The organism is Mycobacterium sp. 1245111.1, assembly GCF_001673405.1.
Taxonomy (GTDB): domain Bacteria; phylum Actinomycetota; class Actinomycetes; order Mycobacteriales; family Mycobacteriaceae; genus Mycobacterium.
This window is the reverse complement of sequence record NZ_LZLV01000012.1, coordinates 1-57,671: the sequence shown is the minus strand read 5'-3', so window position 1 is coordinate 57,671 and position 57,671 is coordinate 1. Positions and strand designations below refer to the sequence as shown.

General features: G+C 63.3%; 55 protein-coding genes and 2 pseudogenes (1 of these 57 running past the window's edge). 18 read left to right on the top strand and 39 right to left on the bottom strand.

What is annotated here, in order from left to right; all coding sequences use genetic code 11:
* Together A5658_RS02575 and A5658_RS02570 are read left to right on the top strand one after the other, a co-directional pair.
* Positions 1–312, top strand: the 3' end of a protein-coding gene (locus A5658_RS02575) for an XRE family transcriptional regulator (protein ID WP_067330794.1). The gene continues 489 nt to the left of window position 1, outside the view; the window shows 312 of its 801 coding nt (coding positions 490–801); the start codon falls outside the window, past its left edge; the stop codon is at positions 310–312.
* A gap of 5 nt (positions 313–317) precedes the next feature.
* Positions 318–785 (top strand): NUDIX hydrolase, encoded by a 468-nt coding sequence (locus A5658_RS02570; RefSeq protein WP_005086575.1) that lies wholly within the window; start codon positions 318–320, stop codon positions 783–785.
* A 10-nt stretch (positions 786–795) separates the two neighbouring features.
* Here the strand turns inward: A5658_RS02570 and A5658_RS02565 are convergent, their stop codons facing one another.
* From A5658_RS02565 to A5658_RS02500, 14 genes and pseudogenes are all read right to left on the bottom strand, one after another.
* On the bottom strand, positions 796–1,332 hold the full coding sequence (locus tag A5658_RS02565) for an HD domain-containing protein (RefSeq protein ID WP_067330792.1): 537 nt from the start codon (positions 1,330–1,332) through the stop codon (positions 796–798).
* A gap of 370 nt (positions 1,333–1,702) precedes the next feature.
* Positions 1,703–2,902, bottom strand: a complete 1,200-nt coding sequence (locus tag A5658_RS02560; protein ID WP_067330889.1) for an acyl-CoA dehydrogenase family protein — start codon at positions 2,900–2,902, stop codon at positions 1,703–1,705.
* A 159-nt stretch (positions 2,903–3,061) separates the two neighbouring features.
* Positions 3,062–4,168, bottom strand: a complete 1,107-nt coding sequence (locus tag A5658_RS02555) for an NDMA-dependent alcohol dehydrogenase (protein WP_005086578.1) — start codon at positions 4,166–4,168, stop codon at positions 3,062–3,064.
* Between the two features lie 148 nt (positions 4,169–4,316).
* Positions 4,317–4,727 (bottom strand): SCP2 sterol-binding domain-containing protein, encoded by a 411-nt coding sequence (locus A5658_RS02550; RefSeq protein ID WP_005110592.1) that lies wholly within the window; start codon positions 4,725–4,727, stop codon positions 4,317–4,319.
* Positions 4,728–4,820: 93 nt separating this feature from the next.
* On the bottom strand, positions 4,821–5,876 hold the full coding sequence (locus A5658_RS02545) for a BtrH N-terminal domain-containing protein (RefSeq protein ID WP_067330788.1): 1,056 nt from the start codon (positions 5,874–5,876) through the stop codon (positions 4,821–4,823).
* A gap of 49 nt (positions 5,877–5,925) precedes the next feature.
* Positions 5,926–7,071: an acyl-CoA dehydrogenase family protein gene (locus tag A5658_RS02540; RefSeq protein WP_005086582.1), complete on the bottom strand. Its 1,146-nt coding sequence runs from the start codon at positions 7,069–7,071 to the stop codon at positions 5,926–5,928.
* 38 nt (positions 7,072–7,109) lie between these two features.
* Positions 7,110–8,729: a fatty acid--CoA ligase gene (locus tag A5658_RS02535; RefSeq protein WP_156751220.1), complete on the bottom strand. Its 1,620-nt coding sequence runs from the start codon at positions 8,727–8,729 to the stop codon at positions 7,110–7,112.
* Positions 8,730–8,755: 26 nt separating this feature from the next.
* Positions 8,756–9,409, bottom strand: a complete 654-nt coding sequence (locus A5658_RS02530) for a transglutaminase family protein (RefSeq protein WP_067330781.1) — start codon at positions 9,407–9,409, stop codon at positions 8,756–8,758.
* On the bottom strand, positions 9,406–10,863 hold the full coding sequence (locus tag A5658_RS02525; protein ID WP_067330778.1) for a cytochrome P450: 1,458 nt from the start codon (positions 10,861–10,863) through the stop codon (positions 9,406–9,408). Before A5658_RS02525 ends, A5658_RS02530 begins: the two co-directional genes overlap by 4 nt.
* 89 nt (positions 10,864–10,952) lie before the next feature.
* Positions 10,953–12,285 (bottom strand): annotated as a pseudogene (locus A5658_RS02520) (flavin-containing monooxygenase); the annotation flags it as partial.
* A 69-nt stretch (positions 12,286–12,354) separates the two neighbouring features.
* Positions 12,355–13,215 (bottom strand): sulfite exporter TauE/SafE family protein, encoded by an 861-nt coding sequence (locus tag A5658_RS02515; protein WP_067330774.1) that lies wholly within the window; start codon positions 13,213–13,215, stop codon positions 12,355–12,357.
* Between the two features lie 30 nt (positions 13,216–13,245).
* Positions 13,246–13,923 carry a GAP family protein gene (locus tag A5658_RS02510; protein WP_156751219.1) on the bottom strand — a complete coding sequence of 226 codons (678 nt, stop codon included), beginning with the start codon at positions 13,921–13,923 and terminating at the stop codon, positions 13,246–13,248.
* Positions 13,924–13,977: 54 nt separating this feature from the next.
* Positions 13,978–15,156: an NAD(P)/FAD-dependent oxidoreductase gene (locus A5658_RS02505; protein WP_067330767.1), complete on the bottom strand. Its 1,179-nt coding sequence runs from the start codon at positions 15,154–15,156 to the stop codon at positions 13,978–13,980.
* A 90-nt stretch (positions 15,157–15,246) separates the two neighbouring features.
* Entirely contained in the window at positions 15,247–15,852 is a 606-nt protein-coding gene (locus A5658_RS02500; RefSeq protein WP_067330762.1) for a hypothetical protein, read from the bottom strand.
* 347 nt (positions 15,853–16,199) lie between these two features.
* On the opposite strand from A5658_RS02500, the gene A5658_RS02495 reads away from it, so the two are divergent.
* The 3 genes from A5658_RS02495 (at position 16,200) to A5658_RS02485 (ending at position 19,884) form a co-directional block, all read left to right on the top strand.
* On the top strand, positions 16,200–16,598 hold the full coding sequence (locus A5658_RS02495; protein WP_067330887.1) for an MmpS family transport accessory protein: 399 nt from the start codon (positions 16,200–16,202) through the stop codon (positions 16,596–16,598).
* Complete coding sequence (locus A5658_RS02490) at positions 16,595–19,483, top strand: RND family transporter (protein ID WP_082992894.1); 2,889 nt, start codon at positions 16,595–16,597, stop codon at positions 19,481–19,483. Before A5658_RS02495 ends, A5658_RS02490 begins: the two co-directional genes overlap by 4 nt.
* Positions 19,484–19,635: 152 nt before the next feature.
* Positions 19,636–19,884, top strand: a complete 249-nt coding sequence (locus A5658_RS02485) for a metal-sensitive transcriptional regulator (protein WP_067330884.1) — start codon at positions 19,636–19,638, stop codon at positions 19,882–19,884.
* A gap of 639 nt (positions 19,885–20,523) precedes the next feature.
* Here A5658_RS02485 and A5658_RS27845 read toward each other — a convergent pair.
* From A5658_RS27845 to A5658_RS02435, 9 genes and pseudogenes are all read right to left on the bottom strand, one after another.
* Positions 20,524–20,910, bottom strand: a complete 387-nt coding sequence (locus A5658_RS27845) for a hypothetical protein (RefSeq protein WP_156751217.1) — start codon at positions 20,908–20,910, stop codon at positions 20,524–20,526.
* Between the two features lie 22 nt (positions 20,911–20,932).
* On the bottom strand, positions 20,933–21,751 hold the full coding sequence (gene istB / locus A5658_RS02470) for an IS21-like element helper ATPase IstB (RefSeq protein WP_067330753.1): 819 nt from the start codon (positions 21,749–21,751) through the stop codon (positions 20,933–20,935).
* 2 nt (positions 21,752–21,753) lie between these two features.
* Entirely contained in the window at positions 21,754–23,004 is a 1,251-nt protein-coding gene (istA, locus tag A5658_RS02465; RefSeq protein ID WP_067330750.1) for an IS21 family transposase, read from the bottom strand.
* 75 nt (positions 23,005–23,079) lie between these two features.
* Positions 23,080–23,418, bottom strand: a pseudogene (locus A5658_RS02460) (NAD(P)-binding protein); the annotation flags it as partial.
* A complete protein-coding gene (locus tag A5658_RS02455; RefSeq protein ID WP_067330881.1) occupies positions 23,396–24,361 on the bottom strand; it encodes an alpha/beta hydrolase in 966 nt (321 codons plus the stop codon). The pseudogene A5658_RS02460 and the gene A5658_RS02455, both read right to left, overlap by 23 nt.
* Positions 24,358–25,875, bottom strand: a complete 1,518-nt coding sequence (locus A5658_RS02450; protein WP_067330743.1) for an NAD(P)/FAD-dependent oxidoreductase — start codon at positions 25,873–25,875, stop codon at positions 24,358–24,360. Before A5658_RS02450 ends, A5658_RS02455 begins: the two co-directional genes overlap by 4 nt.
* Before the next feature lie 50 nt (positions 25,876–25,925).
* Positions 25,926–27,413: an NAD(P)/FAD-dependent oxidoreductase gene (locus A5658_RS02445; protein WP_067330740.1), complete on the bottom strand. Its 1,488-nt coding sequence runs from the start codon at positions 27,411–27,413 to the stop codon at positions 25,926–25,928.
* Entirely contained in the window at positions 27,410–28,333 is a 924-nt protein-coding gene (locus A5658_RS02440) for a reductase (protein WP_067330736.1), read from the bottom strand. Before A5658_RS02440 ends, A5658_RS02445 begins: the two co-directional genes overlap by 4 nt.
* A 13-nt stretch (positions 28,334–28,346) precedes the next feature.
* Positions 28,347–29,201: an SDR family NAD(P)-dependent oxidoreductase gene (locus A5658_RS02435; protein ID WP_067330733.1), complete on the bottom strand. Its 855-nt coding sequence runs from the start codon at positions 29,199–29,201 to the stop codon at positions 28,347–28,349.
* A 128-nt stretch (positions 29,202–29,329) separates the two neighbouring features.
* Here A5658_RS02435 and A5658_RS02430 point away from each other — a divergent pair, with 128 nt between their 5' ends.
* Positions 29,330–29,962 (top strand): TetR/AcrR family transcriptional regulator, encoded by a 633-nt coding sequence (locus tag A5658_RS02430; protein ID WP_156751216.1) that lies wholly within the window; start codon positions 29,330–29,332, stop codon positions 29,960–29,962.
* 176 nt (positions 29,963–30,138) lie between these two features.
* On the opposite strand, the gene A5658_RS02425 is transcribed toward A5658_RS02430, so the two are convergent.
* The gene (locus tag A5658_RS02425; RefSeq protein ID WP_067330727.1) at positions 30,139–31,008 is read right to left on the bottom strand and encodes a metal-dependent hydrolase; all 870 of its coding nucleotides are present in this window, start codon (positions 31,006–31,008) and stop codon (positions 30,139–30,141) included.
* 68 nt (positions 31,009–31,076) lie between these two features.
* Between A5658_RS02425 and A5658_RS02420 the strand changes: the two genes are divergently transcribed.
* The 6 genes from A5658_RS02420 to A5658_RS02395 all read left to right on the top strand — a co-directional run bounded on the left by A5658_RS02420 (position 31,077) and on the right by A5658_RS02395 (position 39,324).
* Entirely contained in the window at positions 31,077–31,784 is a 708-nt protein-coding gene (locus tag A5658_RS02420; protein WP_067330724.1) for a TetR/AcrR family transcriptional regulator, read from the top strand.
* Between the two features lie 303 nt (positions 31,785–32,087).
* On the top strand, positions 32,088–33,689 hold the full coding sequence (locus A5658_RS02415) for an acyl-CoA carboxylase subunit beta (RefSeq protein WP_067330721.1): 1,602 nt from the start codon (positions 32,088–32,090) through the stop codon (positions 33,687–33,689).
* Positions 33,690–33,694: 5 nt separating this feature from the next.
* Positions 33,695–35,722, top strand: a complete 2,028-nt coding sequence (locus A5658_RS02410; RefSeq protein WP_197503016.1) for a biotin carboxylase N-terminal domain-containing protein — start codon at positions 33,695–33,697, stop codon at positions 35,720–35,722.
* Positions 35,723–35,776: 54 nt separating this feature from the next.
* Positions 35,777–36,931, top strand: a complete 1,155-nt coding sequence (locus A5658_RS02405) for an acyl-CoA dehydrogenase family protein (RefSeq protein WP_067330714.1) — start codon at positions 35,777–35,779, stop codon at positions 36,929–36,931.
* A gap of 26 nt (positions 36,932–36,957) precedes the next feature.
* Positions 36,958–38,511 (top strand): long-chain fatty acid--CoA ligase, encoded by a 1,554-nt coding sequence (locus tag A5658_RS02400; protein ID WP_067330711.1) that lies wholly within the window; start codon positions 36,958–36,960, stop codon positions 38,509–38,511.
* 219 nt (positions 38,512–38,730) lie between these two features.
* Positions 38,731–39,324, top strand: a complete 594-nt coding sequence (locus A5658_RS02395) for a TetR/AcrR family transcriptional regulator (protein ID WP_011560588.1) — start codon at positions 38,731–38,733, stop codon at positions 39,322–39,324.
* On the opposite strand, the gene A5658_RS02390 is transcribed toward A5658_RS02395, so the two are convergent.
* The 11 genes from A5658_RS02390 to A5658_RS02340 all read right to left on the bottom strand — a co-directional run bounded on the left by A5658_RS02390 (position 39,321) and on the right by A5658_RS02340 (position 48,458).
* Positions 39,321–41,045 (bottom strand): acyclic terpene utilization AtuA family protein, encoded by a 1,725-nt coding sequence (locus tag A5658_RS02390; RefSeq protein WP_067330708.1) that lies wholly within the window; start codon positions 41,043–41,045, stop codon positions 39,321–39,323. The two genes, A5658_RS02395 and A5658_RS02390, sit on opposite strands and share 4 nt — an antisense overlap.
* Positions 41,042–41,854, bottom strand: coding sequence for a TIGR03084 family metal-binding protein (locus A5658_RS02385; RefSeq protein ID WP_067330705.1), 813 nt, complete (start codon positions 41,852–41,854; stop codon positions 41,042–41,044). Before A5658_RS02385 ends, A5658_RS02390 begins: the two co-directional genes overlap by 4 nt.
* Before the next feature lies 1 nt (position 41,855).
* Positions 41,856–42,623, bottom strand: coding sequence for an enoyl-CoA hydratase/isomerase family protein (locus tag A5658_RS02380; RefSeq protein WP_067330702.1), 768 nt, complete (start codon positions 42,621–42,623; stop codon positions 41,856–41,858).
* Positions 42,624–42,666: 43 nt separating this feature from the next.
* The gene (locus A5658_RS02375; protein WP_067330699.1) at positions 42,667–43,137 is read right to left on the bottom strand and encodes a MaoC/PaaZ C-terminal domain-containing protein; all 471 of its coding nucleotides are present in this window, start codon (positions 43,135–43,137) and stop codon (positions 42,667–42,669) included.
* Entirely contained in the window at positions 43,134–43,625 is a 492-nt protein-coding gene (locus A5658_RS02370) for a MaoC family dehydratase N-terminal domain-containing protein (protein ID WP_197503021.1), read from the bottom strand. The genes A5658_RS02375 and A5658_RS02370 overlap by 4 nt, the downstream gene beginning before the upstream one ends.
* Before the next feature lie 32 nt (positions 43,626–43,657).
* Positions 43,658–44,083 carry a dihydroxy-acid dehydratase gene (locus A5658_RS02365; RefSeq protein ID WP_005086611.1) on the bottom strand — a complete coding sequence of 142 codons (426 nt, stop codon included), beginning with the start codon at positions 44,081–44,083 and terminating at the stop codon, positions 43,658–43,660.
* The gene (locus A5658_RS02360) at positions 44,080–44,538 is read right to left on the bottom strand and encodes a MaoC family dehydratase N-terminal domain-containing protein (protein ID WP_067330693.1); all 459 of its coding nucleotides are present in this window, start codon (positions 44,536–44,538) and stop codon (positions 44,080–44,082) included. The genes A5658_RS02365 and A5658_RS02360 overlap by 4 nt, the downstream gene beginning before the upstream one ends.
* Complete coding sequence (locus A5658_RS02355) at positions 44,531–45,574, bottom strand: LLM class flavin-dependent oxidoreductase (RefSeq protein WP_067330689.1); 1,044 nt, start codon at positions 45,572–45,574, stop codon at positions 44,531–44,533. Before A5658_RS02355 ends, A5658_RS02360 begins: the two co-directional genes overlap by 8 nt.
* Positions 45,571–46,008 (bottom strand): Zn-ribbon domain-containing OB-fold protein, encoded by a 438-nt coding sequence (locus A5658_RS02350; RefSeq protein ID WP_005061010.1) that lies wholly within the window; start codon positions 46,006–46,008, stop codon positions 45,571–45,573. The genes A5658_RS02355 and A5658_RS02350 overlap by 4 nt, the downstream gene beginning before the upstream one ends.
* Positions 46,005–47,171 (bottom strand): thiolase family protein, encoded by a 1,167-nt coding sequence (locus tag A5658_RS02345; RefSeq protein ID WP_067330686.1) that lies wholly within the window; start codon positions 47,169–47,171, stop codon positions 46,005–46,007. The genes A5658_RS02350 and A5658_RS02345 overlap by 4 nt, the downstream gene beginning before the upstream one ends.
* A gap of 282 nt (positions 47,172–47,453) precedes the next feature.
* Positions 47,454–48,458: an AraC family transcriptional regulator gene (locus A5658_RS02340; RefSeq protein WP_067330683.1), complete on the bottom strand. Its 1,005-nt coding sequence runs from the start codon at positions 48,456–48,458 to the stop codon at positions 47,454–47,456.
* A gap of 115 nt (positions 48,459–48,573) precedes the next feature.
* Here A5658_RS02340 and A5658_RS02335 point away from each other — a divergent pair, with 115 nt between their 5' ends.
* From A5658_RS02335 to A5658_RS02325, 3 genes are read left to right on the top strand one after another with little or no spacing between them, the layout of a single operon-like run.
* Positions 48,574–48,894, top strand: coding sequence for a 2Fe-2S iron-sulfur cluster-binding protein (locus tag A5658_RS02335; protein ID WP_005086615.1), 321 nt, complete (start codon positions 48,574–48,576; stop codon positions 48,892–48,894).
* 30 nt (positions 48,895–48,924) lie between these two features.
* Positions 48,925–50,313: a cytochrome P450 gene (locus tag A5658_RS02330; protein WP_067330679.1), complete on the top strand. Its 1,389-nt coding sequence runs from the start codon at positions 48,925–48,927 to the stop codon at positions 50,311–50,313.
* A complete protein-coding gene (locus A5658_RS02325) occupies positions 50,310–51,509 on the top strand; it encodes an NAD(P)/FAD-dependent oxidoreductase (protein ID WP_029644203.1) in 1,200 nt (399 codons plus the stop codon). The genes A5658_RS02330 and A5658_RS02325 overlap by 4 nt, the downstream gene beginning before the upstream one ends.
* A 16-nt stretch (positions 51,510–51,525) precedes the next feature.
* On the opposite strand, the gene A5658_RS02320 is transcribed toward A5658_RS02325, so the two are convergent.
* From A5658_RS02320 to A5658_RS02305, 4 genes are all read right to left on the bottom strand, one after another.
* Positions 51,526–52,107, bottom strand: coding sequence for a TetR/AcrR family transcriptional regulator (locus A5658_RS02320; protein WP_197503020.1), 582 nt, complete (start codon positions 52,105–52,107; stop codon positions 51,526–51,528).
* A 90-nt stretch (positions 52,108–52,197) separates the two neighbouring features.
* Positions 52,198–53,109 carry an alpha/beta fold hydrolase gene (locus tag A5658_RS02315; protein WP_067330672.1) on the bottom strand — a complete coding sequence of 304 codons (912 nt, stop codon included), beginning with the start codon at positions 53,107–53,109 and terminating at the stop codon, positions 52,198–52,200.
* Positions 53,109–53,546 carry a PaaI family thioesterase gene (locus tag A5658_RS02310; protein WP_067330668.1) on the bottom strand — a complete coding sequence of 146 codons (438 nt, stop codon included), beginning with the start codon at positions 53,544–53,546 and terminating at the stop codon, positions 53,109–53,111. The genes A5658_RS02315 and A5658_RS02310 overlap by 1 nt, the downstream gene beginning before the upstream one ends.
* A 53-nt stretch (positions 53,547–53,599) precedes the next feature.
* Entirely contained in the window at positions 53,600–54,253 is a 654-nt protein-coding gene (locus A5658_RS02305) for a TetR/AcrR family transcriptional regulator (RefSeq protein WP_369830473.1), read from the bottom strand.
* 84 nt (positions 54,254–54,337) lie between these two features.
* Here A5658_RS02305 and A5658_RS02300 point away from each other — a divergent pair, with 84 nt between their 5' ends.
* From A5658_RS02300 to A5658_RS02290, 3 genes are read left to right on the top strand one after another with little or no spacing between them, the layout of a single operon-like run.
* Complete coding sequence (locus A5658_RS02300; protein WP_024445489.1) at positions 54,338–55,831, top strand: acetyl-CoA acetyltransferase; 1,494 nt, start codon at positions 54,338–54,340, stop codon at positions 55,829–55,831.
* On the top strand, positions 55,828–56,928 hold the full coding sequence (locus A5658_RS02295; protein ID WP_067330664.1) for a zinc-binding dehydrogenase: 1,101 nt from the start codon (positions 55,828–55,830) through the stop codon (positions 56,926–56,928). Before A5658_RS02300 ends, A5658_RS02295 begins: the two co-directional genes overlap by 4 nt.
* A gap of 35 nt (positions 56,929–56,963) precedes the next feature.
* Positions 56,964–57,542 (top strand): carboxymuconolactone decarboxylase family protein, encoded by a 579-nt coding sequence (locus A5658_RS02290; RefSeq protein WP_067330661.1) that lies wholly within the window; start codon positions 56,964–56,966, stop codon positions 57,540–57,542.
* Positions 57,543–57,671: the final 129 nt, after the last annotated feature.

Sequence of the window (57,671 nt, the reverse complement as noted above, 5' to 3'; positions counted from 1 at the left end):
ACGATCCTGCGCGGCGAGGAGGAAGGGATCGGCGAGGCCGTCATCGCCCGCTGCCGCACGTCCGTGGAACTGCTCGCCCCTCACGCCGGCACCCCGGGGCTGGACATCCGCACCCACGACACCGCGCTCTACACGTCGATCTTTCGGGTCGATGACGCCATGATCGTCAACTTCCACATCTACGGCTCAGCCGGGCGCAACAACCCTGTGCTGGTTCTGTCACGTCACCACGAGCCACGGCTCTGGGCCACCCTTGAAGACGCTTTCACCCAGGTCTGGGACCATGCCAGACCGCTGACCTCGAAAGGCTGACCCCGATGCGCACCGACTACTACAACGACCCCAACGCCCCGGCGCCCAACAGTGTCGTTCCGTCGGCCTCGGCCATCGTCACCGACGAACACGGTCGCATTCTGCTGATCAAACGCCGCGACAACACCCTGTGGGCGCTACCGGGCGGCGGCCACGACATCGGCGAAACTATCGCCGACACCGCCGTGCGGGAAGTCAAAGAGGAAACCGGGCTTGACGTCAAAGTCACGGGTCTGGTCGGTGTCTACACCAATCCCCGCCACGTGGTCGCGTTCACCGATGGCGAAGTCCGCCAGCAATTCTCGCTCCTGTTCACCACCACGGTGCTCGGCGGCACCCTTGCCATCGACCACGAAAGCACGGACATCGCCTGGACTGCACCCGACGAGATCCCTAACCTGGATATGCATCCGTCGATGAGGCTGCGCATCGAGCACTACCTGCAACACCGCGACGGCCCCTACCTCGGCTAACCGGCTGGGTTTATAGCCAGTCGCGTACTCGCCGGACGGCCGCCAACAATTCGTCGCGGCCCGCGTCGACCGCCCGGTGCACCGGGTCCTCGGATCCATAACGCGACAGCACGTCGCGTAACCGATCGCGCGGTGATATCGGCGCCCCGTCAGGTCCGGTCGTCAGATCGCAAAAAGTCAGCACATCAAGGAAATCGCTGGGCGGATCACTGAACGCGGATAAGCCTGACAAGCCCCGCTCGGCAGCCTCCGCGTGCGCTCCGGTATGAAAGGCCACCAAGGAGGCGGCCAGCTCCCCGAAGCCGGCCGCTCGCACGTACTCCGCTCCATCGAGCGGATGAAACCCGGTCCGGCGCAACGACGATGCGTAACCGATATCGTGCAGCCACGCCGCTGCGACCAGACAGTCCGCTGTCTGGGGATCGAAACGCCGACTCAACCGCTCGGCAGTCGCCGCGACGCCCCGGACATGCGCCAACCGCCGCGGCTGCTCAGCCAGCCGCATCTCGGTCTCGCGCCGTGCACGCTGCGTCAGAACCCCGCTCACAGCCGCCAGCTTACGAGCCACAGCACCATGACGCAGCCCCCTCGCAGCTTATGACGTAGATCCTGGAGGCCAGGATCTGCGAGGAACGGCGGCTACCTGCAGGCTTCGCTACGCTCGCTCTGCTCCCGTCCGCTGGCGCTCCCGTCCGCGCCGCTCCCTGCGCTTCGCCCTCCGTCCGCCGCCACGCACACATGCACCCACGACCGGCGCCGGAACTAAGTCGCAGGCCACCACAGCTCTGGCATCACGACGAAGCGCAGCTGCCCTCGCTCCTCGCCGCATCGAGACGCCGCGAGCGGCAGGCTGGACCAACAGCCGCCTGACCGTCGTTGACCTGCGATGTGAGAACTTTCTTTACTGGTATCAAGAACTAGAGTCCGATACGTTTGGCAATGATCTCATTCATGATTTCGTTGGTGCCGCCGCCTATTCCGAGAATCCGGCAGTCTCGATAGTGTCTCTCGATCTCAGACTCACGCATGTAGCCCATCCCACCGAAGATCTGAACCGCCTCGTTGACCACGTAGTCGCACGCATACACAGCGGTGTTCTTGGCCATCGACACCTCGGCAACGACATCCTCCCCCGCTAGCCACCTCTGCATGACCGCACGGGTGTAGGTGCACGCCACGTCGACCTGTCGAGCCATCTCCGCAAGCTTATGGCGAATCACCTGGCGCCCCGTCAAGGGTCTACCGAACGTTTCACGCTCCCGCGCCCAACTCTTGGCAAGATCGAGAGCCCTACCCGCCGTCGCGTACGCCTGGACGGCGATGCCGAGCCGTTCAGCCTGAAACTGCTGCATGATCTGCAAAAACCCGCTGTTCTCTGCCCCCACCAGGTTCTCAGCCGGTACGCGAACGTCGACGAAAGTCAACTCGGCGGTGTCGCTACATCGCCATCCCATCTTGTCCAACCGGCGGGACACTTCGAATCCAGGCGAATTCTTGTCGATCACGAGCAATGAAACTCCACCGTAACCCGGTCCGCCGGTGCGTACCGCCGTCGTAACGAAGTCCGCCCGAACTCCGCTGGTGATGAACGTCTTTGCTCCGTTGACCACGTAGGTGTCCCCTTCGCGCACCGCGCGTGTGCGCAAATTCGCGACATCTGAGCCTGCCCCAGGCTCGGTAACGCCCAGCGAGCCGATCATCTTTCCTGCGAGCGTAGGACGGACATATCGTTCAATCAGGGCGTCGGAGCCATTGGCGGCAATGTGGGGAAGGGCAATGCCATGGGTGAACAAGGCGGCGCAGACGCCAGTGGACCCGCCTGCGGCCAGGATGGCCTCAGTGACCAGTGCAGAGTCAATCGCATTGCCGCCGCTGCCGCCGACTTCTTCCGGGAACCCGATTCCGAGAAGCCCCACCTCGGCAGCATTGAGATGCAGGTCGCGCGGAATCTCACCCACGTGCTCCCATTCCGCTAGCTTCGGCGCGATTTCACGTTCCACGAAAGACCGCGCCATTTGGCTCAGCGCTCGTCGCTCCGGCGTGGTCCACACCTCCGGGGCGATAGCGAAACGAGCAGCCCCATCCCCGCTTGCCGTGGTCGTGCCAGCGTCCGTCATCTCAGCCTCCAGAGAATGTGATAAATGATCTATGAGGTGTCTGATGCTTGCCGTCCTCACGACGGGAAAGAAGGACGCGACGCCAACCACCCAAGCGGCCCGGCCGCATGATCTGCAGCGACGCAAGGACATGAAGACCAGCAGTGGGCATGATGCTCTTCAGAACCGGACCAGCCCTCGGATGTTTTTTCCTGAACGCATATCCTCGTAGCCCTCATTGATTTGGTCGAGGGAGTATTCGCGGGTGACCAACTCATCGAGCTTCAACAACCCAGCGGAGTACAGCTCGACCAGTCGCGGAATATCGTGCGGCGCATTGGATGAGCCATACAAAGCGCCACGAATCTGCTTCTCGTAAAGCGTCATTTCAAGCAGTGATCCTGAGATCGATGAGTCGTCGGGGTGCCCGATGGCCGTGACCACGACGCGCCCGCGCTTTCCGACCAAGGCCAGCGCTTCCGCGGTGTAGGAGGCCTCAGCCACATCGGTGGTGAGGATGCAGACATCAGCCAGCTTGCCCAGCGTCATATCGCTGACCAGCGACCAAGCTTCATCCATCGAGGCCGCGGTGTGCGTCGCACCGAACCCGCTCGCTTGCTCTCGCTTGAACTTCACCGGATCGACCGCCACAATCGCCAGCGCTCCCGCGATTCGCGCGCCCTGAATCGCATTCATTCCGATTCCGCCCGCTCCCACTACCACGACGGTGTCCCCGGCGCGCACCTCCCCAGTCCGCACCGCAGATCCGTAACCGGTCGTGACGCCGCAACCGATCAAGGCTGCCCGATCCAGGGGGATTCCGCCGTCAATCTTGACCACGGACGCCTGCGGCACCACTGTGTACTCGGAAAACGTCCCGAGCAAACACATCTGCCCGACGTCCTCGCCTCGTGCGTGAAAGCGATAGGTGCCGTCGATCTGCGGTCCCATCATGAGCGCCGCTCCCAACTCACAGAGATTGCCCATGCCGCGCGCGCAGTACGAGCAGCGCCCACACGAGGGAAGGAAGGTCAAGATGACAGAATCACCTTCGGACAGTTCCTCAACCCCTTCGCCGCACTCCACGACTGTGCCAGCACCCTCATGACCCCCCACTACCGGCAATGGGATCGGGAGGTCGCCGGTCACCAGATGTTCGTCGGAATGGCACAAGCCGGTGGCCGCCAGCCGCACGAGGACCTCCCCGGGACCTGGCGGATCCAAATCGACTTCTTCGACCTCCCACTTCTGCTCCAAGCCCCACAAAACAGCCGCACGTGTCTTCATGTTGAAGTCCCTTCTATCGAATTACGCTTCTCGAGTAGTTATCCCGACCGCGCACGGTGGTCGCGCGAACTGTCCTGGATGATCTCCGGGCACATCGCCCAGAGGCCCGCGCCGCTCACCCGGGCCCGGGCGCGGTACCGCACCGACATCACACATTGAGCAGGTCGTGACGCTTGTCGGCCTCAAGGATTGCCCGGTATTCCGGAAAGAGGTTCTTTGCCTGCGGTATGAGCTTGATCAGTTTGGTGACAGGACCTTTCGCTCGTACAGTTCCTTTCGCCATCGCCATGGTCAAGTTCACCTTCCCCAACCAGAACCTGTTGCCGGTATCCGCGGACATGAACAATTCGACATTCGGTGTAACGCCACTGTCCGCGCCGGTCTCTACGACCTTCTCCGGCATATCCACGGTTACTACCGCATCCGGATCGGTGTAGTGGATCCGTAACACCACCCCGGACCCGGCAAGTCTGTTCGCAAGGTCTTCGTTCTCCAAACCTCGTCGAAAGATGCCGGCGAGGTAGCGGTAAACCTCTTCCGCATCAGCGAAGACAGCCATCGTGAATCTCCATTCTGTTGACGCATTCCAAGCACTCACAAAGAAATCCGTTAGGTCGCACCCGGGTTGGTTTCCTCCACAGGCAATCAGGACTCACAGCAGTAGACCTGCCTCCCTCAGCGCCTGCGCGAGTCGACGTTCGGCTTGCGGCAACTGCGCAGCGAGGGACGCCGCGCCAGTCGCTCGCGAGCGCGGATCTGCACCGCGTTCGTAAGCGGTGTGCGCAACAGCGGTCCACAACTCAGATGCGGTCTTCGCAGCCTCCGCTGCTCGGAACGCAGGTTCGAAACTCAACTCTTCAGCGATGCGCCGACATCCACGTGCTTGCAGATCTCGGAACAGACCGCCTCCGGTTCCGGCTTTTTCGATGAAGGCGCTCAGCGCAAACAAGGCTCCGTCGAGGGTATCGTCGTCAAAGATCTTCGGCCACCGCTTGAGATCCTCCACAAAAGTCGATACCCCTGGTAGCCCACGCACCTGAATTTCACAATCGGAGTCCTCGGTGATCGGCGCGCTCACACACGAACCCTGCATCGCGTCCGCGGACCTACGGAAGGCCGACCGGGCAGCATTGCCGAGATCTGGTGCCGCGCCGGGCCACTCGACTACGTAGGTGGTGTGCCGCGTGGGGACGGGAAATCCCGTCGATGCCCGCGCCTTCCGTAGATTCTCGTAAGGCACGGCTTGAGGTGTATCGCGATCGTTATCGACCACGAAGGCGAGTTCCTCGTCGTCGTCGTACCCTACGATCACGACATCGTGCCGGCTCATACTCAGACGCGTTCTCAGATAGGGCAATTCGGCGATGTCAGTCCACACCATGACCGGCGTACCGGCATCGATCTGTTCGGTCACCCATTTCCACCCGAGATCGGGGTCGTCTGTCGAACGACACTCGAAGCGCGCGCCCAACCGGGTCAAGTATTCGTCTTCGAGGTCCGCGCTGCGTCCAACGAGGTAGATCGGTGGACGTAGGTGGGCCGAGCGAACATACGAGAAGTCGAGGGCCCCGCCGAGAGCAAACACGATGCCTTCGTCCGGGGTGTCATCACCCCAACGGATCCCGGCCCATTCGGTCAAATCCCGAAGAGCCCCCGATCCGCAGTGGCCGCCCATGTCGTGGCGATACGGCACCACCATCGATGCCATCAGTCCTCCTCCTCTAGATGACTAACGTGCGGGCGGCAACTCCTCTGAGTCATAGGGAACGCGAGATGATTTCCTTCATCACCTCGTTCGTGCCGGCATAGATTTTTTGCACGCGCTGATCCACCCACAACCTCGAGATGGGGTACTCGGTCATGTAGCCATATCCGCCGTGAAGCTGCATACAGTCATCGAGTACCTTCATCGCTCGCTCAGTGGTCCACCACTTCGCCATGGCGACGGTCTGCACGTCGAGTTGACCCGCAAGGTGCAGGTCGATGCAGTAGTCGAGGAACACTCGTGCGATGCGCGTTTCTGTCGCGGCTTCAGCCAGCGTGAACTTGGTGTTCTGAAAGCCAAAGACGGGCCGACCGAACGCCTCCCGCTCACGCGTGTACTTGAGCGTCTGCTCCAGGGCAAGTTCCATCGCTGCGACAGCCCCCACCGCGACGATGAGTCGCTCTTGTGGCAGCTGCGTCATCAGCTGAATGAAGCCCTGTCCCTCAGACTGGCCCAGTAGATGCGAGCGCGGAACTCTCACTTCATCGAAGAACAACTCGGAGGTGTCCTGGCCGCGCTGGCCGATTTTGTCGAGAACCTTGCCGCGCCGGAATCCCGCCCGGTCAGCCTCGACAACGATCAAAGAGATGCCCGCAGCGCCCTGGCTCGGATCTGTCTTGGCAACAACGATGATGAGGTCGGCCTGTTGGCCGTTGGTGATGAAAGTCTTGGAGCCGGTGATCACGTACTCGTCACCGTCCAGGAGGGCTTTTGTCTTGACGCTCTGCAGATCGGACCCGGTCCCCGGTTCTGTCATGGCGATCGCGCCGATCATTTCACCGGACGCCATCTTGGGAAGCCACTGCGCGCGCAGCTCTTCAGTCGCGTACTGCAGGATGTAGTGGGCGACGATTCCGCTGTGCAGTCCCGCGCCCCATGAGCTGTCACCTATGCGGGCCTGCTCTTCAAGCACGACCGCTTCGTGCGCGAAAGTGCCACCGCCTCCGCCGTATTCCTCAGGTATAGACATGCAGAGCAGGCCCAGCTCGCCTGCTCGGTTCCACAGTTCTCGGTCGACGTGGTGCTGGTCTGCAAAGCGGTTCGCATGCGGCGCCAATTCGGCCGAGAAGAACTTCGCAGCGAGGTCACGAAGCTCGAGTAATTCGGCATTCATCCAGGGAGAGATTGGTGAGGACATGATTACCTTCCGACTGTTGGAATTCCAGGGATTTGACGTTATGACGTTTCGATTTCGATGAGGTATTCGCCGGCAGAGTGGCGCGCACGGATGGCCTTTTTGTCGTACTTTCCGACGCTCGTCCTCGGAATATCGGACACGAAGCTCCATCGCTCGGGAATCCACCATTTGGCGACTTTGTCCGCAAGGAACGATCGGAGTTGGTCAATGTCAACGTCGGTTCCGGGGTGGACGACGACAAGCGCCAACGGCCTTTCCTGCCATTTATCGTCCGCGACGCCGACTACCGCCGCTTCGTACACGGCAGGGTGGCCGATCAGCGTGTTTTCCAGCTCCACCGAGGAGATCCATTCGCCACCTGACTTGATGACGTCTTTCGAGCGGTCGGTCAGTGTCAGATAGCCCTCGGCGTCGATCTTGCCCACATCACCGGTACGCAGCCATCCTTCGTCGAACTTCTCCGTATCGTTGTTTCCGAAATAGGACCCGGTGATCCAGGGACCGCGCGCCTGGATCTCCCCAACTGATTGCCCGTCCCACGGCACGTCTTTCCCGTCGTCGTCCCGCAACCGGATTTCGACACCGCAGATCGGTCGGCCCTGGGATGCGCGCAGCTCCCAGCGCCGCGTCGCGTCGGCTCTGTGAACCGGACGTGCAACGGTCGCCAACGGAGAGGTTTCGGTCATACCCCAGGCCTGCACAATGGGCACGTCGTACTTCTCTTCGAATGCCCGCATCAACGAAAGCGGAACAGCAGACCCCCCGCACGCGACCAGCCGTAACGAAGAAATGTCCCGCTCAGGGTGCGAATCCAGATATCGGTGAACATCGTTCCAGATCGTCGGCACTGCACCGGCCAAGGTCGGTCTGGTGTCTTCGATGATCGACACCAACGGTTCGGCTTGGAGATACCGGTCAGGCAGTACGAGATCCGCACCGGACATCAACGCTGCGTAAATAAGCCCCCACGCATTGGCGTGAAACATTGGGACGATGGCCAGAACACGGTCGGCCTCGCTGACTGACAAAGCGTTAGCTGTGCAGGCGGTCAGGGAGTGAAGGTACGTCGAACGGTGGCTGTAGACGACGCCTTTGGGATCTCCGGTGGTACCGCTCGTATAACACATGGCCGCGGCGGACAGCTCGTCGAGCTCAGGCCAGTCAAATGATTCTTCTTGGCCGGCAAGCACTTCCTCGTAACGCAGAACGGTCTTCCCGCATCCCTGTAGCGGGGCAAGGTCGCCCTCTCCGGTGACGATGACGGTGTGCACCGACGCCATCCCTGGGAGCGCGCGCGCCAACAACGGGGCAACCGAAGCGTCGACTAGGACGATCTGATCGCTCGCGTGGTTGGCGATGTACGCGAGTTGCTCCGGGGCCAAACGAATGTTGAGCGTGTGCAGGACCGCGCCCATGGAGGGAATCGCACAGTAGGCCTCCAGATGTTCCTGGTTGCTCCACTGGAAGGTGGCAACGCGTTGGTCTGCCGTGATGCCAAGGCTGCGCAGCGCATTGGCAAGGCGAGCCACTCGCGCCAGCACACCGCGGTAAGGCGTTCTCCGATATCCATTTCCGGTCGGAGTGACGACCTCGCTGTCACCGTGTATGGCTGCCGCATGCTGAACGATCGCCGAAACCGACAGGGGAACATTTTGCATTGTGCTTTGCATCGTGCAGGGCGCTTTCAGGCGAAAAGGTCGGGACGGCTGTTCGGCTGGTCGATGAATGTGCCGTAATGCGTTCTCAGTGCTCGCAGGATGTCTGCTAGGGGTAGATCGTCGTAGGCTCCCCGGTCGCGCAGATACTCCATGTGCTGGGTGCCGTCAGCGGTGAAACCATGGAGTAGCGCGTCGCTACAGCCGTCGAATTCGATCGGCGAGACACCGAAACGTGCGCACAGCTCGCGATTGAACGCCGGGGTGGCCTTTACCCACGCACCGTTGAGGAGCATGAGACTGTAGCCGTGGTAGACGAAAACGTCGGCACCACCCATCCGCTCGCGCAATGTCTTGGTCTGGAGGTGGTTTCGGACGTCGGCGAACCCCAGCCGCGCCGGGATTCCCGCCGCTCGGCATGCTGCAGTCAACAGCACGGCCTTCGGGACGCAGTAGGCCCGTTCTGCGGTCGCGACGGTGCTGGCGCGATACGCGTGTGGGTTGTCGGTCACCGTGTACGGGTCGTACCAAATGGAGTCACGGACCGCGGTGAAGATGGCGATGGCCTTCTCGGTGTCGCCGCAGGCACCACGGATCGCCGATGACACGAAGTCACGTACCGAATCTTGTTGCCAGTCAAGAAACTCCGTGGGTTCGAGGTAGGGCCTGTGGTCGACGGTCATCGGCGCTTCATCTCCAACGGAAGTCCGTCCACCGGAATGGGCAGCGAGGTGTTGTCCCATCGGACGTGATAGTTCTCCGGAACCTTCCAAGTGAACGAACGCAGCATCCTGTGCAGGATTGCTTTGACCTCGAGCGTCCCGAATTGCATGCCGATGCACTTGTGCGCTCCACCTCCGAACGGAACCCAGGCGAATCGGTGGTGTTGGTCTTCGCGCCGAGGCTCGTCGAAACGTGAGGGATCGAACCGCTCCGGATCACTCCAGATCGTTCGATCGAAGTGATTCACGGCAGGCGTTATGGCGCACAACGTGTTCGCGGGGACGTGATATCCGTCGATGGCGACATCTCGAACCGTCTTGCGCGTCACCAGCGGAACAGGTGCAAGCAGTCTGAGCGCTTCCTTGATCACGAGGTCGATGACCGTCATCTTCTCCAGGACATCGATATCGGGCAACCCGTCACCGATGGCCGCGGCTTCCGCAGCCGCAGCCTCCTGCCACTGCGGATACTTGGCAAGGAAATAGGTGACCGCTGTGGTGGTGATCGTCGAGGTGTCGTGGGCCGCCATCATCAAAAAGATCATGTGATTCACCACATCCTCGTCGGAAAACCGCTCCCCGTCTTCGGTCGTGGCTTGACAGAGAGCAGCGAACAGATCCTCCGTTTCACCCGCTCGCGCGGCAGGCAGATGCCGGAAGAAGTAGTCCTCCAAGACGCGCCGGCCTCGCACACCAGCGCGGAATCTGGTTCCCGGAAGCGGAACACGCACAAGGGAACTCGCCGCCCGGACCGTAGCGACGAACGCCTTGTTGACAGCATCGCTCTCGTCCTTGCCACGGCCGCCCATGAAGACGTCGGTAGCTATGTCGAGGGTGAGTTCCTTCAACAGTGGGTAGATTCGAACCGACGGGCCCACCGGCCACGCAGGCACTGCCGAGCGAACGCATGGGGTCACCTGTTCGACGTATCCGGTCAGGCGCGGACGCGTAAACGCCTCCTGCATGATGCGCCGGTGCATCAAGTGCTCGTCGAAGCTCATGAGCATCAAACCGCGATGGAAGAAGGCGTCGATCAGGAAGGACCAGCCATCCTGAGAGAATGCCTTCGCTTCGCTCGTAAACGCCTCTCGAGTGGCGTCAGGGCCGGCGATGACCACCATCTTGGTGCCGAACGCGCCCATCCACGACACCGAACCCAGACGGTCGTAGCGCTCTCGACTGAAATCCGAGCCGAATCGTATGTAGTCGAGCGTGTGACCCACCAAGGGCAGTCCGGCATCCCCCCGCACGGCTTTCAATCCACTGCCCGCGGGTGCCGGTGCCAGTTCACGAACCGGCCAGTCCCGGCTCCATCGACGCCATCTGTCGTCGACGGCGTGAGGCGCGGGGACCATGATCACAGAGGACAACCGCTCCTTCACGTGGTGCGCAGGTGCGAGAAGGTGATTCGTCATGGTTCCTCCTGGACGCTGGGCCGCTCTGACGGCGTCTCCACCAGTCTTTACAAACATGCACTCGATGTCAATATCTGGACATTATTGGACTAGGGGTTAAGTGCGCGTCTCGCACCCATGGCCGGCCCAGGACCCGGCAGACTCGGTGCAGCGGGGCCTCCGACCTTTAGACGCCCGACCTTTCTCAAGACGTAATCGCCGCTGCGCGGCTTCCGCGTGAGAAGTCGATAAACCAAGGTCGGCCCCGGCCAGTTCGTCGGGATTTCCCCACTCGAGGTTCGATACCAGCTCGCACACAGCGCCCACACCGACCTCCGTAGTCGCCTTCTCAAGCGCGTGTTGTAACGTTGCGCGATCTCTGACTTGACCTCGACCGCATGACCCGGATGAGCAGCCACGACCTTGATGAGCGTTGTGATGTGACGGACTTGTGACTCGATCATGTAGAGGATCGACCCCGAGCCCACATTCGTGTTGGGACCATAAAGCAGGAACAGGTTCGGGAACATGGGGACAGTGATGCCCAGATATGCGTATGCCTGGGTCTTCCACACCTCGGCCAAGAAGACTCCGCGAGAGCCGCGCACGGACATCGGGGCGAGAAAATCGGTGGCGCGAAAACCGGTTCCGTAGATCACGACATCTGCAGGACGAAACTCTCCATCCACGGTCTTGACACCCTTGTCGCAGAGCTCTGCGATAGCCTTCGGCACCAACGACACGCGATCACTCGCGATTGCTGGATAGTAATCATTCGAGAACAGCACTCGCTTGCACCCTGGCGCGTCGGAAGGCGTCAATTGCTCGCGCAAAGATGGGCTGCCAACCTGCCGATGTAGGTGGCGGCGCGCGATCGCACCGAGGACGCGTGAGAGGGGCTTCGCGTCGACTAGCGTCACAGCGAGCAACTCGAAAAGTAGCCATACCGCGAAACGCTCGAGGCGCTGCGCCATCGGCAATAATCCGCTCACCCTGTGGTGAAGGACTCCATACCTGCTGTCCCACTTCGGCAAGATCCACGGAGCCGTGCGCTGATATAGCGTGACATGCTCTGCCTCGCGGGGCTATGTGCGGCACGAATTGGATCGCACTAGCTCCTGTGCCGATGACGGCTACTTGCTTGCCGCGAAGCGAAACCGACCGGTCCCAACGCGCCGAGTGAAAGCGCGGCCCCTGAAAGGTGTCTGCGTCGGCGATATCAGGTATGTGGGGTAAGGACAGCTGACCCACGGCCGAGACGACGACATCGCAGCATATCGTCTCGTTCGAGCTCGTGGACAGTGTCCAACGCCCGGACTGTTCGTCGAAGGTCAGGTCGACAACTTCGGTCTGCGTGCGCAGATGTGCGTCCAGTCCGCCACTCTCCACGAGTCGTTGGAGGTACTCAAGTATCTCGGGTTGCTCGGCATACCGCCGTGACCAGTGTCAACAACTTGCTAAAAGTAACCCCGAGTCAACTTCTGAATTTTGACCCCCTAGAAGTCGTCTGACTTAGGGACTCGGCGGGTGCTCGTGCGCGAGGTGTAATCCGGCAGTGAGGGCGACGTAGACGGAGACGGCGATCAGTGCGACGGCGAAGCTTCGGGTGAGCTTGGCACCGGAGATGCGTTCGCTGATAGCGGTGCCGCTCAGAGATCCCGCGATGGCGGCCGCAGTGAACGACGCGACCAGTGTCCAGGGGATGTGAGCGGCGGGCAGACGTGCCGCGAAGGCGCCCGCGCTGGTGATGGCGATGATGACCAGGGATGTGCCCACCGCGATGGGCATCGAATAGTCCATGGCCAGTACCAGGGCGGGCACGATGAGGAACCCGCCGCCGACGCCGAGGAATCCGGTCAGAAATCCCACCATGAGCGCCGCCGCGACGAACTTGCCGGCCCAAGCAACGCGGGTCTGTGGTCGCGCCGCGGGGGCCGCGGCCATCGTCGCGGCCGGCACCGCGACGGGGTGGCCGGTCTCGGCGGCGGGCGGGTCCGGTTGGTGTCGGGGTTGTGTGGTGCGGCGCAGCATCCCGATCGCGGCGGCCACCATGAGCACGGAGAACGCGATCATCAGGAGTTGAGGGTTGACGGCACGGTTGAGCATCGACCCCGCGAATGCGGTGGTTGAGCCGATCACCCCGAACGCCGTGGCGGCTTTCCACCGCACCCGGCCACCGCGGGCATGAGCGATCGCGGCGACGGCGGAGGTCAGCCCGACGATGATCAGTGAGGCGCTGGTCGCTGGTCGTGGCCCCACATTGAGGGCTGATACGAGGATGGGCACGGCGAGAATGGAGCCGCCACCACCGAGAGTGCCCAGGCACAGTCCCAGCAGGACTCCGCTGATGACAGCAATACCAATGGCGCTCATCTCACCTGATCGCTTGTGTGTGAGTCGGGTTCACGGTCGGGCCAGCCCGTAGATGATGATCGCGGCACCGATGGTCATCAGGGTCACCGCGGTGGTTTCGTGTTGGCGTGCAGCAATCACGCCCCGGACGCGTTCGAGTCGGTGGTCGATGCGCGCTCCGGCGAGCAGATAGATCAGCACGGGTGCGGCGACGGTCGAGGTTGCCACTGCGACGTAACACCCCAGCGCTGTGATGATCGCCGCAGGCGAGCCTAGGGCGGTGATCTGGGTTCCCGCGGCCGCGCTGGCGGCCAGCACTTTGGGGTTGAGCAGTGGCGGCAGCAGACCGATCGCCGCGGAGGTAGGCGGTCGGATGCCGCCGAGGTGGCGATGCCAGCCCGGATCGGTAGTCGACGCGCGGCGTCGTCGCCGCCAGGTGCGGAACCCGGCGACAATCATCGCGGCCCCGATCGTGGCAGCGCCGAACTTTGTCCACGACGGCAGGTGTCGGTGCGTTGCCCCCGCGAGGAGAGATGATGCGCCGGTGACTGCCAGCGCGGATGCTGTCAGCGCGGTGGCTCGACCGGCCAGGTAGGCGATGCTGGATGCGCGGGGGCGGTCGTTGTGGATCAAGATCACGAGGGCGATGACGACGGGGATCGGCGAGAGCGCCATGGCCAGTGCTGGACCCATCAGCGTGGCCAGTAGCGCAGCCGTAACCTCATGCACGACAGCGGCTCTAAAGCCGGGGCAGTGTGCAGCTGGTGTGGCGGCCTGGGTGGCTCACGGAGCTGCCGGTGCGGTGTGTTCCCAGATCGCGCGCCAGTCGTGTTCTTCGCCGTGTTTGTCGTGGTGCAGCTGTTCTGAGGGCGGGCTGAGGTGGATCGCGGGGTGGGGCATGGTGAAGAAATTTCCCTGTCCCAGCGCGGATTGGCCGCTGCCGGTGTCGACGAAGCAGTATCCCTCTCCCGACAGTGCGGTGTCGGTGTCGGTTTTGCCGAGGTAGTGCAAGGCGTTGGCTGCGGCGGCTTTGGCCCCGTTTTTGGCGAAGATGGCCGCTTTGGGCAGCGGACGCCCCGACGGAGAGGTGATGACGGTGGTGTCACCTATGGCGTAGATCCCCGGGTACTGGGTTTGCATGGTGGTCGCATCCACGCTGATCCAGCCACCGCCGTCGATGCTCACGGCGGGTTCGTGCGGCGGAATGAACACCAGCAGATCAAACGCGGCGTCACCGCCGTGTTGGAAGTGGATGGTGTTGGCGTCGGCATCGATGTGGTCGACGGCGTGCTCCCCGAAGAACGCGATGCCGTTGGCGTTGAGCAGCTCGACGAGCTCGGGGCCGGCGAAAGGGCCCGCGGAGGGCATGGGGTGCTTTTCGGGACTGAACACCGATATCGAGGTAGCAGAGCGTGTTCCGTTCTCGCGCAGCAGGTCTGCGGCCAACAGTGATCCCTCATAGGGTGCGACCGGGCAGCGGTAGGGCTGCGCGGTCACCAAGAACACCAGGTTGCCGCCGGTGAATCCGCGCAATGCCTGATGGGCCCGGGAGGCGGCGTCCGCGCTGTAGTAGTGCACGGCCGTCCCACGCTCGACGGCGTCACGCAGCCCGGGAGTCTTGTCGATGGCGTTGCGGGCGCCGGTGGCGATCACCAGGGCGTCGAATCCGATGTCGGTGCCATCGGTCAGGGTGACGGTGTGGGTCTGCGGGTCGACGGCGCTCACCGTGCCGGTCACCTGGTGAACGCCGGCCAGTGTGTCGGCGGCGGGCCGGATTGGCACGCTGTCGGGGCCGCGCCAGCCCCGCATCACCCAGGGCAACGTAAACCCCAGGAAGTGGGAGAAGTCGTCGTCGACCACGGTGATGTCGAGATCGCCCAGATCGATCCCCGATTCGAACAACTCTTTGATCACGCTCAGGCCGCCGATTCCGGCACCGAGAACGAGAAGTTTCTGTGTCATGCCCTGTTACCTCCTATATCACTGCGGTGGTGGTTGCGTTGTGTGCCTGCCGCATTCGCGTTTGCGCTCGGCGTGCGCAGGGTGGTGGTGTTAGGGGTGGTTGCGGGGTCGGCTGAGTTCGCTGAATTGCGGTGCGCCCACCAGAACGCAGATCGCGGCGAGGAGGTCGGGCCCGTCGTCGGGTTCGGGGACACCGGTCAGTACCGGCCCGAAAACGGTGCGGTCATTGATAGTGAGCAGCGGGCTGCCGGCGGGGTCACCGTGCGCGTGTTGGCTGGCCTGGTGTGATGTCGCTACTGCGGCGTCGTGTGAGGTGTCAGCCAACGCGGCCGCGGTGGTGCGCGCAGCACCCACGGCGTGCAGCACGTGATCGGCCAGCGTGTCGCTGACTTCTGTTGACTGGTCGAAGTATTGGTCGGCGAAGGCGAAGTACGCGTCCCGCAGCGCCTGTGGGCCTAGTTCGTCGGCCAGTGCCGCCATGAGTCGACCGATCCGTCGTGAATCGTTCATGCGGGCCCGCTGAGGTGGGGGTAGCTCGCGGCCTTCGTTGAGCACCGCCAAACTCATCAACCGCAGATCGAAGGCATCGGTGGCTGAGGCCAGCCACCGCGCGGTGTTCCACGAGAACGGACACACCGGATCCAGCCACAGCGTGATCGCAGCGGAACGCTGACTCCCACCAGATGCGACAACCATGATTCGCTTCCTTTCTGGCTCCGGCCGAGTTCGTCAGCGTCACACCATGATCGGCGTCAATGGTCATCATGCGTGATGCCTACAGCTGCGTGGTGTTTGCAACCTGCCGGCACTGTGTCATCATGCTACATACCCATACCCCTACCGGTAAAGCGAGGCAGAGTGTGACGGCAAGCCGTCCGGGCGTCCATGGCAACAGGCACACCCCGCTGAGCAGTGACGCCACCGCGACACTGGCAAGCAGCTAAAAATTGGCTACCAAAATCCCTGCGGCGCCTCGCTCGAGTGACCGGTCCGAGAAAAGGAGCGGTGTCATCGTTGCGACGCTGGCGAGATCGTGGGTGGCCATGGTCGTAGTCGCTGCTGTTGTTCTGGGCGGGATCGCGGTAAGCGAGCTGCGCGGCGTATTCGGCTCCGAGGCGATTTTCTCGGCGACCGGCAGCAGCGCTGAGCCGCTGCCGCAGTCGACAGTCAAGCACGTGACGTACGAGATTGTCGGGGCCAGGGATGCCCGCGGCAGCCTGAGCTATCTCAACGCCCACGCCGTACCCGAGCAGGTGACGTTTGAGCATTTGCCCTGGACGTACACGATCTCGACGACGCTGCCCAGCGTGATCGCCAACGTGGTGGCCCAGGGCGACAGCGACACCCTGGGGTGCCGCATCACTGTCAACGGGCAGCTCACCGCCCAGCAGTCCTCCTCTGGGCATCACGCGCAGGTGTCGTGTCTGGTGAAAGCCGCATGACCGCCGACGACCGCGCGCGGCCGCGCCTGGCACGGTTCGTGCGCCGCTTCGCGGTGCCGATCATCGGGGTCTGGCTTCTGCTGACCGTCGTGGTCAATGTGTTGTGGCCGCCGATCGAGTCGGTCGCGCGTAACCATGCGGTGACGATGTCGCCGAAGGATGCGCCGGCGATGATCGCTTCGACACGCATCGGTGCGGTGTTTCACGAGTTCGACTCCGACAGCGTCGCGATGGTGGTCCTGGAAAGCGACACCCCACTCGGCGAGCAGGCCCACCACTACTACGACGACCTGGTCCGCGAGCTGGCCGCCGACCGCAAGCACGTCCAGCACGTCCAAAACGTGTGGGGAGACCCGCTGACCGCAGCGGGGGCGCAAAGCCGTGACGGCAAAGCCGCCTACGTACAACTGAACCTGGCCGGCAATCAGGGCAGCACGCTGGGCAACGAATCAGTCAAAGCAGTCCGTGTCGCCCTCGACCGACTTATCCCACCCCGGGGCCTACATGTCTATCTGACCGGGCCAGCACCGCTGACCACCGACATGAATGACGCCGCCGACAAAAGCATGCTCACCATGATGGGCGTGACCGGGCTGGTCATCATGATCATGCTGTTTGTGACCTACCGCTTGGTGAGCACAGTGCTGCTGGTGCTGGCCATGGTGGGTTTGGAAATGGGTACCGCCCGCGGCATTGTCGCAATCCTCGGCAACTACGACCTGCTGGGCTTTTCCACCTTTGTGGTGGCGATGTTGTCCTCGCTGGCCATCGCGGCCGGCACCGACTATGCAATCTTTCTCATCGGCCGCTACCAGGAAGCCCGCCAGGCCGGCGAAGACCGGGAAACGGCTTACTACAGCATGTTTCGCGGCACCTCCCACATCATCCTGGGCTCGGGGCTGACCATCGCCGGCGCCACCTTCTGCCTGCACCTGGCCCGCCTGGCCTACTTCAAGGCACTGGGAATCCCCTCCGCACTGGGATTGCTCGTCGTGGTCGCCGGCGCCCTGACCGCCGCACCGGCCATCGTCGCCGTCGCATCCCGCTTCGGGCTCCTGGAGGCCAAACATCCCATCAACGTCCGCCGCTGGCGCCACATCGGTACCGCCACCGTCCGCTGGCCTGCACCAGTATTCGCCGCCGCACTCGCGCTCGCCCTAGTCGGTGTCGCGATCATGCCCAGCATGAAAACCAGCTACGACGACCGCTTCTACATACCCCCAGATTTACCGTCGAACGTCGGCTACACCGCCGCCGAACGCCACTTCAGCCCAGCCACCATGAACCCCGACATCCTCATGGTCGAAGGCGATCACGACATGCGCAATCCCGCCGACATGATCATCCTGAATCGCATCGCCAAAGACGTCTTCAACACCCCCGGTATCGCGATGGTGCAAAGCATCACCCGCCCACTGGGCGGCCCGGTCGAGCACACCTCGATCCCATTTCAGATCAGCGCCCAATCCATCCCCATCCGCGAAAATCTGCAGTTCATGAAAGACCGGGCCGCGGACATGCTCACGATGGGCGACGACCTCGCCGACATGATCGCCTCGATGCAGCGCATGTACAGCCTGGTCCAACAGATGAGTGGAACGACCCATCGGATGCTCGGCGACATGACCGACATGAAGGCCACCCTCGATGACATCCGCGATCATCTCGCGGACTTCGACGACGTCGCCCGACCCATCCGAAGCTACCTCTACGCCGAGCAACACTGCGTCAACATCCCGGTCTGTCAGGCCACCAAATCGGTGTTCGAGTCGATCGACGGCGTCGATAAGTTCAGCGAGAACATGAAGGCACTGCTCGGCGATGTCGGCGACATCACCACACTGATTCCGCAGATGGCCCAACAATTCCCGCCGATCATCGCTGTCGCGCAAGCCATGCGGGCATCGCTGTTGACCATGCACAGCAGCTTCGCCGGACTTGTTGATCAGATCGCGCAGATGACCGACACCGCCAGCGCGATGGGCCAAGCCTTCGACGCCTCCAAAAGCGGCGACTACTTCTACCTACCGCCAGAAGCGTTCCAAAACGCAGACTTTCAGCGTGGACTAAAGCTGTTCCTCTCACCAGACGGACACGCGGCGCGGTTCATCATCACCCACGACACCGACCCCGCCACCCCCGCCGGCATTTCGGCGGTCCTGCCCGAACTCACAGCCGCCCACCACGCCGTCAAAGGCACCAGCCTGACCGACGCGCACTTCTACCTCGCCGGCACCGCCGCGGTCTATCGGGACATCCAAGCCGGCTCACAGTATGACCTGATGATCGTCGGAATCGCCGCGCTCACACTGATATTCGCGGTCATGCTGATCATCACCCGCGCCGCCATCGCATCCATCGCCATCGTCGGCACCGTGCTGCTGTCCCTGGGTGCGGCGTTCGGACTGTCAGTGTTGGTGTGGCAACATATCTTCGGGCTGGAACTGAACTGGATCGCACCCGTGTTTGGGCTGATCATCCTGCTCGCGGTGGGCTCGGACTACAACCTGCTACTGGTCTCCCGATTCCAAGAAGAAATCCACGCCGGCCTCAAAACCGGCATCATCCGCTCCATGGGCAGCACCGGCGGCGTCGTCACCGCCGCCGGCCTCGTCTTCGCCTTCACCATGATGTCCATGGTCGCCAGCGACCTACGCTCCATCGGCCAAGCCGGCACCACCATCGGCCTGGGCTTGCTCTTTGACACCCTCATCGTGCGCTCACTGATGACACCATCCATCGCAGCACTGCTCGGACGCTGGTTCTGGTGGCCCCAACAACCATCACGGACGGTGTATTCCTCGTCTCACCCCGACGGCGTCGACCACTTCAACCGGCACGCCGACAGCGCTTTACCCGTAGGCCGGCCGGACTACCGATCATGACGATCACAACCCTGCGCGCCAGCCAGGACCAGCGGCGACCCCGCAACCGCGCAGCCCACCACATGGTCGACGAATCCCGGATTCATACCCCCCCGGGTAGACTGCACAGCGAGACAACCGATGGAGGACACGTGATAGACGACACCGAACGCATGAACGAGGTGCTCGCCCGACTGCGCCGCGCCCAAGGCCAACTCGCCGGCGTGATCTCCATGATCGAACAAGGACGCGACTGCAAAGACGTCGTCACCCAACTCGCTGCGGTCTCCCGGGCTCTCGATCGCGCCGGATTCAAAATCGTGGCATCTGGCATGCGGCACTGCATCACCAGCGACCACGCCGGCACACCACCGCGACTCACCGAAGACGAGCTAGAGAAGCTATTCCTATCGCTGGCATAACAACGAGGAGTTTTGCGCCGCACTAGGATTCGAATGGATGGCTACCAGCCAGTGTTCGACAGCAGCAGGCGGCCCACACGACTCCACATGCGGCGGGCCACCAGCCCAGCCTCAGTCGGCAAGTTTCGCGAAGCGATCGAGGAGGTCGCCGCATTAACATGTGGACGAGCACAACGCCCCTGCCGACACCGTGACCAGTTCTGTCATCCCGTAGCTGGTGGGGAATGATTACGATGATGACGCGGCGTAGAGTTCCCTCACCGTGAGCAACTTTTTTGGCGAGTCTGCGGCCAGGGAACCAGCGTCATGGTCGAAGAGTAATCGGCCGCGCTTGCAAGCCTGAAGGAGATAGTCGTGGTTGTCTCGGTCGCACACCGCACCGAAAGCGATCGAGCAGAGCTGCGCCAACTAGCCGAGAGGCACGGGTGGGACCGCACTGAGGACGGCGCAGATTTCTTCGCGCGCAACGCAACTCAGGTGGAAGTGCATTATTGCAACGACGCCGCCGTCGCGGTCAGACGTTTACAAGATCGACGACCGGTGACTTACTACAGCACCGAAACTGACGCAAAAGCGTCAGCCGTCCACTGGCTGACAGCTCCGCGCACCGACACATAACGCTCTTGCGCCAGTCTTGCTCTACAACCGGTCGAGCAACCCATTGCTTTTCAGGTCCGCCAGAACCATCGCCGTTAGCTCGGCAAAAAGCGGATCATCGCAGCCGCGAGGAAGGGCCAGGTCGTCCTCAACCCGAGCCGCTAACAAATAACCAGCCTTGATCTGAAAAACATCCGAAAACCTATCGTCGGGCCACAACGCCGCGACCAGGCTTTCAACGTCGGCGTCGGGGTAGCTGCGACATTCCGGCCGCGCCCACCGTTCCATCCAGGGTCGCGTGCCGAAATCAATATGCTGGCCCTCCATCACAAGACATCTTCTCATGTCCGCTGCAGGAAGACTCTTGCGATCAGGCAGACACCAGCAGATGATCGGCAGGAATTGGCATTCCGCAAGGCCGCGTTGCACGAATGGAGCCGTGCCCTGCCAGTCAATCGTCTGCGGCGCGGTTCTCTTTTGCAAGCAGCTGGCGGCGTTGGCGGGTGCGGTAGGAGTCACCAGTGAGGGTAAGGACTTCAGCATGGTGTACGAGTCGGTCGATCATGGCCGCAGCGACGACGTCGTCGGAGAAGGTCTCTCCCCAGCGCCCGAACGGCAAATTTGAGGTGACCATGATCGAGCCCTGCTCATAGCGAGATGCCACCAATTGGAAGAAGAGATTCGCGGCGTCTTGGTCGAAGGGTATGTATCCGACCTCGTCGATAATGATGAGTTTGTAGCGGCGAATCTTCTTCAACTCGACTTCCAGGCGGTTGGCCTGGTGGGCTGCCGACAGGCGAGCGATCCAGTTGCTGGCGGTATCGAACAGGACGCTGTAACCAGCATGTGCAGCCTTGACCCCGAGTCCGATGGCAATATGCGTTTTTCCAATACCGGGTGGGCCGAGCAGAATGACGTTCTCGGCCTTCGGTACGAAGGTGCCGGTCGCCAAGTGCGCCAGCACATCCCGGCGCAGCGAGGGCAGGTGATCGAGATTGAACTCCTCCAGTGTTTTGATCTGCGGAAAGTGAGCGGTGCGGATTCGCATGACAGTTCCAGCGGATTCACGGTCAGCGACCTGGCGCTGCAGCAACGCCGCCAGATACTCTTCGTGCGACCAGTTTTCATCGCGGGCCTGACCGGCTAGATCCTCCCAGCAGCGCCCGATCGTCGGTGTTTTGAGCACCCGGGTCAAATAAGCCAGCATCGAGGGCAACCCGTCGGCCGGTGCTGTGGCCGCCGGGGCGAGTTTCTGTTTCGTGGCTGTCATCGTCAACTCGTTTCTGTAGCGGGAACGGTGAAATCAACGCCGAACAAAGCGTCGTAGTCCGGCAGGGCACGCAGTGCGACAGGGTGGCCATCGGCGTGACGTCGCGCGGTCTCGCGTCGGTGGCGATCGGCGGCGAATCCAGCCCGCAAATGAGCAGCCAACGCCGAATGCTGAGGATCGGTGACGGTGTCATGTTTAGCCCAAGACCGTAGGTGGCGAGCAACGATCTGACCTTGACACAGCGCGGAGACATCGGTGGGTGACGCGGTGATGTCGACGAAGCGGCCGATCACGCGGGGATCCACGGAATAATCGACGGTGTCGATTCGTACGTAATAGTCGCGCGCCAGCCGAACGCGCTGAGTAAGTCCGGTCGATGGGGCAACACGTGGCAGCGGAATCATGGACCTGCAATCGGTCTCGAGCAGGTCGGATGGCCGACCCTGAATCGAGCGCACCACTCGGCTGTTCGCACGTTCAAGCCAGCTGCTGAGTTGGATATTGAAATCATCAGGCGAAGCAAATACTCTGCCCGGCAGAAATGACGTTTCCAAAAACCCGTTTACCCGCTCGACGAGTCCTTTGAATTCCGGATCGCGCGGTGGGGCGAGCTGGATTCTGGTCGCCAGTGTCCCTGCGAACCCCGCCGCAGGAACGCTCACCTTGCCGGAACCGCCGATCGCGGCTTCCCGGTCCCAGACAAGGGTTTTCGTCACCCGCCCCATCTGTCTGATCAGCGTCCACATCCCCGAGAGCAGATCGCCGGCTTGCCGGGAGGGCAGCATCGTGGCGGCGATATAGCGAGAAAAGCCGAGCACCATCACCAAGACCGGCAACACTCGCGCCTGCCCGCGCCCGACCGGAATCTGGGTCGCTGGGAACCACAGGTCGCACTGCGTAATCACGCCCGGTTCGTAGACAAAGCGGTCCACCGGGTCCAAACCCGCATACTCAGGACGGATTTCACGCAGCCGAACACGCAGCGGGTTCATCGTGTAGGGCCACCCGATGCGCTCGGCGATCACCGTTGCCGGCATCCGCGGATACTCCCTTAACAGCAACCGGATCTGAGCCTCGAATCCATCCGCGACACTGCCACGCGACGCACGCTCATACCGTGGTGGCCGATCAGAACTCAGAGCAGCACGCACGGTGTTACGTGCAACTCCCAGCCGCCGCGCAATCTCCCTAATCGGTATGTTCTCGGCACGATACAGCCGGCGAATCTCCGCCCAGTCCTCAATAGCAATCACCCCGCCAGCCTCAACCCTCAACGGGGTCAAAGTTCGAAAGTTGCGACGGGATCAGTTTTCAGGAGTTGCCGACAACCAGCGAGGATTGGGCGTGTATGAGAATGAATACAACGCTGACGGCACGTCGCAGGCCGCTCCCGGATAGATGTTGTCACGCCACACACCCCCGATGTCTGCAGCCTTTTCCAGGAGCGTGAAGTTCGTGAAACCGTCCTTCTTCAGCCGGTGGGCCATCGCAACCCCGGCGAAACCGGCCCCGATGATCACGATCGACGGATCGTATGCGCGACAGGCCGTCGCGAAGTTGCTGCTCATGAGGCAGAGACGACTGACTTCACGCTGCGGCGGTGTAGCTGGTGTAGGTGTAGGAGCATTGCCTGTTCGGACACTTTCACCTGACTCCCGAGGCTTCAAGGAAGCGTCCCGCTCGATGAATCGCGTCGCGGGCTTCGGGAAGAATCCGGAACATAGCCTGGAATACGTGGATCTGTCCCCGGTATACCTGGATCTCGACGTGGGATCCAGCCGATTGAAGTCGCTCGGCGAGACGGCGCGAGTCATCGATCAACATTTCCCTCCCGCCCACCTGAATGAGGATCGGCGGCATCGAGGTGAGGTCCGCGTCAAGCACGCTGAGGCGCGGATCGTCGCGATCTGCACCCCCTACGTAGAGGTCAAGAGCGCGCGCCGCTGATTGAGCGGAGGCAAAAGGATCCCGGCGGCGAAGTTCACGCGCCCTGGCGAGTTCGCACCTGAGATCCAGGACGGGAGACATCAGCAGCATCGCATCAGGGAGCGGCAATCCAGCTGCACGCGCGCCCAAGGCCGTGGCCATCGTGAGCTGACCGCCCGCTGAATCTCCGGCAACCGCGACGGTGCGCTGGCAAGAACCCGGGGACCCTCCGCTGGTAAGCCAGCGATACGCGTTCAGTGCATCGTCCGCGGCTGCGGGATAGGGATATCGTGGCGCAAGTCGATACTTGACGGCGAAGATTGGGCGTCCGCTTGCAAAGGCGAGTTCGCCGAGAAGACCGCGGTGCGTATCCGGCGAGCACATAGAATATGCACCGCCGTGTATGTATAGCAATGGGTTCGCATGCGGATTAATGACAGGCGTGGTGATCCAGTTCCCACGAATCGGGTTTCCGGCGAATACAGTGTCAACCTTGCGGACTGTGACGCCGCGCCGAGGCCGTGATGCGACGAGCGCTGTTCGAAGCACGCGATCCATCACCGCAAGTCCGTAGCCGTTTGATGGCATGAGCTGCGCCAGAGGGCGCAGCGTGGTCCGCGAAGACATCGCGACGAGATGACTGGCAATGCTGGGCTGCCAGTCAGGGGCATCCATTCTGGTCACCGGGGACATACCTCCTCGGGCCGATTCTCGAATCGGTAGTCCGAGAGGCGAAAGGTGCGGCTCCGCCAATAGGTCTCCAGAGTCGTTGATGGACGGAGTGGAACGTCACCGTGCCTGTCGAAGTAGTAGCTGTTGGCATTGGAACAGCTCGGCTGCCAGAAAACCTGCGTGTGACGCCGCCTTAGCACTTCGGCGAAATAACGGTCGTTCGCCTCCTTCTTGACCTCCACGCAGTTAGCACCCAGCGCCCGCGCGCGACGAAGACACCGGACGATGTGCCGACTCTGCGCCTCGATGAGCGTGAAGTACGAGGAACCGTTGTAGCCGTACGGGCCGAAGATGTTGAAATGATTCGGAAATCCCGGGACGCTCACCCCTTCGAAGGCCTGCAGTCGATGCTCGTCCCACCATGTAGCCTGCTCCAGCCCGCCGCGTCCCTTCAACACGTAAGTTGGCATGTTGCCCGACTCCATCACTTTGAAGCCGGTGGCCAGGATCAAGACGTCAATGGGATGAGCTTTGCCGTCTCGAGTATGGACGGATGCATGGTCGATATGGGTTATGCCGCTCGTCTCGAGCGAAACGTTGGACCGGTTGTACGTTGCGAGATAGGAATTGTGGAAGCTGGGTCGTTTACAGCCCAACGAGTAGCGCGGAATGAGTTGTTCTCTCGTCGTCGGGTCATGGACCTCACGCCGCATGTACCGCTTTGCGGCGCTCTCCATGACATCGGCGAACGGTATCACCGTATGAAAGTGAGCGGCTATTGGGAAAGTGATTTCCACGAACGCCTGGCTCGCGGTCCGGGTCACCAATTGTGCCCCCGGCAGGAAATGTAGAAGCCTTCCACCCCACGTCGGTATGGGGAAGTCTGGCTTCGGCAGACAATAAATTGGAGTTCGCTGAAAGACCGTCAGACTCTCCGCTTTTTTTGCGACTTCGGGTATCAGTTGCACCGCCGATGCACCGGTACCGATTACTGCAACCCTCTTCCCGCTGAGATCTTCGGAGTCGTCCCACCTAGCCGTATGCAGAGTAACGCCGGCGAAATCTCGCACCCCCTGGATTTCAGGCCATTTCGGCCGACTGAGAACGCCGGAGCAATTGACCACGAAGCGTGCGGTGATCTCCTCACCTTTTGCGGTCGTCAGACGCCAAAATGTTGCATTTTCGTCAAAGCAAGCTGCAGTGATGGTTGTATTGAAATGAATATGGTCTCCAAGCTTGTACTTTTCAACGCATTGCTCCGCATAGCCTTTGAGCTCGTTGCCGTGGGCGTATGTACGCGACCAGTCGGGGCGCATTTCATATGAAAATTGATAACTATACGACGGTATGTCGACAGCGATACCGGGATAGGTGTTCCAGTGCCACGTACCTCCGACGCCGTCGGCGTCGTCAACCATCAAAAAATCGGTAAAACCCGCCTTTAGTAAACTAATGCCGCAACCGATGCCAGAAAATCCAGCTCCAATGATGATAATTTCGTGATCTGGGTCAAACTTACGATCCATTGCTCAATTTCACCGTTCTGACGGTCAGCCTTCTCAGTTCAGATTCAGAGTTATTGCGTCAGCCGGAGGTGTGTATCATCGCGCCGGGTGATCACATAATCACGAGGATCCAAGCGGGAAAGTTCTCTCATAAACTGGGTCGCAAAACCCGGGTACATCGTGCCGTTGTAGCCGTCCTCGGTCAGATACCAACTGCTGCACCCCGAATTCCATGTCGTTCGTCGAAGGCGGCGCTGAATTTCGGAGTGATAGCGGCCCTGGCGATCCTCCCTCACATCCAAAGTACCGATGTCATTTTGCTGAAGGAGTTTGATCGCCTTGACTATGTAGTCAATTGCTGCCTCCATATATACGAGCGCCGAGTTGTGGCCTGGCCCGGAATTCGGTCCGAAAGTGAAGAACAAGTTCGGATAGCCGGCCACGCTCACGCTCTTGAAGGCGTATCTCCCCTGAGACCATTCGTCCCCAAGCTTCCGACCACCGAGGCCGCTAATCGGGAACGGGGTGCCACGTTTGCACACATCGAAGCCGGTGGCAAAAACGATGCAGTCCACCTCGTGCTCGACACCGTCGGCGGTTCGAACACCGTTGGGTGACAGTGTGGCGATGGGCCAGCTGATCAGCTTACAGTTATCCGACTGTAGCGCAGGGTAATAATCGCTGGTCATGAGCATACGTTTGCAGCCAGGTCTGAAATGGGGCGTCAACTGACGTCTCAACCAGGGGTCTTTCACCTGCCGACGGAGATGAGCCTTCGCCGCCAGTTGTATCGCTGACGTCGCAGCGGTGTTCCAGACCATACCCACTGCCATCACTTCGTGAGCCCAGAACCAGGCGTCACGGAGCGCCTGTTCGCTCACCGGCAATTGTTTGAAGGTCGAACGCGCCCAAGCCGGATGCTTGAGGTTCACCCTGGGCAACACCCAGCCGGGCGTTCTTTGGAAGACTTTGACCGACGCAGCCGACTTCACGAGCTCAGGAATGATCTGCACCGCGCTCGCGCCTGTCCCAATGACTGCAACCCTCTTATCGCCGAGATCGTAGCCCTGGTCCCATCGAGCGCTGTGGATCTTCTTTCCCTCGTACGAGTCAATACCCCGAATATCCGGAAAGCTGGCGTCGGCAAGTGGTCCACTGGCCATCACGACTGAACGAGCTTGATAACGCTTTCCCTCAGCCGTGTCGGCCACCCAGATGCCGGCACCCTCATCGAATTCCAAGGCGGTTACATCGGTATCGAACTGGATGAACCGGGCAAGGTCGTACTTGGTGACGATCTCGTCGATATATTCGAGGATCTCGGCGCTCCCCGAGTAGGTACGAGTCCAGCCTGGGTTCGGCTCGAAGGAATAGGAGTAGAGAACTGAGGGAATATCGCACGCCGCACCGGGATAGGTATTGTCTCGCCACGTGCCTCCGACGCGATTTGACCGTTCCACGATGACGAAGTCATCTGTGCCCTCTTGCAGCAGCCGAATCGCCGTACCGATACCTGCGAACCCGGCGCCGACGATCAACGTCGTCGTCGTGCCTGTCATTTGGCCACCGGTTCGTAGGTCAGTTCGTCCGTCCAGGATGGCGGCCGACCGAAAATCTGAACAGGGAAAACATCGATCGCATTGCCAAGGCGCTGAGACACGAAGTGCAGAGGCTGGGACCGCTTGATGGACGACGACATGTGCGCCTTCAAGATGTGATAGCCGGGCACCCTCCGCGTGTGCTCACTCCGGTCGCCGACATTGGCATACCGCGTCACCGCGTTGTACAACTTTTCCTCGGACAGGCCCATAGCGTTGAGATTCATCAACATGCGCGTCAGGAGCGGGATATACAGCAACGCGCCGGTGAGAATGCGCGGATCCACCAGAGCGCCCGCAGTTTGAATTGCGTGGATTCGCAAGGGGCTGGCGCCCAGGTCATTCAAAACCTGGAAGCCAACCGCGAGATGTCGCGATTCGTCGCTATTGACCTTGTTGAAAACCTCCCCGCACACAGGGTCGTCAACCTCATCGAGGAGAAACTTCAGCAGCGCTCCGTCGAGCGCGGTCTCCAGTGCCGGAATCGCGGCCCCAATGACGGTCAGGGGAAGGGCTTCGGCGTACCGGTCCAGCCATTCGATAACCAGCCGAATATTCTTGTTCGGGACCGGCTTCTCGCCTTCCTCAATCATGCCCCAGCGACGCATCAGGGCAAGTTCGGCATTGGCGTGACGCTGCTCCTCGGCGTGAAAGTAACGGTAAATGTCTCCGAGTCCTTCAAAGGGTGCCTTCGGAGCCATCGCGGCGAAGGCACGTGCTCCGACATGCTCAATCCACACCACGTCGGACATGAATTGCTTGAGTTTGGGACGCTGTTCGTCGGTGATCAGTTCCGCGCCAGGGGCGTCCCAATCGATATCGGCGAGAGCCCATTGCTTGTTTTTGATTGTCTCGAGCATGTCGCTATATGCGAAAGGCATTTTCCCTGCTCCTCTACTCGGCTGAATCGTGCCATGAGGCCATGCGCTCCACCAGGCCCAGCGTGCGTGTAAAGGGGCCGGGTAGGGCTCTCTTGAGTTGCCACAAAACTTTGGCATCGAGTTGGGGTACTACATAAATTTGTCCGCGATCGTGCGCGTTCAACGTCGTTCGAGCAACGTGCTGTGGCGAAATGCCGGTCCATTTCATCAGGTTGGTCGCGAGTCGTGCAGCCGCCTCGTCGATTTGAGGATTATTGGCGATGTTCGTCTTCACGAAGGTGGGGCAAAGCACTGTGACGTTGACGTCAGTACCGCTCAGTTCGGCCGCCAATGTCTCCGATAGAGCGAGCACTCCGGCCTTGCTCACGTTGTAAGCCGCCATCCGAGGGGCCGAGCCGAAGCTCGCTGCGGACGCCACATTGATGACTCCGCCATGCCCATTGCTCCGGAGCCGAGGCACGAAAGTCTCGCACCCATAGATAACGCCCCAGAGGTTGACAGAAATCGCCGCGTTCCAGTGCTCGATCGACGTCGCGCCGATACGGTTGCCGCCCGCACCGATTCCGGCGTTGTTGATGACGAGGCTTGCAGCCTTCCCAAACCAGTCTTCGCTCGCGTCAGCGAGGTTACGGATCTGCTCAAGATCGGTGACGTCGCATGCGATGTCGAATCCCTCGCCGCCAGCCTGCCTCACCAACTCTGCCGACTCTTTTGCGGTTATGGGATCTCTGTCGGCGCAAACCACGCGTCCACTTCGGCGTGCAAGCTCCACGGCGAATGCGCGGCCGATGCCGCTTCCTGCGCCTGTGACGACTGCATCGGCTCGGTACGTTCTGCCTGGTGAGCCGCCGAATGGCACCAATCTCATCCGTCTGCCTTTCGGGTCGCGACATGGACGTCTACTGTGAGGGAACTCTCATCTGAGGGCACCGGCCACCATTGGTGTCAGCTGCCACCAGTTTTGTCGTGGACCGAGCCCTTTGTCAAGATGGATAGGTGCGGTCGAGAAATAAGCGCTGGGGTGGTCGGACCGGCGCCGAGCGTCGTGCAGAACGTCGGCAGCAATTGATCGAGGCCGCAACCGAGATTTGGAGTGAGAGCGGTTGGGCCGCGGTCACTATGCGCGGCGTATGCGCCCGCACGAGGCTGAACGATCGATACTTCTACGAGGATTTCAAGACGCGCGATGAGCTGCTCGTCGCAGCGTGGGATGGCGTCCGCAATGACATGCTCGGCGAGGTCGCTGCGCTCTTCGACGAGCGTGTGAATCGGCCGCCGATCGAAACCATCACCGCGGTGATCGCCATCGTGGTCGACCGGATCGCACGCGATCCCGGTCGAGCGCACATCCTCCTCGCTCAGCATGTTGGTAGCTCACCGCTACAAGACCGCCGCGCCGTGGCGCTACAGGAAGCAACGCAGTTGGTCGTTGAGGCAAGCCGGCCACACCTCCGACAAGATGCCGACGAGATAGCCCTTCGCATGGACACTCTGATCGCAGTCGGGGGGTTCGTCGAAGTCATGACGGCCTGGCACTCGGGTCTGCTTGCGGTCACCGAGAAGGAAATGGTCGCGCACACGAGCAGACTGGCTGAAACCCTGGCTCAACGCTATATCGTCAGCGACTGACCCAGGCTCACAGGCCAGCCAGCTCCGTGACGATCGCTGCCGAACCGCATTCTTGGTCCGACCGCCGCCTTCACCGGCCACCGAGCACCGCACCCATGAGTCGACCGGCGCGCACCCTCTTCGGAAGGAGCGACCCAGGAACGGTGCTCCTGCTTCGCCAAACTTCCGCACCTTTGCTATCCCGACTGAGCGATAACTCGCTGTGAACCGTCTCGGTCGAACAGTTCCTTGCTCCAACGCTCCAGGACTCCAGCACTGTCCCAATCATCAGGGTGGAAACCCGGGCGGTTGTACGAACGGAAACGCCGCAGCGCATCAGCGGTGAACATCGGGGTGCGACTGAAGCGGTACAGACTGCGCACCAACGTGACCGGGTTATACGAGGCCTTGTCAGACGCCAGGGACAAGGCGGTCTGCAGAATGAGTTCGCCGAACAAAATTACTGAAGCGATCCGCATGCCCAGTACACGGGTGCGCTCGGTTCCTCCAATCAGCCGATAGACATCGAAGGCGACCGCTTTGTGCTCCGACTCCTCGAACGCATGCCACAGCAGAATCGGTCGAACCTCTGTCTGTCCAATGAGCTTCTGGGCGTCTTCGCTGGTAAGAATGATTTCCGCCAGCGTAGCGGTGTAGTGCTCCAATGCGGAAGTCATGGACAGCCGCATTTCCGGCGAAAAGCGCCGTTCCAATCGCTTGATCAAGCGTGCGACGTGACGATCGATTCGCGCGGTCGGATAACCCATGGCCTGGAGTCGTTCGTTGAGGAGCCGATGCTGGTGTCGGTGCGTGGCCTCTTGTCCGATGAAACCCTTGACCGCTGTCTCCAATTGGGGATCGTCGATGGAACTTTGGAAGTTCCTGACCGAGCGGATGAAGAAATCCTCGCCTTCCGGGAACGTCGCAGAAAGCGTCGAGATGAAATGGCTCATCACCAGGTCGCCATCTACGAAGTGTTGCCGCTTCGTGGAGGTCGGCATCGGAAACCGAACACGCCTGGGTTTTGGCAGCACCCGGGTCCTAGTCGGGGCTTGATCGTCCGACATTTGAGGTCCTTCCTCGAAGTTTGATCTGACTTTATGCCTTGTCAGATAAGACTGCCAGACTGTAGGACATGAGTCCAGCACGTGTTTATGGCGGGCTGTCCGCAACTCAACGCGATGAGCAGCGCCGCGTGATGTTGATCGATGCCGCGGTCTCAATCATGGGCACCCACGGAGCTGCCGCGTGCACCGTGACCGCGGTGTGTGCGAAATCAGGAGTGACGAGCCGGTACTTCTACCAACAGTTTCGCGACCGAGACGCGCTCCTGCGTGCGGTATTTACCAAGATCTCCACTACCTTCCAAGCGGTGATAACCAGCGCCATTCCGGACGACACGGTCGCTCCTCAAGAACTCGCTTACGCTCCGATCAAGGCCCTGGTTCAGCTGATCGAGAACGATCCCAACATGGCCCGCATACTGTTTGTCGAATCGGGCGCAGAACCCCTCCTTCGGCAGCTGCGAAGCGAGCTGATGACCGATTTTGCGGAGCTGGTGCTCAGAGAGGCCCGCTTGCACCTCGATATACCCAGCGATGTGCTCCAAGTCGCAGATCTCGCCGCTACCTACGGTGTCGGGGGCCTGTTCGAGATACTCCGTCGCTGGATAGACGGACAACTGAACCTCTCGACTGAAATGCTTATCGAGCACGGTGCGGGTTTTCTTGGCATTCTCGGCCTATATACCCTCGGGCAGGTGCCTGATCAGGCCGTTCCGCGGCTGGCCGCAGCTGAGGAATATTCTGACCGACCCCGCGTTAGGCGCGACTCGGTTGGCTGAAGGGCATGGCGCACGCTGACAATCACTGCGAGCGTTCATCTGAGATCGCGACCGTAGAGGCTCATCGCTCCAGTCGAGGAACTCGGTACGACCTCGCAAGGTCCCTGTGTGCCGTCCCACCCCGGTCAATTCTTTCGATCTCGATCTGCAGCGAAACGCACCGCTTCGATCCCTCGCCATTCGACGGAACCACGGCGCGGAACAAATCCGACGCCCGCCCCGCACCGTTGTCACCTGATGTTAATTGCGGCTAACATCAGCGCCTAGTAGATCGACGTCGATGCTCGCTCGGAAGGAAAACTTTTGGTACAGGTCCTGCCCGATCGGGTCGACGACACCGCGCCCGGCTATCTCAAGAACCGCGAAGGACTGAGCGCGCAACTCGACACCATCGCGGAGCAACTGGCGCTGGTCAACGGCGGCGGCGGCGCGAAATACGTTGCGCGCCACCGTAAGCGGGGCAAGCTGCTTGTCCGCGAGCGCATCGAGCTGATGCTCGACCCCGACACGGCGTTCCTCGAACTATGCCCCTTTGCCGCCTGGGGCAGTAAGTTCCCCGTCGGCGGTAGCGTGGTGGTAGGCATCGGCGTGGTCGAGGGCATCGAGTCGATGATCATCGCCCACGACCCCACCGTCCGCGGCGGCGCATCGAACCCCTATACCTTCCGCAAGGTGTTCCGCGGCATGGCCATCGCGCGGGAGAACCGACTGCCCATCATCAACATCGTCGAGTCTGGCGGCGCCGACCTGCCCACACAGGCAGAGATCTTCGTGCCCGGCGGACAGCTGTTCCACGACTTGACACAGCACAGCGCAGCGGGGCTGCCGACACTGGCCTTGGTCTTCGGCAACTCGACCGCGGGAGGTGCGTACGTCCCGGGCATGTGCGACTACGTCGTGATGGTTCGCAACCGTTCCAAGGTGTTCCTCGGGGGTCCGCCGCTGGTCAAGATGGCCACAGGCGAGGTCTCCGATGACGAGTCGCTCGGCGGCGCCGAGATGCACGCCCGCACCTCGGGGCTGGCCGATTACATGGCCGAGGACGAGCAGGATGCGATCCGCATCGGCCGTCGCATCATGGCGCGGCTCAACTGGCGGAAGAACGGCCCCGGACCCACGACGCCGCCGCACCCGCCGGTGCACGACCCCGATCAGCTGCTCGGCATCGCGTCGGTCGATCCGAAGGTGCCCTTCGACCCCCGCGACGTCATCGCCCGAGTGGTCGACGGCTCGGCCTTCGACGAGTTCAAACCTCTCTACGGCACGTCACTCGTCACCGGCTGGGCCGCGATCCACGGCTTCCCGGTCGGCATCCTCGCCAACGCACGGGGCATCCTGTTCAGTGAGGAGGCCGAGAAGGGTTCGCAGTTCATCCAACTGGCGAATCAGATCGACACCCCCCTCATCTTCCTGCAGAACACCACCGGTTTCATGGTCGGTGCCGAGTACGAGCAGGGCGGCATCATCAAGGACGGCGCCAAGATGATCAACGCCGTGTCCAACAGCACAGTTCCGCATGTGACCATCACGATGGGTGCGTCCTACGGCGCCGGGAACTACGGCATGTGCGGGCGGTCGTACTCGCCGCGTTTTCTATTCGCTTGGCCTAACTCGAAGTCGGCCGTGATGGGTCCGGCGCAACTGGCCGGAGTGCTGTCCATCGTGGCGCGCGAGTCCGCCGCCGACCGCGGGCTGCCCTTCGACGAGGAGGCCGACGCCCAGATGCGCGCCGCCGTCGAGGAACAGATCGAGCGCGAATCCGTCGCACTGGCCAACAGCGGCCGCCTGTACGACGACGGGATCATCGATCCCCGCGACACGCGGACCGTTCTCGGGTTCTGCCTGTCGGTGATCCACAACGGCGAAGTCCGTGGCCAGCGTGGCTACGGCGTGTTCCGGATGTGATGGCGATGCCCAAGATCCGCAAGGTCCTGGTCGCCAACCGTGGCGAGATCGCGCGGCGGGTGTTCCGCAGTTGCCGCGACCTCGGGATCGCCACCGTCGCGGTCTATTCCGACGCCGACGCCGACGCGTGGCACGTCGCCGACGCCGACGAGGCCGTGCACCTTCCCGGCTCGTCTGCCGCCGAGACTTACCTCGACATCCAACGGATCATCGCCGCTGCCACGCTCACCGGCGCGGATGCAGTACACCCCGGCTACGGCTTCCTTTCGGAAAACGCCGGGTTCGCGCGTGCCTGTGCCGCCGCCGACCTCGTCTTCATCGGTCCGCCGCCCGAGGCGATCGACGCGATGGGCTCGAAGCTGCAGGCCAAGAAGATGATGTCCGACGCGGGGGTGCCTGTGCTGCCCGGTGGCGACACGACGGGGCTGGCGGCCGAGCAGCTGGCGAAGCTGGCCGCCGACGTCGGCTACCCGCTGCTGGTCAAGGCGAGCGCCGGCGGGGGTGGCCGAGGCATGCGCGTTGTCGCGTCGCCGGACGAGCTCGACGAAGCGGTCGCCTCCGCTTCGCGTGAGGCCGCCGCCGCGTTCGCCGACGGCACCGTCTTCCTCGAGCGTTACGTCCAGCGCCCACGCCATGTCGAGATCCAGGTCATGGCCGACACGCACGGAAACGTCGTGTCTCTGTTCGAGCGCGAGTGCTCCGTGCAACGTCGACACCAGAAGGTGATCGAGGAGGCGCCGTCACCGGTCGTCGACGACGCGTTGCGCGCTCGGATGAGCGACGCCGCCATCGCCGCCGCGCGCGCCGTCGATTACGTGGGCGCCGGGACGGTCGAGTTCGTCTACGACGCCGGCCAGGACGGCAAGGGCGGCTCCTTTGCCTTCCTCGAGATGAACACCCGGCTGCAGGTCGAGCACCCGGTTACCGAGCTGATCACCGGCCTCGACCTGGTGCGTGCCCAGCTGCTCATAGCCATGGGCCGCCCGCTGCCTGAGGAGATGCACAACCCGCGAATTCGCGGTCACGCGGTCGAGGCCCGTCTGTGCGCCGAGGATCCGGCCGACGACTACCGGCCCCACACCGGCACCCTGCGCACCATGGATGTCCCGGCGATCGCCGGCGTGCGGGTTGACTCGGGTTTTCGTGCCGGTTCGGTCATCAGTCATTACTACGATTCGCTGCTGGCCAAGGTCATCGCGTGGGCACCAACGCGCGACGAGGCACTTGCCAGCCTCTCGGCGGCGCTGGCCGGCGCCCGTATTCACGGCGTGACCACCAATCGCAACCTGCTTGTTCGCGTCCTGCGCCATGACGAGTTCGCCGGGCGGGGCACCGACACTGGGTTCCTTGACCGACACGACGTCGCCCAACTCGGCGCTGCCCTCCCAGAGTCCGAGCGCCTGCACGCCGTCGCGGCGACCGTGGCCGGGGTGGCCGCGCGGCGTGCCGTCGCAACTCTGCAGGCCACGTTGCCCGCCGGCTGGCGCAACAACCCTTCGCAGCCGCAGACCACAACCTGGCAGACCCAGGGTGGGCGCGAAGTGCGCGTCGGGTACACGTTAGGTTCGACAGGGACCTGCCTGCAGGTCGACGACGAGCCGTTGGCCGACGTCGAGGTTGTCGAGGGCAGTAGCGAGCGGGTGGTGCTGCGCGTCGACGGGGTGCGCCGCACTTATGATGTCGTCCTCGACGGCGATGTTGCCCACCTCGACTCGGTCGCCGGCTACTCCGCCCTGCGGCTGGCGCCACGCTTCGTCGACCCGAGCACTCTGAACCCGCCCGGGTCGCTCACCGCGCCGATGCCGGGTTCGGTGGTCCGACTGCCAGTCGCCGAGGGCGAGACGGTCTCGGCGGGCCAAACCCTTGTCGTCCTGGAGGCGATGAAGATGGAGCACACCGTCGCGAGCCCGATTGACGGGGTGCTGAGCGCCCTGCCAGTCCAGGTCGGCCATCAGGTCTCGAGCGGTGACGTCCTCGCCGTGGTCGAGGCGGTGGACGGCGGTGAAGTGGCGTCGGACGCCACCGAGCTCTAATGAACCCGGCGCGCTCCCGATCGGTGGCGCGTCGATACCGATGTGAGGAGTGTCATGGAATTGCACGAGACAGAGGAACGTCAGGACCTGCGCAAGGCGGTCGCCGAGATCGCCAAGGACTTCGGACACGAGTACTACCTGGAAAAGTCGCTGGCCGGCGCGAAGAGCACCGAGCTGTGGCAGGCCGTGGGCAAACAGGGCTTCCTCGGGGTGAACCTTTCCGAGCAGTACGGCGGCGGCGGCGGCGGCATCTACGACATGCAGATCGTCGGTGAGGAGCTCGCCGCGGCGGGCTGCCCGCTGCTGATGACCGTCGTCTCGCCGACCATCTGCGGCACGATCATCCAGGCATTCGGCAGTGAGGAACTCAAGCAGCAGTGGCTGCCGGGCATCGCCAGCGGCGAGACGATCATGGCATTCGCGATCACCGAGCCGGACGCGGGCTCGAACTCGCACAACATCTCCACGACCGCGAAACGCGACGGCGACGACTGGGTCATCAACGGCACCAAGTACTACATTTCTGGTGTCGACGAAGCCGAAGCGATCCTGGTCGTCACCCGAACGTCTACCAACGACAGTGGTCGCGGACTACTCAGCTTGCTCGCCGTGCCCACCGATGTCCGCGGGCTCACCAAGTCACTCATCCCGGTGCAGGCGGTCACTCCAGAGAAGCAGTTCACTCTATTCTTCGATGACGTCCGCGTGCCGGCCGCCAACCTTATCGGCGCGGAGAACGAGGGCCTGCGCCAGGTCTTCATGGGCCTGAACCCGGAGCGAATCATGGGGGCGGCGCTCGGCAACGGCATCGGTCGCTACGCGCTGGATAAAGCCGCCGATTACGCCCGCAACCGCCACGTGTGGGGAGCGCCGATCGGCTCGCACCAGGGCGTATCGCACCCGCTCGCCCACGCCAAGATCCAGGTTGAGCTGGCCCGGTTGATGACTCAGCGTGCCGCCGCCCTGCACGACGCCGGCGATCCGGGGTCGGGTGAGGCGTCGAACATGGCGAAATATGCCGCAGCCGAGGCGGGCATCCTGGCGCTCGACCAGGCGATTCAGACCCACGGCGGCAACGGCATGGCCACCGAGTACGGCCTCGCCACGTTGTGGGGTCCGGCCCGGCTCATGCGCACCGCGCCGATCAGCCGCGAAATGATCCTCAACTTCGTGGCGCAGCACAGCCTGAAACTGCCCGCGTCCTACTGAGTCGCCGCGGAATGAAAGGGAATCGCATGCAACTCGGCATCGGTCAGTGGGTGACCCGGCGCGCCTTCCTCAACGGCGGGCGCACCGCGTTGATCAGCAACGGCGCGCACATCACCTACGCCGACCTCGATCGGCGCACCAACCAGGTCGCCGCCGCACTCATCGCCCTCGGCGTGCGCAAGGGCGATCGGGTCGCGATGCTGCTGGTCAATTCGACCGAGTTCATCGAGGTGCTGCTGGGCTGCGCCAAAATGGGCGCACTTGCAGTTCCGCTCAACGTGCGCCTTGCCGGACCCGAGATCGGCTACATCCTGGCCGACTCAGGCGCCGATGTTCTGGTCTTCCACGAGCCGTTCGCCGCGCAGGCCAGGAGCGCCGTCACCGAGTCCGGAGTCCGCGTGCGCCATGTCGTGCGCGCCGGTGGGGTGCCGGCGCCGGGCGAGCTCGGCTACGAAGACGTCGTCTCGGGCGCCGCGCTCGAACCGCTCAACGGTGACGTCGACGGCAGCGACCCCGCGTTCATCATGTACACGTCGGGGACGACGGGCCGACCCAAGGGCGCGATCCTCACCCACGACAACCTGCTATGGAACGCGATCAACGTCCTCGGCACCGACATCGGCCTGCGGGGCGAGGACGTCACCGTCGCGGTGGCGCCGATGTTCCACATCGGCGGGCTGGGAGTACACACCCTGCCGCTGCTCTACGTCGGCGGCACCAGCGTCATCATGCCGTCCTTCGAGCCGCGAGCTACGCTGCAGGCGATGGCCGACCACCACGTCACGGTTCAGTTCATGGTGCCGGCCATGTGGACCGCTCTCACACAGGTGTCCGACTTCGACTCCTTCAACCTGTCTGCGCTGCGTTTCGCCATGGGCGGCGGGTCGCCCGTCCCTCTCACGGTCATCGACTTCATGCGCGAGCGAGGCGTGCCCTTCACCGAGGGCTTCGGCATGACCGAGACCGCTCCCCTGGTGACCGTCCTAGACGCCGAGAACATCAGCAAGCGGGCCGGGTCGATCGGCCGCGTCGCAATGCATGTCGACGCCCGCATCGTCGACGACGACGACCGCGACGTCGCGACCGACACCGTGGGCGAACTAATCGTGCGCGGCCCGAATGTGTTCACCGGCTACTGGATGAAGGCCGAGGCGAGCGCCGAGGCGTTACGCGGGGGCTGGTTCCACACGGGCGACCTCGGGCGCATGGACGCCGAGGGCTTCATCACCCTCGTCGACCGCAAGAAGGACATGATCATCTCCGGCGGCGAGAACGTCTACCCGATCGAGGTCGAGCAAGTTCTCTTCCGCCACCCGGCGGTACTCGACGCCGCCGTGATCGGCGGCAAGGACTCAAAGTGGGGCGAACGCGTCGTCGCGATCGTCGTCGCCGACCCGGCAACACAGGCACCGAGCGCCGAGGAGATCGTGGCGTGGTGCCGGGAGCGGCTGGCGCACTTCAAGTGTCCGCGTGACGTGCACTTCGTCGCCGAACTGCCGCGCAACGCCACCGGCAAGCTGCTCAAGACCGAGCTGCGCGCGCAGTTCACGGGCATCGAGGGCGGAGTCGTTTTGCGCTGAGTCGTGCCGCTGCACATCGCGGGTTCGAAGCAGGGCCCCTAAATCATGAACTGAGAAGAGGATGCGACAGCATCGGCGGGGGCTAGCGGTTTCGTTCACCTCCCTTGATTTGGTGCGGCGGGTGCCGACGCAGGCAACCCCAGCGCCGGTAGGATCCCAGCCCGGCCCAGCGGATCGGACGGCGAACAACGTAACCACAAATCGACAGGAGGCCTGAAAGTGGCCGGTTTGCGCCGCAAACTGCTCCTCGAGGCCGCCGCCGACCTGTTCGCGCGGCAAGGCTTTCACGCCGTGGGCATCGACGACATCGGTGCCGCAGCAGGGGTGAGCGGGCCGGCCGTCTACCGGCACTTTCAGAACAAGGACGCGATCCTGCGCGAGTTATGCGACGCCGCCATGACTGAGCTGCTGGCCGGCGCCCGGCGCGCCACCAACGCCGGCACACCGACGGAGGTCCTGCACGCCCTTGTCGACCTACACGCGGCCTTCGGCGCGCGACGACGCGGCCTGTTGGCCGTCTACGCCCGCGAGCACCGCTCGCTGTCGCCGCTGGCGACCCGTGCCCTGCGACGCCGACAGCACAGGTACGAGTCCTTCTGGGTCGACGCGCTCGTACGAGCACGGGGCGATCTGGACCGTGAGCGCGCACAGGGCCTGGTCGCCGCCGTGCTGTCATTGCTCAACGCGTCCGCGTACATGCCGGCGTCGCTGGACGACGCGACGATTGAGGCGATGCTGGCCGCCGCGGCCGTTGCGGCGCTGTTCAGCCGCGCGGTTACACAGCAGGTAGACGGCGCCCCGCACCGGATTTAGTGTGTGTCGAGCAGCGACTGGGGAATGTCCACCATGCGGGACCGCACGTATTCCCCGAGCCCCTTGGCCTGCGCGTCCGGCCGGGTCGACGAGGCCACCCCGTCACCGAGCAAGCCGTGCACCACCACGTTGAGCGCGCGCAGGTTCGGCAGTTCGAAGCGCTCGATGGGCAGGTGCGCCGTCTCCGGCCCGAGCAGTGTGCGCAGCCGCTCGACGCTGAAGTAGTCGCACGCCCACGCGTACCCAGGGTCATCCTGTGCCCACAGGCCGAGGTTAGCGTTGCCGCCCTTGTCTCCGGACCGCGCGCCGAGTACCGACCCGAGCGGCGCGCGACGTGTCGGCCCGGACGGCACCGGCAGCTTCGCGGGCGGGGCGATCCCAGCCGGCGGGACCGCACCGGTCGGCGGGTCAGGGATCTCGTGCCGTGTGCCGTCGGCGTCGACGAGTACGTGCGTGAGGGCCGAGCGCGCTACGTAGGCCGGCCGGTAGACGCCGAAGGCGGTCTCCGAGGACGGTGGCGTGGTGGTGTGGAAGCCGGCGAAACCAGCCAGGGCGATCTCCATGACCCCCCCGGAGAATGCTCGGCCCACCTTGCGCGGGTCGGCGTCCTTCACCGTCACACGCAGGTGCGCGCAGGCTTGCTCGTTCGTCGGTGCATCGGAGACGTCGAAACGCAACAGCCTCACGTCGACTTCGTCGAAGGCGTCGCGTCCGCCGAGAACGTCGAAGAGCTGCTGTTCGGCGCAGGCCGCCTTGGCCTCGATGTCGAGGCCGGTGAGCACCATGGTCATCGTGTTACGGAAGCCGCCCACCTCATTCAACGCCACCTTCAACGTGTCCGGCGGCGGACTGCCTTTCGTACCGCTGATCGCGACGCGGTGCTCATCCTGTTGAGCCAGCCGGATGGTGTCGAAGTGGGCGACGACGTCGGGGCCGAGGTAGGCAGGTTCAGCGATCTCGTAGAGCAGCTGGGCGGTGACCGTGCCGACTGAGACCAATCCCCCCGTGCCGGGATGCTTCGTGATCACCGAAGAGCCGTCCTCGGCGACCTCGGCGATCGGAAACCCCGGGTAGCGGCGGTCGGTGATCTCGTCGAGGAACGCGTAGTTGCCGCCTGTCGCCTGAGGGCCGCACTCGATCACGTGCCCGGCGACGACCGCGCCCGCGAGCCGATCCCAGTCCTCGGGCGCCCAGCTGTGCCACCAGGCAGCTGGACCGACCACCAGGGATGCGTCGGTGACCCGGCCGGTCACGACGACGTCGGCGCCCGAACGCAGCGCCTCGGTGATGCCCCAGGCGCCGAGGTAGGCGTTGGCCGATACCGGTTTGATGTCGCCGACGGGCGGCGTGATTGCGTGGAGGTCGCCACGTAGGTCGTCGCCCTCGACGTGCGCGACGCGCGCGGTGAGGCCGAGACGTGCGGACAGCTCGCGCAACGCGGCGGCCAAGCCGGCGGGATTCAGCCCGCCCGCGTTCGCGACGACCTTGATGCCACGATCGAGACAGGTGCCCAGCACCTGTTCCATTTGGGTGAGGAAAGTCCGCGCGTACCCGCCGGACGGGTCTTTGGCCTGGGCCTTGGCCAGGATGAGCATGGTCAGCTCGGCCAGATAGTCACCGCACAGGACGTCGATCGGTCCGCCCTCGACCATCTCGCGGGCTGCGGCGATGCGGTCGCCGTAAAAGCCGGAGCAGTTGCCGATGCGAACCGGGACGCTCACCGCTGACCCCCTGCGAACTGGCCCGCCACGCGCCCGCCGCCAGGGGGCCCCGCGAAGGCCTGGGCGATCGCGAGCCACTGGTCGGCCAGCGGTCCGTCGGCGACCAAAGCGGTGTCGTCGCGGTGGCGGCGTTGGGTCACCAACAGGCAAAAGTCCAGCGCCGGCCCGCTCACGCGGTTGGCGGCGTCGGCTGGCCCCCACGTCCAGACGCTGCCGTCCGGAGCGGTCAGCTCGACGCGTACCGGGTCCGCGGGGAGGTCCCGACCGTTGGCCAGGTAGCTGAAAGCGCGCGCACCCACCCCGATGTGGGCCACGTGCCGCAGCCGTGCCGTGGCCTCGCGGGTCGCGCCGAGCGCGTCGACGATGTCCTGGCCGTGCGCCCAGGTCTCCATGAGTCGCGCTGTCAGCGACGAGACCGCGCTCATCGGCGGCCCGAACCACGGCAGGCGGGTCGCCGGGGCAATGTCCGCGAACGCCGCAACGAGGGCTGCACGCGACGTGTCGAACCACGCGAGCAGGTCGGCAGCCGGCATTTGACGGCAGCGCTCAGCGATGACGTCGGGTGAGATGCTTCCGTCGGCCATCATCGGCAGGTAGTCGCTGCTGAAACCGTCGGGGTCGGTGGCCGAGCGCACCGCCACGTCGTCGAAGAACGCCAGATGGCTGATCTGGTCGCGGATCGCCCAGCCCACGGCCGGAGTCGGCGCGTCCCAGCCGCGCGGACCTTCGGGCAGCGGTGCGATGAGTTCGCGCAACGCGGCCGTTTCGGCTTCGATGTCGGCGATTACCGACTGCATGGTCACCGCCATGTCAGCGTCCCTTCCACTGTGGTGCGCGCTTCTCGCGGAACGCCGTCGGGCCTTCCTGCGCGTCGTCGCTCAGATAGACCGGCTCCCATATCTCGTCGGCCAGGTCGTAGGCGGCGGCGAGGTGGTGCTGTGCCGAGAGGTACACGGTGCGCTTGGACGCAAGCACCGATAGCGGTGCGTTCGCGGCGATGCTGAGCGCCAACTGCTGGGTACGCTCGCGCAACTGATCGGCCGGCACCACCTCATTGACTAAGCCGACCTGGTGGGCGCGCTCGGCGGTGATCGGGTCGCCGGTCAGCAGGATCTGCATGGCAACGCGTGGGGGCACCAGCCACGATAGCGGTGCCGCCCACGGCGACCCGCGGCCGACTTTGACCTCGCTGACGGCGAAGGTCGCGTGTTCGGCAGCCACGACCAGGTCGCACTGCTGCGCGAGCAGGAAGCCCCCGGCGAACGCGACACCGTTGACGGCCGCGATCGTCGGCTTCGCGACATCGATGTTGCGGCCGAACTGCGGAGCGAAGTCCTTCGGGGGCACCTTGAGCGCGTTCTGCGCCATCTCCTTCAAGTCCCCGCCGGCGCAGAACGCCTTATCGCCCACGCCGGTGAGGACGAGCACCTTCGCCGCGTCGTCGTCATTGAAGCGGCGTACCGCGTCGAAAAGCCCCGTGCGCACAGCGTTGTTCAGCGCGTTGCGCGCCTCGGGCCGGTTGATCGTCAGCCAGGCCACGCCGTCGAAGACCTCGTAGCGAATCGGTTGCTCGGCCACCGAGCCTCCGTCCCTCACCGTCGCCTCGCATGTGAGTGGCAGTTCACCCCGGCACCTCGACAAACGGGTCGGCCAGCTCAACGGTGGCTTCACTCGGCACGCACGGACCATCTTCGCTCGAGACGAGCAACTCGAGGTCGACGAGGCGCCGTCCGCCATCGTCGCGTTTGGCCACGACCTTGCCGCTCAGGGTCGCGGTCTGGCCCGGGTAGATCGACCGGATCATTGAGATTCTGCGGCGCCGGATGAGCGCGTCGGGTCCGGCCCATTCGTTGAGGCCGCGGTCGATGAAGCCATGGAAGAAGAGGGTTGACAGGTAGATCGTGCGCTGGCCCTGGCTGCGCGCGTAGTCGGGGTCGTGGTGACCGGGGAACCAGTCCCATGTCGAAGCCGCGTTCATGCAGATGCGCTTGTAGCTGATCTCGATCGAGACGGGCGTCAGGGTGTCGCCGACGGCGATGTCCTCGAACCGCACGGGGACGCGGACCATGCTGTGCTCGGTGGAGTCGTTCATGATGCGCCTTCACTATCGGCGGTGTCGTATCGGAAGAGCACGTTGGTGTTGCGCCCGATGATCTCGCCGTGCTGATCGGAGAACGTACTCACCGTGGTGATGAACACGCCGGTGCCCACCCGCGTCGTCTTCGGTTCGGAGATCGAGGCCACCTCCTCCACGATCGACACGTGATCGCCCACCCGGGGCCGGCGTTCGAACTCCGTCGTCGTCGAGGCGTTGATGATGTGGTGGCCCGGCAGCGGCACGCTGAGGGCCAGCAGCATGTCCGTGCGTGTGAGGTGCTCCGGCGCCCACTGCGGCGCGAAGCCAAGGGTCATCAACAGCCCGGGCGGGCAGTCCTCACCCTCCCAGTAGCTGGGATTGGCATCCTCGACGAGCGAACAGTAGTACAACACCATCGAGCCGTCGATCGGGAACCACGCACGCCGCGGTTCCGTGCGATGGCCGACCCACGCCCGGCCCTCGTCGAAGGTCCCGAATGTCATCCCGAGGCCGGTGACGTCGCTCGTTGGCGCGCTCACCGGGCCACCTGCACGACGGCGCTCCCCTTTATCGCGGGTTCGCCGGACTGGCGCGTGACCACGAGTTCGAGGTCTGCCACCTGCTGCCCTCCGGCCTCGCGCACGCCGGTGACCCTGCCGCCGAAGCTGAGCAGGTCACCGGGCCATACCTGACCGGTGAACCGGATGCGGAACGAGCGGATGTTGGCCAGCCCCACCCAGGCGGTCAGCCGCTGGGCGAGCACACCGCCGTGCAGCAGTCCCATACCGAACACACCGGGCATGCCGGCCGCGCGGGCGAACTCCTCGTCATGGTGGATCGGGTTGAAGTCGCCGCCGGAGCCGGCGTAGCGGACGATGTGCGAGCGCGTCAGCGGGCCGAACTGTGAGCTCGGCATCTCGTCGCCGGCGGCCAACGCCACCGGCGCGGGGGATGTCGTCATTGGGTGGAGCCTCCGGTTTCGATCAAGACGTCGGTCTGGCGCACGACGAGTTCGTCGCGCTGGTTGGTGAAGTCGGTCTCGATCGTCACGATTGTCATGGTGCCGCCGCGCTTGCCCTCGCGGCTGGTCACGTTCGACACCCGACGCGTCTCGGTGAGCTCGTCGCCGACGAACACCGGCGCGAAATACTCCCAGCCGCACTCACCGTGCAGTACGCGTCGCAGGTCGAGCCCGAGGGCGCCGAACATGTCGTCGTCGGCGCGCCAGTGAGCCGAGGAGACGACGAAGGTCGGAGGAGCGGGGATCGCGCCGAAGCCGGCGGCGCGGGCGGCCGCGACGTCCTGGTAGATCGGGTCGCGGTCGCCGAGCGAAAGTGCGAACTCGCGCACTTTGGACCGGTCGACGGGAAACGTGGTCCTCCCGAGTTGCGTCCCGATGAGCGATGCGTCAGCCACTCTGGTCACCTTTCCCGCCGGCGAAGGCCGGCGCACAATCGCGAATGAGGCTGCCGAGGTTCTCGGCGATGCGCTCGGGCGCGAGGCCAATCGAGGGTGAGTAGAGAACGATGTCGTCCAGCACGCCCTCGTAGCGGCGCAGCCCTTCTCGGACCTCGGCGGCGGTGCCGGCCACCGCCATCGCGTCGATCATGTCGTCGGTGACCGCGGCGAACATGGCCGGCAGGTCACGCCGCGCGAACGCGTCGCGGATGGCCGCTCCCTGCCTGGCGAAACCGCTGACGTCGAGCACGTGCTCGTAGGTCTTCACCGAGGAGTAGAACGCGATCTGCTGCGCGGCCTCACGACGTGCGATCTGTGGGTCGTCGTGCACCGCGCAGATGACCATCGAGACGATCTCAATGTCGGCGGGATCGCGTCCGGCCCGCTCCGCACCGCGCACGACGGCTGGGCGGGCGACCTCCTCGACGTAAGCCGTGGTGAACAGCGGATGACCAGCCAACCCGTCGGCCACGCGCCCTGCCACCTCGCACATCCGCGGACGCACGCCCGCGGTGATGATCGGGATCGCTCGCTTCGGCGGCGCGACGTCGCCGGTTGGGACGAGATTCATCCGGTAGAAGCGCCCCTCATGGCGCACGGGGCCCTCGTGCAGGTTCCAGATCCGACGCACGAGCGGGACCAGCTCCTCCATGCGCAGAGCGGGAGCGGAGGTGTCCTCCACGCCGTGCCAGTCGCTCATCATGCGGCGTGTGCCGTTGCCGAGCCCGAGCACGACGCGCCCGCCTGAAAGCTCGTCGAGGTCACGCGCCTCGGTGGCGAGCACGAGCGGGCTGCGCCCGACGCCATACAGGATCGACGACCCGATGCGGCAGCGCTTTGTGCGCGCGGCCATCGCGGCCATCGAGATCGAGCCGGAGCGCGAGTAGAACTCCGAGGCCCAGGCGGCGTCGAAGCCGGCGAGGTCGGTAGCCTCGGCGGTCTCGACAAGGGTGGCCAAGTCCGCGCCGAGCACCGAGACCCCGTACGTGCTCACGACGCCGCCGGCCTGAATCGGACCAGCCCAAGGTCCTCGTTCACCCGCTCGAACACTGCGCGCACTCTTGCGCCGATCGCAACTTCATCGGGGGCCACGCCCTCGAGACTGGCCAACAACTGCGGCCCCTCGTCCAGACGAACGAGCACGACGACGTACGGCTCGCTGCGCGGGAACGAGTCCCACGGGGGGCGGTACACCGGCGCGAAACTGACGATCTCACCAGTACCCGCCGCGGTCTCCCAGGCCAACTCACCGTCATGGCAGACGGGACACACCAGCCGCGGGTAGAGGAACGGGTGGCCGTTCGCGCACCGCTGGAAGACGAGTACGCCGCGGGCCGCTGCTGCGAAGTAGGGACGGTTGACATCGGTCAGCGGCGGCAGCGCCTCAGGATCGTGCAGACCGTCGAGGGAACTCGAAGCTGCGGTCATGACGCTCCCTCCATCACCATGCTGACGTGACTGCACAGCATCGAGCCGTAGCTGTGCACGAACGCGGTGTCCGCCCCGAAGACCTGACGGCCCTCGGCGCGACCGGACAACTGCCAATAACCCTCGAGGATCTGCGAAATGCCAGAGGAGGTCCCGGTGTGCCCGAACCGGATCAGGCCGCCGTCGGTGTTCACCGGAAGGTCGCCCCCCGGATCGGCGCGGCCGTCACGGTAGAAATCGCCTGCCCCGCCGGGCTTCACGAAGCCCGCCTCCTCCAGGATCATCGCCGGGTTTGAGGCGAAGGCGTCGTAGAGCAAGGCGATGTCGATGTCGGCCGGCGCCCGTCCGGAGCGCTCGAAGGCCATCGGACCCGAACGGGCGGCCCCGGTACGACCCGGGCGGGCCAGCGAGGTCAGAAAACCGTGGGTGTGACCCTCTCCAAACCCGAGCAGGTGTACCGGCCGGTGTTTGCCCGCGCGAGCCCGGCGGGCCGAGCCCAGCACGAGCGCGCCACCGCCCTCGCAGGGAATCGAGCAGTGGTAGAAGTGGAACGGCCCGGCGATCGGGCGGGACGCCAGCACGTCCTCCACAGTCAGGCGTTGTGAGCGGTGCGCGATCGCCGCGGGATTCAGCGCGGCCCACCGGTCCTGCGACGCGGTGACCTCGGCGATGTCCGCCTTGCCCTGTCCCGTCTCGTGCATCCAGGCCTGCGCGATCAAACCGTACAGCGCCGGCACGGAGGGTCCGTAGGGCATCTCGAACGCGTGGTCACACACCAGCGCCATCAGTTCGCGCCCGCCATCGCGGATCGGTGGAAACTTGCCCGCCGACACGACCAGCACCGTCTCGGCCTCGCCCCGGGCGATGACGTTACTCGCCATGCGCGTCATGGCCAGATGGGTCCCGCCGCCAAGCTGACAGGTCATCTGAAGTTTCAGGTTGTGCAGCCCGAGATAGTCCATGAGGTCCTCGGACAGGAAGATCGAACCCTCGTTGGTCATCGGCCCGGCGCACACGAGACCGTCGACCTCGTCTGGGACCACCCCTGCGTCGGCGAGAGCCGCGACCGCGGCGCGCACATGCAATTCAGTGGAGGTGTACGGAACGTTTCTTCCTGGAGCGAGTTCGGCGGCACCGATGATGGCCGGCTGGTCGTGTGGCATCCGGACTCCTTCCGACCACGCGTTCAACGCCGGTCCCGACGTGAACGACGGTTAGCATAGCGTGACTAGGGGGTCCGCGTCACCCCCGGCCCGCACCCGCCGCCAGCGCGGTATGGATTCTCTGGATGTCGTTGCGCCTCTTCCCAAGAGGGTGCTGCGATGACCGAAACCCGCGCCGATCGTGTCGTTTCTCGACGATGTCCAGGTGACAGATGAGGCCGATCGCGAAGCCCGCTGGTTCCGGTGGACGCCCGGCACGCGCCCGGGCGGAACTTTGCGCGCTCAGTCGCGCGTTTTTCTGAAGTGGCGCGGTGACCGACCGGTCCACCGTTTGAAGGCATGTGTGAAGTTCGTGAGGTCCGCGTACCCGAGTTCTGCCGCGATCTCGCTTACAGACACCGATCTGTCGAGAAGTCGCAGAATTGCTCGCTCCTGCAAGAACGACTGACGTAATTCTCGAAAGGTGGTCCCCTCTTCGCTGAGGCGCCGCTTCAACGTGCTCGGGGATATCGAGAGCTCGCCCGCCGTCCGGCTGATGTTCGTTTTTCCGGGATCTTTCTCGAGCAGGTCCCTTACTTTTTCGGAGACCGACGTGTCACGTCGTTGATCGAGAGTTCGCTGCAAATCGGTGACGGCAATCCGGTACGCCACAGGATCGGAGAATTGACAGACCTCCTCCAGCGTAGCCGCGGGAACGTGGACGAACGAGCTGGGGGCGTCGAAGAAGATCCGACCCGCCAACACTTCGTCATGAAGAACCCACGACTCCGGCGCTGAATGACTCAGATGCAGTTCAATATTCGGTACGGCACCCGCGAGCATGTCGAGCAGACGCAACAGCGCCAGCCCACCGTAGGTGACGGCCAGGCAGTTCAGGCCCGCGTCACCGGTGCGACCGGTGAGCCCGATCGTGAGGCCGCGTTCCGTCGAATGGAACGACGGGCTGAGGGCTGTGGTGATCACCGGCAGATAAGCAAGCAACTCGACAACCTCGGCTACCGAGCCCGCGCTGACCAAGGGAACACTGAGTGCCCCAAAGGACGTCAGTTTGGCGTGTTCAGCGAACGCGAAACCCAGACGGGTTCCCTGATCACAATCGAAATCGGAATATATCTCCCTGAACCACCGTAAGGGGACCTGCGCGTCGCGGCCCACCAACATCGACTCGGTGACGTGCTCGCGAACCATGATGCTGCGCAGCGCAATGCTGGCGTCATGCCCCAGCGCCTCACTGTCCAGCATCTGCAGGAAAGCCAGCGCTGGCATACCCGAGTCGTCGAGTTTCACGTGCCTCCCTGCGCGTGAGCTAAAAACACAACTCTTTGACTCCTGCGAGCCTAGCGACGCTGGTCACGCGCGACAACACTAAAAAGATGAAGTTCCAGATTGAGGAGAGTTAGTCATGGCAGTCGTCACCTTCGTCTCTCATGACGGCGAGAAGTACGAAGCCCCCTTGGCCGAAGGGCAGTCCTTGATGCAGATTGCGGTCAACAACGCGGTGCCCGGCATCGACGGCGATTGTGGAGGGGAAGCCGCATGCGGAACGTGCCACGTGATCGTCGCTCCCGAGTGGTCGGACACGGTGGGACTCTGCGGCGCCAACGAAGAGGAGATGCTCGCGATGAACCCCGAGCGTCAGCGGACGTCGAGGCTGTCCTGCCAGATGGCCGCCTCCGAGGCATGGGATGGCTTGACGGTCGAGCTACCTGAGTTCCAGCTCTGAAACAACGCCATGGATTTGGAGGAAACAATAATGAGTATTCCCGCGGCAGTGGCCGCCAAAGCCCAGACTGCCGTGCCTCTGGAGCTGCAAATCCGCGGCGCACACCTCTACGACAAGACACGCCGGTGGGTAACCGGAACCAATGGTAAGAAGATCTTCACCGAGACGCCCATTCCTCCGGTCGAGGACATCGATATCGCCGACATCGATCTCAGCAACCCGTTCCTCTACCGCCAAGGCCGCTGGAAGTCCTACTTCGAACGCGTGCGCAACGAGGCGCCGGTGCACTACCAGGCTCACAGTCCGTTCGGCCCGTTCTGGTCGGTGACCCGCCACGCGGACATCATCGCCGTCGACAAGAACCACGAGGCTTTCTCCGCAGAGCCGTTCATCATCATCGGGAGACCGCCTCGCTTTATGGACATCGCCATGTTCATCGCGATGGATCCGCCACAACACGACTTGCAGCGCGCTTCCGTCCAAGGGGTTGTCGCGCCGAAGAACCTGCGCGAGATGGAGGGGCTGATCCGCTCGCGTGTCCAGGAAGTGCTGGACGATCTACCGGTGGATCAGCCGTTCAATTGGGTGCACCACGTCTCCATCGAACTGACAGCGCGCATGCTCGCGACCCTGCTGGACTTCCCGTACGAGCAGCGGCACAAGCTCGTGGAATGGTCGGACCTCGCCACCTCCATGGAGCAAGCCAATGGTGGTCCTTCCGACAACGACAGAGTGTTTCGTGGCATGGTCGACATGGCGAAGGGGCTCAGCGCTCTCTGGCATGACAAGGCGGCCCGTACCGCCAACGGGGAGCGACCGGGCTTCGATCTGATCACGATGCTGCAGGCCAACGAGGACACTAAGGATCTCATCGACCGCCCGATGGAATTCCTCGGCAATTTGGTACTGCTGATCGTCGGGGGAAACGACACGACTCGCAACTCGATGAGCGGAGGGGTTCTCGCCTTGAACCAGTTCCCCGATCAGTTCGAGAAGTTGAAGGCGAACCCTGACCTGATTCCCAACATGGTATCCGAGATCATTCGCTGGCAGACCCCGTTGGCGTACATGCGCCGAGTCGCGAAAAAAGACATCATGTTGAACGGGCAATTCATCCGCAAGGGCGACAAGGTCGTGATGTGGTACGCCTCTGGTAACCGCGATGAGCGTGTCTTCGAGCGGGCCGATGAGTTGATCATCGATAGGAGCAACGCCCGCAATCACATCTCGTTCGGGTTCGGCGTGCACAGGTGCATGGGAAACCGACTTGCTGAGTTGCAGCTTCGAATCCTGTGGGAGGAATTGCTCCCTCGCTTTGAGAACATCGAGGTGGTCGGCGAACCCGAGTATGTGCAATCGAATTTCGTCAGGGGTATCAGCAAGCTGATGGTTCGCCTCACTCCCAGGCCAAGTGCGTGACTCCCGAACGAGCGGTGATCGTCGGCGCGAGCCACGCCGGCGCGCAGTTGGCAGCTAATCTTCGAAGGGAGGGGTGGTCTGGGGAGGTCGTGCTCATCGGCGACGAGGGGGGACTGCCCTACCACCGGCCTCCGTTGTCGAAGGGATACCTGGCCGGCAAGAACGGCCTCGACGACCTCCTGATTCGCGGCGCTGATTTCTACGAAAAGCAGCACATTCGACTCTTGAATGCGACCGTGGAGGCGATCCACCGGAGTGCCAAGCGTGTGTCTCTGAGCACCGGCGACACGCTGACGTACACCAAGCTCGCGTTGTGCACCGGTGCAAGGGCCAGACGACTCCCCACACCAGGGGTGGATCTTCCCGGAATTCACTACCTGCGTACCGCTGCAGACGTCGAGTTGATCCGTGCCGCCGCTACACCGGGTCGGAGGGTTGTGATCGTGGGCGGCGGTTACATCGGGTTGGAAACGGCGGCCTCGCTGTGTTCGCTCGGCATGAACGTCACCGTCCTCGAGGCAACCGAGCGTGTACTCGAACGGGTCACCGCGCCGGAGGTTTCCGCGTTTTACACCCGAATCCACAACGGCGAGGGAGTGGAGATCCGAACACACGCTCTCGTCGAAGCCTTCTTCGGTAACGGTGGGGTGCAGGAGGTGGTGCTGGCTGACGGCGAACCGATCCCCGCCGACTTGGTCATCGTCGGCGTCGGTGTGGTGCCGAACACCGAGCTCGCCTCGGCCGCAGGATTATCCGTCGACAACGGCATCGTGATCGACGACCAGGCCCGCACCAGCGACCCCGACATCGTGGCCGCCGGCGACTGCACCAGCCACACCATGGCTCGATACGGCTCGCGTATTCGTTTGGAATCCGTATCGAGCGCCGGCGAGCAGGCCAAGATCGCTGCGGCGACAATCTGCGGAAAACACAGCGCAATCGCTGCGCTTCCGTGGTTCTGGTCCGACCAGTACGATCTCAAACTCCAGATTGCAGGTCTCAACGCCGGGTACGACGAAGTGTTGCTCAGTGGTGACCCGTCGCGTGAGCGTGACTTCAGCTGCTTCTACTTCCGCGAGGGCGAACTCATCGCCGCCGACTGCGTCAATCGTCCTCGCGATTTCATGTCCAGTAAGCGGGCCATCAGCCAGCAGCTCCGAGTTGACCGCTCAGAGCTCCTCGCCGGCTCGATCTGACACGAGAGCTTGCTAGTTACAAACTGTGGACAACTCCCAGGTACCTGAGTGCTACGCGGGAGATCCGCTCACCGGTGGTGGCGATGTCCGCGGCTGGGAGTACAACATGACTCACTGTCAGTCGCACCAGAACATCTGCGACGTCCTCGACGTCTTCGGGGTTGAGATCGTCGAAGTGGTCGTTAAACCACGTGATCAGAGCCGCGGAGCAGAGCTGAAGCAGGGAAGCCGATGTCGGCAGAAGAGGTAGGACTCCAGTAGACGACGAGCCACCGCGATCATTCCCCGAGGGGTTGGACGTCAGAACTGCCTTGAGGAGCGGGCTGTTTTCTGCTTCACAGAGGGTGAATTGCACCGCTGCGGTGATGCCGCCCTGCACGTCGTCCACGTGTTCGGCAAGGACGGCAAGAATGCCTTCCATAAAGCGCTCGCCCTCTGACACCACAAGCGCGTCGCCGAGCCCCTGTTTGTCGCCGAACTCTTTGTACAACGTCGGGCGGGAGACGCCGACCGATTCGGCAACCTCGCTCATCCGGACCTGATCCCAGCCCTTCTCGATGGCGAGTTCTCGTGTCGCCCTCAAAACCTGTTCGCGCACATGCCGGCGGAAAGACATCCGCGCTGGTTCAGTTGGCATAGGAGCAGGATAGGCGCCAGCCCTACATGGGCAGTCGACCGACAGCAGGGTTCATGTGGTCCTGTCGAGGAATTCGACGACCGCCGTCGAGAATGCGTCGTTGTTGTCGCCGGCAATCATGTGTCCCGCGCCCGACACGTCAACGGTTTGCGCGTGCGGAACGACGGTGAGGAAATGCTTTACTGTCTCTTCGGAGACCATGTCAGATAGTAGGCCCCGGACCAGCAGCGTTGGCGCGGTTACCCGGCGGGCGCCATCGAGAAGGAAGGCGCTCATCATGTCGAAATCCTCAGCGCCTTCGTCCGGATCACCTTGGAGGAACTGGAAATTCGACGTCACGAAAGCTGGATCCCATCGCCAGGCCCAGCGACCGTCTTCGCGACGGGCGAGGACTTTTCGGAGGCCGTTGAGGTTTTCCGGGCGAGGGCGGTGCGGGTTGTAGGCGGCGATCACGTCAGCGGCCGACTCGAGGCTGTCGAAACCTTCGGGGTGTGCCGACATGAACGCTACGACTCGTCGGGCGCCGTCCATCTCCATTCGCGGGGTGACGTCAACCAGGACGACGGCCTGCCATAGGTCCGGCGGGGCGAGCAAGTGTGTTCCGAGAATGGTCAAGCCGCCCAGAGAGGCGCCGATCGCGGCGACGGGGCGGCCGGAATCGGCGTATGAGCGCACGGCCAGCAGGTCGGACCCGAGTCGGTCCCCGTCGTAGCGTCCGTCGGGGTCCCAGTCGCTGTCCCCGTGTCCCCTGGTGTCGTACGCGGCCACCGTGTAGCCGCGCTGGTGCAGGCGTTGGGCGGTGACGTCCCAGGCGTGTCGGCTTTGACCTCCGCCGTGAAGGAGCACCACGACCGCCCGCGGCGCGTCACAGCGGTAGAGGTCGACGGCCAGCGTCAGCCCGTCCGCCGTGGGCACGCGCTCGACGACAGGGACCGACGAATCGCCTGTTCTCTTTGCCGACATCAGGAGTTCGTCTTCGGTGCGACGACGGTGACGGTTCCCTGGGCCGCACACACCGCTCTGCCGTCGTTGCTGATGTCGATACGCGCCACACCGCTGGTTCTGCCCAGCGAGATGATCTCAGCCATGGCTACGCACGTGCCACTGGAGACCGGACGAAGTAGATTCAGTTTGAACTCCGTTGTCGCGACCCAAGATCCCAGTGGAATCACGGGATAAAACACCACTCCGAGGCAGTGGTCGACCATGGCCGATAAGCAGCCCCCATGCAGGTTGCCGAAAGGCGTCTTCAGGTCGTCGCGTGCGTCCATCTCCGCGACGAGCCGTCCCGCAGTGAATTCGGTGTGCCGGAAGCCGAGGTAACCGGCCAACCCGCCCGTGGTTTCTGCTGCGCTCTTTAGTTGCTCAGCGACCTGTTCGTTGAACGTGGTGAATTGCACAGACACTTCTGGACTCCTACTTCAGCTGCTGTTGAGACATTACGCCATAGTTGTCACACCGGTCGAGCGTGGTCACCGGCCAGGATCGCGGGAAGGAGAAACCTCGACAGAAACGCCCGGAGTCCGTCACGACTGCGCTTCCGCGGCCCTCGAACAGTCAGCAGGCTCAATATCGTGCGGACAACCCACTCGGCGGCGTCGTCGACGGAGACGCCCGGTTCCACGCAACTCCAGTGTCTGGTGAAGATGGGACGCAGAAATTCGGTGACGATTTCGAAGAGGGACGTCGAGGTGCCCGCCGCGAGACCCACGCCGGCGAGTTCCTCGTCGCTGCCGAACAACAATCCGATGATCTCTTCGCGGCGCGCGGCCTCAACCGTGTATTCCACGAAATCGACGAGCGCGGAGCCCAGGTCGGCGTGCGCGGCGATCCGCGGGCTGATGCGGTCGAGATAGCGCTCGGCGGCGCGAATGATGACACCCGACATCACCGCCTCCCGACTGGGGAAGTAGCGATACACCGTTGCCCTGGACACACCCGCTGTTCTGCCGATGTCCTCCATGGTCGTGCCCACCACACCGCAACTCTCGAGGCACCGCTCGGCAGCATCGAGCAACCGGTCGCGAGCGGACCCACGATCTGTCGGCGCGGCGGCACCCCATCTCAACAACCTCGTCGACACACAGCCAGTATGCCGCGAGCGCACACCATTGTGACTTGCCCACGCACATGACACCATCGCAGTTATGTCTCAAGTCAGCCCCGTGGCCCTGAGCGGATGCCGATGCCGATGTTGGTAGAAGCGCGTACCCCGGTTGTCGTCGGCGTGGGCGAAGTTACCCATCGCGGGAACGACTTCGTGGACCCGATCGACTTGGCGGTAGAAGCCGCACGCCGCGCGGTCAAAGACGCAAGTCGCCCGGTCGAGCGGCGCATCGACACCGTCGCGACTCCGGGCATCCTGGTCATACCGCGCGACAATCCCGCCAGCAGGATCGCCGAAGCGATGCACATCAGTCCCGCCCGCCGCATCAGCTGTCCCGTCGGCGGAAACACCCCGCAGTATCTCGTCGAAGTGTTGGGTGGCGAAATAGGCGAAGGCCGTGCAGATGTCGTCCTGGTCGTCGGGGCGGAGAGCGGGCATTCCGCACGCAAGCTTCAGGGCGGGGCACTTCTCGACTCGCCGCCCCCACCCCGCTCCGACGACGAATCCCTGGGCGACGCCCGCCCCGGGCTGAGTCAAGCCGAATTGTCGGTGGGTCTGAGTTGGCCGCACGAGGTGTATCCCATCTTCGAGTCCGCGATCGCCGCGCGCCACGGCCGCGACTTCGATGCTCAACGGGAGTGGCTGGGCACGCTGATGGCCCCGTTCACAGCCGAGGCGGCACGCCATCCGGAACAGGCCTGGTTCCCACGCGCACGAAGTGCCACCGAACTCAGCGAAGTCACCGCGGAAAACCGCATGGTCTGCTTGCCCTATCCCAAGCTGCTCAACAGCATCATGTCCGTCGACATGGCTGCCGCCTTCATTCTCATGGCCGCCGAGGTGGCGGACGAATTAGGCGTCGCGCGCGATCGTTGGGTCTTTCCCTGGTCAGCAGCGACTTGCAACGACGTGTACTTCCCCGTGGAACGGCCGGACCTCAGCCGCTCATCGGGTATCGAGGTAGCGGCACGGAAGGCTCTCGATGCGGGCCGGTTGACCACCGACGACATCCGGTGGTTCGACCTCTACTCCTGCTTCCCGTCGGCAATTGAGATGGCTGCCGAGGCTCTCGACTTGGACCCCCTCGACGACAGAGGCCTCACAGTAACCGGAGGCCTGCCTTATCACGGCGGTCCCGGAAACAATTACGTCAGCCACTCGATCGTGGAGATGGTCCGACGGTGCCGACGCGACCCAACCGATGCCGGACTCGTCACCGGCCTCGGGTGGTATTCGACGAAGCATTCGGTCGGTGTGTGGTCGGCCACCCCGCCACCAGCCGGGTGGCGACTGCTCGACACGGCGGTCGAACAAGCTCAAATCGATTCATCGCGGCTGGCTGTCGCAGGCGCCGACGAGGCGACCGGTTGCGCGACAGTCGACGGATACACCGTCGTCTACGACCGAGACGGCCAACCTCGATGGACTCCGATCATCGCGCACCTGTCCGACGGGCAAAGAGTCGTCGCACGCAGCGACGATCCGCAGATCGCCGAGGCGATGGGCGCGGAAATGTACGTAGGTAAAACGGTGTGCCTCCGAAACACAGGGTCGTTCACCGGGTTCGAGCTTCCATGATCGCCGAGGCGATGGTGCTGACCGGACCGCGGAGTCTGCAGCGGCGCCAGATGACCATCCCCGACGTCGGCGACCGGGGTGCGATCCTGCGAGTTGAAGCATGCGGTCTGTGCGGAACAGATCACGAACAATTCACCGGACACCTGCCTGCCGGCTTCTCATTCGTTCCAGGGCACGAAATCGTCGGCATCGTCGAACATGTTGGCGCTGCGGCCGGCCAACGCTGGGGTGTACAAGCCGGCCAGCGCGTGGCCGTTGAGGTGTTCCGGTCCTGCCGAGACTGCCCCGAGTGCCGCCGCGGCGAATACCGGCGGTGCGCGGTGAACGGCATCGCCACCATGTTCGGGTTCGTCGACGTGGAGGTCGGCGCGGGCTTATGGGGCGGATACGCCACCCATGTGGAGCTTCCGTGGGACGCGATGCTGCTCCCGATTGCCGAAGACATGGACCCCGTTCTCGCCACGTTGTTCAACCCTCTCGGGGCCGGTATCCAGTGGGGGGCGACTCTTCCCGACACCAAGGCCGGGGACGTCGTAGCGATCCTGGGGCCCGGCATCCGCGGAATCTGTGCGGCGGTGGCGGCCAAAGAGGCGGGAGCCGCGTTCGTCGCGATGACCGGCGTAGGCCCACGCGACGAACAACGACTGGCCATAGCCAGATCATTCGGTGTCGACCTGCCCATCGATGTATCGCAGGACGATGCAGTGACCGCGCTCCAGCGTGAGACAGGCGGACGGCTTGCCGACGTGGTCGTCGACGTCACCGCTAAAGCACCCTCCGCGTTCGCCGATGCCGTCGGCCTTGCCAGGCCCGGCGGCACAATTGTGGTGGCCGGCACCCGCGGAGGAGGCGGCGCGCCCCGGTTTGAACCAGACTTGTTGGTCTATAAAGAATTACACGTCGTAGGCGCACTCGGCGTGGAGTATCCCGCCCACCGGGCAGCCCTCGAGATTCTCGCCATGGGCCGCTGGCCGTTCGACCGGATCACCAGAGAATCAACCGGATTCGCTGGGCTCGCGCAGCTGCTCACTTCGCTTGCAGATGAAAGTGCCCGATCAAGTGGGGCGCTGCACAACGTCTTTTTGCCCACGCCCTAACGGCGTGGGCAGAGGTTCAACAGAGAGGGCCACCCGTGACCATGGCGGAACGCGTACCGATGCTCGACCGTGAGCAGGCCCAGCTGCGAGCTGCCGAATGTGGGTTGCCCGAAGAGTTGGCAGACCTGTCGGTATTCCGCGTGGCACTTCATCAGCCGCGTGTGGCGGTTGCGCTGTATGGGCTGCTAGACGCGTTACTCTTCCGCGGTTCCCTTGACGCGCGGCTACGCGAGCTGGTCATCATGCGCATCGGCTGGATTACTGGCTCCGAATACGAATGGACTCAACATTGGCGAATCGCCACACTGCTCGGCGTGCCTGAGCATGATCTCCTGGCGGTGCGCGACTGGCAGAATTCCGAAAGCCTCGGGCCAGTCGAGCGTGCGGTCCTCGCAGCGACCGATGATGTGGTACGCGACGGGGTCATCTCCGAGGAAAACTGGGCTGGGTGCCAGAAGGCATTCAATAGCGATCACGCCGTTTTGGTCGAACTTGTCGGAGCAATCGCCAATTGGCGGCTCTTTTCGATCCTGCTTCGATCTCTGAATATTCCGCTTGAGTCCGGTACCGACGGCTGGCCGCCCGATGGGCGAGCTCCTCAGCGTTGCGATTGAGCGAAAAACGTGGACCGGTGCTTGACCGAAGCGGTCAGCGCCCCAATCGCCAGACCACGACCCGTGTCGTAGACGGACAAGTCCCCCCTCGGACACCGGATTGAGGCGAGCGAAACGAGAGTGAACTCT

Bases quoted from the DNA above. Each gene is read 5' to 3' on its own strand.
- A5658_RS02505 (WP_067330767.1), bottom strand. From the start codon at position 15,156: ATGACACAGAAACTTCTCGTTCTCGGTGCCGGAATCGGCGGCCTGAGC.
- A5658_RS02450 (WP_067330743.1), bottom strand. From the start codon at position 25,875: ATGGATCGTAAGTTTGACCCAGATCACGAAATTATCATCATTGGAGCT.
- A5658_RS02375 (WP_067330699.1), bottom strand. From the start codon at position 43,137: ATGAACGACTCCACCGAGCACAGCATGGTCCGCGTCCCCGTGCGGTTC.
- A5658_RS02295 (WP_067330664.1), top strand. From the start codon at position 55,828: ATGATCGCCGAGGCGATGGTGCTGACCGGACCGCGGAGTCTGCAGCGG.
- A5658_RS02330 (WP_067330679.1), top strand. From the start codon at position 48,925: ATGAGTATTCCCGCGGCAGTGGCCGCCAAAGCCCAGACTGCCGTGCCT.
- A5658_RS02540 (WP_005086582.1), bottom strand. From the start codon at position 7,071: ATGTCCTCACCAATCTCTCCCTGGATGAATGCCGAATTACTCGAGCTT.
- A5658_RS02400 (WP_067330711.1), top strand. From the start codon at position 36,958: ATGCAACTCGGCATCGGTCAGTGGGTGACCCGGCGCGCCTTCCTCAAC.
- A5658_RS02440 (WP_067330736.1), bottom strand. From the start codon at position 28,333: ATGCCTTTCGCATATAGCGACATGCTCGAGACAATCAAAAACAAGCAA.
- A5658_RS02495 (WP_067330887.1), top strand. From the start codon at position 16,200: ATGGTCGTAGTCGCTGCTGTTGTTCTGGGCGGGATCGCGGTAAGCGAG.
- A5658_RS02570 (WP_005086575.1), top strand. From the start codon at position 318: ATGCGCACCGACTACTACAACGACCCCAACGCCCCGGCGCCCAACAGT.
- A5658_RS02365 (WP_005086611.1), bottom strand. From the start codon at position 44,083: ATGACGACATCCCCCGCGCCGGTGGCGTTGGCCGCCGGCGACGAGATG.
- A5658_RS02350 (WP_005061010.1), bottom strand. From the start codon at position 46,008: ATGACCGCAGCTTCGAGTTCCCTCGACGGTCTGCACGATCCTGAGGCG.
- A5658_RS02300 (WP_024445489.1), top strand. From the start codon at position 54,338: ATGTTGGTAGAAGCGCGTACCCCGGTTGTCGTCGGCGTGGGCGAAGTT.
- A5658_RS02425 (WP_067330727.1), bottom strand. From the start codon at position 31,008: ATGTCGGACGATCAAGCCCCGACTAGGACCCGGGTGCTGCCAAAACCC.
- A5658_RS02535 (WP_156751220.1), bottom strand. From the start codon at position 8,729: ATGCAAAATGTTCCCCTGTCGGTTTCGGCGATCGTTCAGCATGCGGCA.
- A5658_RS02370 (WP_197503021.1), bottom strand. From the start codon at position 43,625: ATGACATTCGGGACCTTCGACGAGGGCCGGGCGTGGGTCGGCCATCGC.
- A5658_RS02315 (WP_067330672.1), bottom strand. From the start codon at position 53,109: ATGTCGGCAAAGAGAACAGGCGATTCGTCGGTCCCTGTCGTCGAGCGC.
- A5658_RS02545 (WP_067330788.1), bottom strand. From the start codon at position 5,876: ATGGCATCGATGGTGGTGCCGTATCGCCACGACATGGGCGGCCACTGC.
- A5658_RS02385 (WP_067330705.1), bottom strand. From the start codon at position 41,854: ATGGCGGTGACCATGCAGTCGGTAATCGCCGACATCGAAGCCGAAACG.
- A5658_RS02500 (WP_067330762.1), bottom strand. From the start codon at position 15,852: ATGGTTGTCGCATCTGGTGGGAGTCAGCGTTCCGCTGCGATCACGCTG.
- A5658_RS02560 (WP_067330889.1), bottom strand. From the start codon at position 2,902: ATGACGGACGCTGGCACGACCACGGCAAGCGGGGATGGGGCTGCTCGT.
- A5658_RS02435 (WP_067330733.1), bottom strand. From the start codon at position 29,201: ATGAGATTGGTGCCATTCGGCGGCTCACCAGGCAGAACGTACCGAGCC.
- A5658_RS02550 (WP_005110592.1), bottom strand. From the start codon at position 4,727: ATGGCTGTCTTCGCTGATGCGGAAGAGGTTTACCGCTACCTCGCCGGC.
- A5658_RS02530 (WP_067330781.1), bottom strand. From the start codon at position 9,409: ATGACCGTCGACCACAGGCCCTACCTCGAACCCACGGAGTTTCTTGAC.
- A5658_RS02525 (WP_067330778.1), bottom strand. From the start codon at position 10,863: ATGACGAATCACCTTCTCGCACCTGCGCACCACGTGAAGGAGCGGTTG.
- A5658_RS02445 (WP_067330740.1), bottom strand. From the start codon at position 27,413: ATGACAGGCACGACGACGACGTTGATCGTCGGCGCCGGGTTCGCAGGT.
- A5658_RS02515 (WP_067330774.1), bottom strand. From the start codon at position 13,215: ATGAGCGCCATTGGTATTGCTGTCATCAGCGGAGTCCTGCTGGGACTG.
- A5658_RS02490 (WP_082992894.1), top strand. From the start codon at position 16,595: ATGACCGCCGACGACCGCGCGCGGCCGCGCCTGGCACGGTTCGTGCGC.
- A5658_RS02405 (WP_067330714.1), top strand. From the start codon at position 35,777: ATGGAATTGCACGAGACAGAGGAACGTCAGGACCTGCGCAAGGCGGTC.
- A5658_RS02420 (WP_067330724.1), top strand. From the start codon at position 31,077: ATGAGTCCAGCACGTGTTTATGGCGGGCTGTCCGCAACTCAACGCGAT.
- A5658_RS02345 (WP_067330686.1), bottom strand. From the start codon at position 47,171: ATGCCACACGACCAGCCGGCCATCATCGGTGCCGCCGAACTCGCTCCA.
- A5658_RS02555 (WP_005086578.1), bottom strand. From the start codon at position 4,168: ATGAAGACACGTGCGGCTGTTTTGTGGGGCTTGGAGCAGAAGTGGGAG.
- A5658_RS02485 (WP_067330884.1), top strand. From the start codon at position 19,636: ATGAACGAGGTGCTCGCCCGACTGCGCCGCGCCCAAGGCCAACTCGCC.
- A5658_RS02335 (WP_005086615.1), top strand. From the start codon at position 48,574: ATGGCAGTCGTCACCTTCGTCTCTCATGACGGCGAGAAGTACGAAGCC.
- istB (WP_067330753.1), bottom strand. From the start codon at position 21,751: ATGACAGCCACGAAACAGAAACTCGCCCCGGCGGCCACAGCACCGGCC.
- A5658_RS02410 (WP_197503016.1), top strand. From the start codon at position 33,695: ATGCCCAAGATCCGCAAGGTCCTGGTCGCCAACCGTGGCGAGATCGCG.